We start from the raw sequence: 53,881 nt of genomic DNA, 5'->3' as shown, positions 1-53,881 counted from the left end.
TTATCCCGAAGATGGCCGGGGCTATCCGCCTGGTCCCCCTGACTGCCGCAATCTCAGCCCTTGAAACTGAGAATGATTCGCAATACCATGGCTAAATCCTCACCGATGGAAGGGATGAAGATCATGGCGGTGGCGACGGAGATGCCGGTGCGGGTGGTGGCGACGCGCGTGTCCTGCCGCGCCAAGGAAGCGGCCTGCCTGGCGGTGCTGGGGCTGGCGGAAGGGGCCGCGGAAGCGGTGTCGCCGGCCGAGATCGAGGCGGTGCTGGCCATGGTGGGGGCGGAGGAATGGCGCCCGCCGCAGGGTCTCGTCGCCCAGGCGGTGGGCGGCCTGCTGGCGGCCGACCTGGTGGTCTGCGACGGCCGCGGCGCCCTGCGCACCACCGAGGCAGGGCGCGATGCCCTCCACTGCCTGCTGATGGCGCCGGTGGCGGCGCCGATCGAGCCGGTGGAGCGGGTCATCCTGTCGCTGCGCCTGTGCCTGCTCGACCGCCTGCCGGAGCCGGAGCGGGCGGCCCAGGCCGATGCCCTGGTGGCGGCCTGGAACGCGGTGATCGAGGTGCGCCGGCGGGAGGAGGAACGGGTGGCCCACGGCCTGCCGCTGCTCGGCCTGTGGTCGCGCCAGCGCCGCCGCCGGCTGGAGGACGAGCGCGACCTCTGCGCCCGCATCCGCGACCGGCTGATTCTCGACGATGTGTGCCGTGTCGGCATCCCCGGCCGGGCGATGGCGTCCGCCTGATGCTGGCGGGAAATGGCCCTGGACCCAGGGCGTTGCGCACCCGACCTTCAGGGCCACACGCACCCTGATGCCGGGAGACCCGACATGATCGATCTGTACTACTGGCCGACCCCCAACGGCTGGAAAGTCTCCATCCTGCTGGAGGAACTGGGCCTGCCCTACACGGTCAAGCCCGTGGACATCACCAAGGGCGACCAGTTCCAGCCGGATTTCCTCCGCCTCAGCCCCAACAACCGCATGCCGGCCATTGTCGACACGGCGCCGAAGGATGGCGGGCCGGCCATCTCCATCTTCGAGTCCGGCGCCATCATGACCTATCTGGCCGAACGCGAGGGCCGCTTCCTGCCCACCGACCTGCGGGCGCGGGTGGAGGTGAACCAGTGGCTGTTCTGGCAGGTCGGCGGCCTTGGTCCCATGGCCGGGCAGGCGCATCACTTCCGCCAGTACGCGCCGGAAAAGGTCCAGTACGGCATCGACCGCTACACCAACGAGGTCAACCGCCTCTACGGCGTCATGGATCGCCGCCTGGCCGACCGCGAGTTCCTGGCCGGCGACTACTCCATCGCCGACATGGCCTGCTGGCCGTGGGTGGTGCCGCACGAGCGCCAGGGCCAGACCCTGGCCGACTTCCCCAACCTGAAGCGCTGGTTCGAGACCATCGGCGCGCGGGAGGCAGTGCAGAAGGGCAAGGCGGTCGGCACCGAATGGCGCTCGCCCAACATCGCCGAGAGCGAGGAGGCGAAGAAGGTGCTGTTCGGCCAGCGGGCGAAGTAGGGCCGGCCCGCTCCGCTCCACACGAAACGACGGCGCGAAGGGCAGGGGCCCCTCGCGCCGTCGCTCCGTTCAGCCGCTGGCGATGCAGGCTGCCGTGCCGGCCTCAGCCGAGCATGGCGCGCAGCATCCAGGCGGTCTTTTCGTGGATCTGCATGCGCTGGGTCAGCAGGTCGGCGGTGGGTTCGTCGGCGGCGGCATCGGCCAGCGGGAAGATCTCGCGGGCGGTGCGGACCACCGCTTCCTGGTCGCGCACCAGCGCCTTGATCATGTCGGTCGCCGACGGCACCGTGTCTTCTTCCTGGATGCGGGTCAGGCTGGCGAACTGCTTGTAGCTGCCCGGCGCCGGGAAGCCGAGGGCGCGGATGCGTTCCGCAATGGCGTCCACCGCCAGGGCCAGTTCGGTGTACTGCTGCTCGAACATGGTGTGCAGCGTGTTGAACTGCGGGCCGGTGACGTTCCAGTGGAAGTTATGGGTCTTGAGGTACAGGGTGTAGGTGTCGGCCAGCAGGCGCGACAGACCATCGGCAATGGCTTTGCGCTGGGCGTCGTCGATGCCGATGTTGATGTCCATGCTCATGTGCGATCTCCCTGATAATCCCCATTCAAAGAATGGAAGAAAGATAGACCCTGGCGGTCGCAACTTCCAATGGGTTATCCTGCCGGGAATGATCGTTTTTATCGGATAAATACCCCATGAAGCCGCTCCCGACGCTGCGTCAGCTCCGCTATCTGGTGACGGTGGCCGAAACGCTGCATTTCGGCCGGGCGGCGGAGCAGTGCCTGGTCACCCAGTCCACCCTGTCGGCCGGCATCCAGGAACTGGAGACCCTGCTGCGGGTCCGCGTGCTGGAACGCCGCACCAAGCGCCAGGTCGTGCTGACGCCGCTGGGGGAGGACATCGTCGCCCGCGCCCGCCGCATCCTGGCCGATGCCGAGGCGCTGGTGGATGTGGCCGCCGCCGCCGCCGAGCCGCTGAGCGGGCCACTGCGCCTGGGCGTCATCCCCACCATCGGCCCGTATGTGCTGCCGCGGGTGCTGCCGGCGGTGCGCGATGCCTACCCCGACCTCAAGCTGTTCCTGCGCGAGGACCAGACCGCCCGGCTGCTGGAACAGCTGGGCGACGGGCGGCTGGATGTGGCGCTGCTGGCGCTGCCCTATGACGTCGGCGACCTGGAGACGCTGCCGCTGTGGGACGAGGATGTGGTGGTGGCGGCCCCCGCCGATCACCCCTTCGCCGCCCTGGCGCGGGTGCCGGAGGAAGCTCTTGCCGGCGAGACGGTGCTGATGCTGGAGGACGGCCATTGCTTGCGCGAACACAGTCTGCAGGCCTGCAGCCTCATCCGCCGCCCCGGCGCCAATGAAAGCTTCCAGGCCACCAGCCTCAACACTCTGGTGCAGATGGTCGGCAACGGCCTCGGCATCACCCTGCTGCCGCGCTCGGCGGTGCCGGTGGAGGTGGGGCGGGGGGCGCCGGTGGTGGTGCGCGACCTGGAAATGGCCCGCGCCGCCCGCACCGTCGCCCTGTGCTGGCGCCCCGGCGCCGCCCGCCGCCGCGATTTCCGCCTGCTCGCCACGCTGCTGAAGGACCATGCGCCCGAAAAGGCGGTGGTCGCCCCCGACCGCTGAGGACGCCTCGACCCCTTACGCCGGAGTTTCCGCCATGAGCGACAGTTACCTTGAGAACGCCTCCGTCCGCCGGGTGCGCGAGGCCCTGGCCGACGTCGGTGCCCTGCACGAGGTGATGGCCCTGCCCACCAGCGCCCGCACGGCCCAGGAGGCGGCGGACAGCCTGGGGGTGCCGCTGGGGGCCATCGTCAAGTCGCTGGTGTTCACGGTGGCCGGGCAGCCGGTGCTGGCCCTGGTGGCCGGTGACCGCCAGTGCGTGCCGGAGGCGCTGCCGCCGGTGCTGGGGCTGGAGGGCGGCGTGCGGCGGGCCGATGCGGCGGTGGTGCGGGATGCCACCGGCTTCGCCATCGGCGGCGTGGCGCCGGTGGGGCATCCGGCGGTGCTGCCGACGGCCATCGACGCCAGCCTGGGGCGGTTCGACGCGGTGTGGGCGGCGGCCGGCCACCCCCATTGTGTGTTCCGCACGACGCTGGACGAACTGCGCCGCATCACCCCCGGCGTGGTGTCGGACGACATTTCGCGCTGAGCGGCGGCAGCCTCTTCATAGTCGGTTGACAACGTTGGGGGCTGGCCCGTATAAGGTCCGCCTCACCGCGCGGACAGGTGGGTGAGTGGCTTAAACCAGCGGTTTGCTAAACCGTCGTACGAGGAAACTCGTACCCCGGGTTCGAATCCCGGCCTGTCCGCCATCTCTACAAAGCCCCGGCAGTGCCGGGGCTTTGTCGTTTGCGGCTGACCCGCAACTCCGCCCGCCCATCCTGCGGTTGCGGAATCCCCCTCCGGTGGTCAAGTATGGAGCGGCACCGGCCCGTCAGAGGCCGTCGGCGCAACCAATCCAATCGGGAGGTAGCAGATGCTGGGACTCATGCAGGGCCGGCCGCTGATGATCGCGTCCATTCTCAGCCACGCGGCCCGGCATCATCGTGACGCCGGAGTGGTCACCAATACCGTCGAAGGCGGCATCCACCGCTACACCTATGCCGAGGCGGAACAGCGCGCCAAGCGGCTGGCGCGGGCGCTGCTGGCGCGCGGCGTGCAGCCGGGCGAGCGCATCGGCACGCTGGCGTGGAACACCTACCGCCACCTGGAACTGTACTACGGCGTCTCCGGCCAGGGGGCGATCTGCCACACCATCAACCCGCGCCTGTTTCCCGACCAGATCGCCTACATCATCGGCCATGCCGCCGACACCCACCTGTTCGTCGACCTGACCTTCGTGCCGCTGGTGGAGAAGCTGGGCGACCGCCTGCCCGAGTGCGTCCGCGCCGTCGTCGTCATGACCGACCGCGACCACATGCCGGCCACCGTCGCGGTGCGGCCGGGGGTGGAGGTGCTGTGCTACGAAGAGATGCTGGCCGCCGCCGATGCCGAGTACACCTGGCCGGAGTTCGACGAGAACACCGCCTCGTCGCTCTGCTACACCTCCGGCACCACCGGGCACCCGAAGGGCGTGCTCTACAGCCATCGCTCCACGGTGCTGCACGCGCTGGGCGTCAATGCGCCGGACGTGCTGGGCCTGCGGGCGGCGGACAAGGTGCTGCCGGTGGTGCCCATGTTCCACGTCAATGCCTGGGGCACGCCCTATGCGGCGCCGGCGGCGGGGGTGACGCTGGTGATGCCCGGCCCCCACATGGACGGCGCCAGCCTGCAGGCGCTGATGGAGGGCGAGGGGGTGACGGCGGCGCTCGGCGTGCCGACGGTGTGGCTCGGCCTGCTCGACCACCTGCGGCGCAGCGGCACCCGCATCAACAGCGTGCAGCGGCTGATCATCGGCGGCTCGGCCTGCCCCGAGATGCTGATGCAGAGCTTCGAGGCGGAATACGGCGTGCGCGTCGACCACGCCTGGGGCATGACCGAGATGAGCCCGCTCGGCACCTACAACAGCCTGAAGCCGGCGCAGCAGCAGCTGACCGGCGCTGCGCTGACCCAGGCCAAGCTCAGCCAGGGCCGCGCCATCTTCGGCGTCGACATGAAGATCGTCGACGGCGACGGCCGTGAACTGCCGTGGGATGGCAAGTCCTTCGGCAACCTGATGGTCCGGGGGCCGTGGGTGTGCCGTGCCTACTTCGGCCGCGAGGACGAGGTGGCGGAAACCCACGATGCCGACGGCTGGTTCCGCACCGGCGACGTCGCCACCATCGACCCCGACGGCTACATGCGCATCACCGACCGGACCAAGGACGTGGTGAAGTCGGGCGGCGAGTGGATCAGCTCCATCGAACTGGAGAACATCGCCGTCGGCCACCCCGATGTCGCCGAGGCCGCCGTCATCGCCGCCCGCCATCCCAAGTGGGACGAACGGCCGCTGCTCATCGTGGTGCCGCGCGACGGCCGCCAGATCGACCCCAAGGCGCTGCTGGCGTGGTTCGAGGGCAAGGTCGCCCGCTGGTGGATGCCCGACGACGTGGTGGTGGTGGACGAACTGCCCCACACCGCCACCGGCAAGCTGCAGAAGACCACCCTGCGCGACCGCTTCGCCGATTACCTCGTGGAGCGCGGGTCGGCCTGACGGCCGCGCCGGGCGTCCCCGCACACTCGCCCGTACCTATGCGAACCGCCGGCCGCCGCGCCGGCGGTTTTCGTTTTGCAGTAACCGGCCGGGTCGGGGGGACCGCAACCGGTACCATGGTATGAGCCGCCAGTTGCTGTCCAAACGTCATAAAGTGTGTCCTGTCTATTCGTGCAGCCGGCGAGGGCGGTCGATTGGCCGGCGGTATGTCGGACATATGTCTTCCGTCGCGCTTAACGGCCCGGCCATGGCCGCTCCATTCTGTCGCGATCAAAATTCGCAGCTGCGGCGTTCCCATTGCGCAAAACAGGCGCTAGGGTGAAAGCGGGGCCGCCGCCGGCGCGGTGCAGCACTGGGAGACACGGAAGGTGCAGCCTGGGGATCTGAAGGACTCCATCCTGGAGATGGCGCCGAACGGCATCTACGAGATCGCCGTCGACGGCACGATCCTCTACAGCAACCCCGCCCACCATCGCCTGCTCGGCTACGAGCCGGGGACGCTGGTCGGGCGCAGCATCCTCGACCTGGTGCCGGAGGCCGACGGCGAGCGCCTGCGCGCCGATCTGGCGCGGCTGGTGGAGACCCAACCGGAGCCGCAACCCTACCTCAACAGCAGCTTCACCCGCGACGGCCGCCAGATCGTGGTGGAGGTGCACTGGACCTACAAGCGCGACCGCGCCGACGGCCGGGTCATCGGCTTCATCGCCATCCTCAACGACGTCACCACCCGCATCGAGGCCGAGCGCCTGCGCGAGGAGGCCCGCCACGCGGCGGAACAGGCGGCGCTGTCGCGATCCCGCTTCCTCGCCTCCGCCAGCCATGACCTGCGCCAGCCGCTGCAGGCGCTGGCGCTGTTCGTCAGCCGGCTGGAACGGCGCGACCTGGACCCGACGGCGCGGGAGGTGGTGGGCAACATCCGCGAGAGCGTCGCCACCCTGTCGTCGCTGCTCAACGGCCTGCTGGACATGAGCAAGTTCGACGCCGGCATGACCCAGGTGCGGGTGACCGACGTGCCGCTGCGCGAGGTCTTCGTCCAGCTGCGCCGGGATTTCGGCGCGGTGGCGGAACGGGCCGGCCTGCGCCTGCGGCTGCGGGATACCGATTGCGTGGTGCGCAGCGACCCCATGCTGCTGCGCCGGGTGCTGGGCAATCTGGTGGTCAATGCCATCTCCTACACCCGCCGCGGCGGGCTGGTGGTCGGCGCCCGCCGGCGCGGCCAGTCGGTGCGGCTGGAGGTGTGGGACAGCGGCATCGGCATTCCGCCGGACCAGCTCGACCTGATCTTCCAGGAGTTCTACCAGGTCGGCAACCCGGCCCGCGAACGGCGCGAGGGCCTCGGCCTTGGCCTCGCCATCGTCGACCGCGCCTGCCGCGCCCTCGGGCATCCGGTGGAGGTGAAGTCGCGGGTGGGGCGCGGGTCGGTGTTTGCCGTCACCGTACCGGCGGCGCTGGAGCCGGCCGCTCCTGCCGCGGCGGACCTGGCAGCGGCGGTGGCGGCGGGTCAGCCGCCGGCGCCGGTCCTGGGCGGCACGGTGGCGGTGGTGGAGGATGATCCGGCGGTGCGGCGGGCGCTGGTGTCGCTGCTGCAAGACTGGCAGTGCACGGTCATCGCCGCCGCCAACGGGGCGGACCTGCTGGCCGCCCTGGCGGAGGCGCGGGCGCGGCCGGACGTGGTGATCGCCGACCTGCGGCTGCCCGGCGGCATGGACGGGCTGGCGGTGGCGGCCGCCGTCTCGGCCGAACTGGGCCATGCGGTGCCGGCCCTGGTGGTCACCGGCGATACCGACCCGGATCGCCTGCGCGCCACCCTGGCGGCGGGGTGCATGCTGCTGCACAAGCCCATCGACGTCGGCGACCTGCACGGCGCCCTGACCCGGCTGCTCGGCCGCACCGCCGCCGGCTGACCGGCGGCCGTCGCCAGTGGCCCTGGCGGCCGGGTGCGGCGGCGGCTAAGGTGGCGGATCCTCGCTTTCAGCCGCGCAAGAAGGACGATTCCCGCCATGACCCTCAAGCTCGTGATCGGCAACAAGACCTATTCGTCGTGGTCGCTGCGGCCGTGGCTGGCCCTGAAGGTGAAGGGCATCGCCTTCGACGAGCAGGTGGTCCCGCTCTATGAGGGCGACTGGAAGGCGGCGCTGCTGGAGGCCTCGCCGGCCGGCAAGGTGCCGGTGCTGCTGGACGCCGGCACGGTGGTGTGGGACAGCCTCGCCATCCTGGAATACCTCGCCGACCGCCACCCGACCCTGCGCCTTTGGCCGTCGGAGGCGGAGGCCCGCACCCGCGCCCGCTGCATCGCCGCCGAGATGCACAGCGGCTTCACCGCCCTGCGCTCCGCCATGCCCATGAACTGCCGCAAGGATCTGAGCGGCAAGGTGACGGTGGAGGGCGCCCTGGCCGCCGACGTCGCCCGCGTGCAGGCCATCTGGCGCGACACGCGGGCGGAGTTCGGGGCCGGCGGCCCGTTCCTGTTCGGCGGCTTCACGGCGGCCGATGCCATGTATGCGCCGGTGGTGACCCGCTTCCGCACCTATGGCGTGGCGGTGGACGAGCCGTGCGGCGACTACATGCAGGCGGTGCTCGACCTGCCGGCCATGCAGGAATGGTACGCCGACGCCGCCGCCGAACCGTGGACCATCCCGCACGCCGAGGTGTAAACGGCCCCGCGCCTCAGTCGGCCAGGCGGCGGACCAGGAAGTCGCGCGCCAGCGCAAGGCCGTCGTCGTCGATGCCGTGCGGCAGGCCCGGCCGGCCGTGGGCGGCCACCTCCACCCCCGCCGCCCGCAGGGCCGACTCGGTGAGGCCCATGGCTTCCGGCGGCACCACCTCGTCGGCGAGGCCGTGGACCAGCAGCACCGGCGGGCGCGACACGGTTGCCGCCGCCAGATCGCCGTCGCCCAGCAGCGCGCCGGAGAATCCGACCACCCCGGCGCAGGGGCGGGCGCGGCGCAGGGCGACGTGCAGCGCCATCATGGTGCCCTGGCTGAACCCAACCAGCGCCAGCCGGTCGTCCTCCAGCCCGTAGTGGTCGAGCAGGCCGTCGAGGTAGGCATCCAGCACCGGCGCGGCGGCGGCGGCGCCCTCCACCATGCGGGCATAGACCGGGCCGAGCGTCTCCGGCCGGCGGCGCAGCATGTCGGGGTCGTAGGCCGACAGCGAGAACCACTGGCGGCCGTAGGGCGCCATCTCGCACGGCAGCGGCGCGTGCGGGCTGTGGAAGGCGGTGCCCGGCAGCGACGGCGCCAGCGCCGGCGCGAGGCCGATCAGGTCGTTGCCGTCGGCGCCGTAGCCGTGCAGCAGCACCACCAGGCGGCGCACCGGCTCGCCTTCCGGCGGACGCAGGGAGGGACCGAAGAGACTCGCGTCGGGCATGGATCACTCTCTTTAGTCTGTTGTTACGGAAGCCGAACTCGGCCACGATGGAGACGGGCCGGCATCTCGCGCCGGCCGTGCGCCAGTATATGGGACCTTCATGTCCGACACGACATCCGCCCTGTTCACCGTCGAGGCCTTCTACAGCGCCTTCGCCACCCGCGACTTCGACACCCTGCGCGGTGCCTGGGCGGAGACGGCGCCGCTCAGCTGCATTCATCCGGGGGCGGAGCCGCTGGTCGGCCGCGACAGCGTGCTGGAAAGCTGGCGCGCCATCCTGGAAAATCCGCAGACGCCGGAAATCCGCTGCCTGGCGCCGCAGGTGCTGGTGCATGGCGACATGGCCATCGTCACCTGCCACGAAGACCTGGACGGCGACCTGCTGTGCGCCACCAACGTGCTGGTGCGCGAAGGCGCGGTGTGGAAGATTGTTCATCATCAGGCCGGGCCGCTGGCCTATGTGCCCGAGATCATGCCGGAACCCGACGACGGGGGCGGCTCCGGCGCCATCAACTGACCGGCCGCCGGTCATCGCCGTGGGGAGGCCGTCCGTCGGGGCGGCTGCGGCACATGTGGGGGAGACGTTGATGCACATTCGCCGTCCGCATCGCCGCGGCGCGGTGCTTGTGGCCTTGGTGGCCCTGCTGTGGGGCCAGCCTGCCGCCGTTGGGGCGAGCGAGGCGCCGCCGGCCCATGGCTTCGTCGGCGCCGAGGTGCAGCCGGTGAGCCTGGAACAGGGCCGCGCCCTCGGCCTTTCCGGCGGGGCCGGGGTGTTCGTCCGCGACCTGCTCGCCTGGGGGCCGGCCTATGGCGCCGGCATCCGCCGGGGCGACGTGCTCACCGCCTACGACGGCGTGGCGGTCAGCGGTCTGGCCCAGGTGGTGGCGCTGGTGCAGGCGCGCAAGCCGGGCGACCGGGTGAGCGCCACCGTCCATCGCCGTGGCGAGACGCTGCCGGTGGTGGTCACCCTGGATGCCTTTCCCGCCGGATGGGGCCTTGAAACCGAACGGATGGCGGTGGTGCCGCGCCTCGGCCTGCGGCTGCGCGCCCTGACGCCGAAGGCGCGGGAGGAGGCGGCCGTCCGCTGGGGCTCCACCGGCCTGCTGGAGGCGGCGGTGGCGGCCGGATCGCCGGCCGCCCGCGCCGGCCTGCAGGCGGGCGATCTGGTGGTGGCGGCCGATGGCGTGCCGCTGAGCGACCCGTCGGTGGCCGACACGGCGCTCACCGCTGCCTCGCTGCTGCTGGTGGAGGGGGTGCGCGGTTACCGCGCCGTCGCCCTCGACGGCCGGGCGTTGCCGCCACCGACGGCGGCCGCCGGGGCGTCCTGGCAGCCGCTGCCCGACGGCAGCCTGATGGTGCTCGACGTCACCCACGACAGCGCCGCCGCCGCTGCCGGGCTGCGTCCCGGCGAAGTGGCGCGGCGGCTGGGGGATGCCAAGGGCGAGGCCATTGCCGGCCGCCTGTCGGTGCGCGGCCTCGGCGGTGGCGAGCGCGAGATCATTCTGGCGGCCGAGGCGCCGACCCTGACCGAACCGCAGGCGCGGCCCATTCCGGCCCTGAAGGCGACGGTGGCGGCGCTGTCGCCGGCGGTGGTCAGCCGTTTCGCCCTGCGCCCCAGCGCCCGTGGCGTGGTGGTGACCGATACCGAGCCCGGCGGCGCGGCGGCGGTGGTCGGGCTGCGGCCGGGGCTGGTGGTGGTGGCGGTGGATCAGCAGCCGGTGACGACCCCGGCCGAGGCCGCCGCGGCCCTGGCGGCGGCGGAACGGCGCGGCACCGCCGAGGCGGTGCTGCTCATCGAAGGGGCGCAGGGCTTCCGGATCCTCAGCCTGCCGCTGCGCGGCGCGCTGGCCACCGGCGGCGTGCCGACTCCGCCGCCGGCTCCGGCGGTGGCGCCGTTGCTGGACTGGAAGCCGGCCGCGCCGGTGGAACAGTAGGCGAGGTCAGTCGAGCGGGTTTACGAGGCTGTGGTCGGGGCCGCCGGCGTCGCGCAGCAGCACCCGCTCGCCGTCCACCACCGCCTTGCCCTCGGCCACCAGCCGCAGCGCCAGCGGGTAGATGCGGTGCTCCGCCTCCAGCACGCGGGCGCCCAGGGCATCGGCATCGTCGTCGGCCAGCACCGGCACCGCCGCCTGCACGATGATCGGGCCGGCGTCCATGTCGGCGCGCACGTAGTGGACGGTGCAGCCGTGGAACCGCACGCCCGCCGCCAGCGCCCGCTCGTGCGTGTGCAGGCCCTTGAAGCTGGGCAGCAGGCTCGGGTGGATGTTGATCATGCGGTCGTGCCAGTGGGTCACGAACCCCGGCGTCAGCAGCCGCATGAAGCCGGCGAGGCAGACCAGCTGCACGCCCGCCGACTCGAGCGCCGCGGTCAGCGCCGCCTCGAAGGGCTCGCGCCCCGAGAAGCCCTTGTGGTCGATGGTCTGGGTCGGCACGCCGGCCTTCGCCGCCCGTTCCAGCGCATAGGCGCCGGGCACGTTGGAGATGACGGTGACGATCTCCGCCGGGTGCGACGGGTCGCCGCAGGCATCCAGCAGCGCCTGCAGGTTGCTGCCGCGGCCGGAAACCAGCACGCCGACCTTCAGGCGCGAGGTCATTCCGGCAGTGCCCAGGCGGCGGCCAGACCGGGGATGCGCACCGGCTCGCCGTCGCCGCGCTCGACCATGCGGCCGATGACGCGGGCGTCCTCGCCGTGCTCCTTGAACACCGCCAGGGCGGCGTCGGCGCGGTCGGCCGGCACCACCACCACCATGCCGACACCGCAGTTGAAGGTGCGGGCCATTTCGTGGGCGCCGACGTTGCCTTCCTGGGCCAGCCACTTGAACACCGGCGGCAGCGCCAGGGCGTCGGCGTCCAGCTCGGCCGCCACGGTGTCGGGCAGCACGCGCGGGATGTTCTCCCAGAAGCCGCCGCCGGTGATGTGGGCCAGCGCCTTGACGTGGCCGGCGCGCACCGCCGCGAGGCAGCTTTTCACATAGATGCGGGTCGGCGTCAGCAGGGCTTCGCCCAGGGTCTGGCCGGCGGCGAAGGGGGCCGGGGCGTCGTAGCCGAGGCCGGTGCGCTCGACGATGCGGCGCACCAGGCTGTAGCCGTTGGAGTGGATGCCCGAGGCGGCAAGGCCGATCACCACGTCGCCGGCTTGCACGCCCTGGCCGTCCAGCAACTGGCCGCGCTCGGCGGCGCCGACGGCGAACCCGGCGATGTCGTAGTCGCCATCCTCGTACATGCCGGGCATTTCGGCGGTCTCGCCGCCGATCAGCGCGCAGCCGGCCTGACGGCATCCCTCTGCGATTCCGGCGACCACGTCACGCGCCACATCAACCCGAAGCCGCCCCGTCGCGTAATAGTCGAGGAAGAACAGCGGCTCGGCACCCTGGACCACGAGGTCGTTGACGCTCATGGCCACCAGATCGATGCCGACGGTCTCATGGCGGCCGGCGGTGATCGCCACCCGCAGCTTGGTGCCGACGCCATCGGTGGCGGCAACCAGCACCGGGTCGGTGAAACCGGCGGCCTTCAGGTCGAACAGGGCACCGAAGCCGCCCAGCGCGGCATCTGCCCCGGCGCGGGTGGTCGACTTGGCGAGCGGCTTGATGGCTTGCACAAGCGCGTTTCCGGCGTCAATGTCAACGCCGGCGTCCTTGTACGACAACCCGGTCTTGTCAGAGGGAGTGGTAATGACGGCCTCGTCTGCGTGTGTGACTGAACGGCTCGGTTCGATGGGCTGCAAGATACTGCATCGGCGCTCCATTGCAATGGCCGTTGCGGCGGTTTTCGCCCTGGTCGGGCTGCTGCTGCCGGGTGACGGCCGGGCGCAGGATGGCGCCGCCCTGGCCGCGACGCAGGAGCTGTTCACGGCCCGCGACGTCACGGTCGACGTCACCGCCGACAACGCCCTGAAGGCGCGCGATCAGGCGCTGCTGGAAGCGCAGGCCAAGGGCCTTGCCCAGGTGCTGCGCGACCTGACGCCGCCCGGCGAGCAGGGGCGGGTGCCGCAGGTGTCGGCGCAGGATGCGCAGAACTACGTCCTGTCGCTGCAGGTGAAGGACGAGAAGCGATCCAGCGTGCGCTACATCGCCACCCTCGACATCCTCTACAATCCCAACGCCGTGCGCGCGCTGCTGCGCCAGAGCGGCATCAGCTTCACGGAAACCGCCCGCACGCCGGTGCTGGTGCTGCCCCTGTGGCAGTCCGCCGCCGACGCCCCGCCGACCCTGTGGGAAGACCCCAACCCCTGGCGCGAGGCGTGGCAGCGCCGTCCCTCCGGCGGGCTGGTGCCGGCGACCACGCCGCTCGGCGATCTCGGCGACCTGCAGGCCATTTCCGCCGACGAGGCGGCGGCCCGTCAGGCCGGGGCGGTGCGCCGCATCCTCCAGCGCTACGAGATGACCGAGGGCGTCATCGCCCATGCCATCCGCAGCGGCGAGTCGCGCCTGCAGATCGAGCTGACCCGCCTGCGGCTGGCCGGCGAGCCCACCCAGGCGAGCCTGTCCGTCGACCGCCAGCCGGGCGAGGACGAGGCCGCCTTCCTGACCCGCGCCACCAACGAGGTCGCCAACCGCCTGCGCGACGAATGGCGCGCCGCCACCGTCGCCGCCTCGGCCAGCGAGGCGCCGTCGCAGGTGACCGTGCTGGTGCCGACCGGCAGCCTGGACACCTGGCTGACGGTGCGCGAGCGGCTGTCGCAGGTGCCCATCGTGCGCGGCGTCGACATCCAGGCGCTCAGCCGCGAGCGGGCGCAGATCCTGCTCGGCTACGTCGGCAGCCAGGATCAGCTGGCGCTGACGCTGGCCCAGTACGGCCTCGACCTCAGCGACCTCGGCGGCGGCCTGTGGCAGATCGAGCTGCGGCGCGGGGCCGGCGGTGCGCCCGCGCCGCAGGCGCCGGCCGGGGCCGGCGGCGGTCTCGGTCAGCCGCAGCCGCTGGCGCAGCCGGGCATGATGCCGCAGGGGCAGGCCCCGGGGGCCGCGCCGGGGCAGCCTCAGCCTCCCCTCCAGCCCCAGCAGCCGCGTCCGGCGGGGCAGGGGCAGGTGATCGTGCCGCCGGCAGTGGCGCAGTAACGGCTCCGGCAGGCACGGGAAGGGGCGGACGGACGTGGTGCGCAACATCCCCAACATCCTGTCGGTGTTCCGGCTGCTGCTGGTGCCGCTGACCATCTGGCTGATCCTGGAGCACGAGCTGAAGCTCGCCTTCGCGGTCTTCGTCATCGCCGGCATCACCGATGCCGTCGACGGCGCCCTGGCGCGCTGGCTGGACGCCCGCACGCCGCTGGGCGCCTTCCTCGACCCACTGGCCGACAAGGCGCTGCTGGTCAGCGTCTACATCACCCTCGGCATGGCCGGCTACCTGCCCAGCTGGCTGGTGATCCTGGTGGTGTTCCGCGATGCCCTCATCGTCGGTGGCGCCATCCTCTACCACGTGGTGATCGGGCCACTGCACATGCAGCCGCTGTTCGTCTCCAAGGCCAACACGGTGACGCAGGTGGTGCTGGCCGCCTCGACGCTGGCGGTGGAGGGGCTGAATATGGACGTCGGCCCGGCGCTTGGTGTACTGACGTGGGTGACGGCCGCCACGACCGCAGCGTCGGGGGCGGCCTACCTGTGGGTCTGGGGGCGCAAGGTCGCCTCCGACGGACAGGAGGGCTGACAGCGGCACGGCGCCGCAGGGGGAGGGATCGGGTAGATCATGTCTCGCAGCCGGCAGATCCGTTTCTGGCTGATCGGCCTGGCGGTGTTCGTCGCGGCCCTGTGGGTGCTGCGCGAGGTGCTGCTGCCCTTCGTCGCCGGCATGGCCGTCGCCTACTTCCTCGACCCCGTCGCCGACCGGCTGGAGAAATGGGGCCTGTCGCGCCTGATGGCGGTGGTGGTCATCACCGCCGGCTTCGTGCTGTCGCTGGTGGCGGCGCTGCTGCTGCTGGTGCCGCTGCTGCAGGCGCAGGTGACGGCCTTCGTCATCCGCCTGCCGGGCTACATCGAGATGCTGCGCGAGGTGGCGGAGCCGCTGCTGGCCGAGATCAAGCAGCGCCTGCCGGCCGATCAGGTGGCCACCCTGCAGGAAAGCGCCGGCGGCTATGCCGGCAAGGCGCTGGAGTTCGTCGGGTCGGTGCTGAAGGGCCTGCTGACCGGCGGATTCGCCCTGCTCAACCTGCTGTCGCTGCTGTTCATCACGCCGGTGGTGGCGTTCTACCAGCTGCGCGACTGGGACCGCATGGTGGCCAAGGTGGACGGCTGGCTGCCGCGCGACCATGCCGACACCATCCGCGACCGCTTCCGCGAGATCGACGCCATCCTGGCCGGCTTCGTCCGCGGCCAGGCGAGCGTGTGTCTGGTGCTGGGCGCCTTCTACGCCATCGGGCTGACGCTGGTGGGGCTCGACCTCGGGCTGCTGGTGGGGCTGGCGGCGGGGGTGCTGAGCTTCATTCCCTACCTTGGCACCATCACCGGCTTCGTGGTCGGCATCGGCCTCGCCCTGGCGCAGTTCGACACCTACCTGCCGGTCGGGCTGGTGGTGGCGGTGTTCGTCGCCGGCCAGCTGCTGGAGGGCAACTACCTGACGCCCAAGCTGGTGGGCGACCGCATCGGCCTGCATCCGGTGTGGGTGATCTTCGCCCTGCTGGCGGGCGGTGCGCTGTTCGGCTTCGTCGGCCTGCTGCTGGCGGTGCCGGTGGCGGCGGTGATCGGGGTGCTGGTGCGGTTCTTCCTCGGCCAGTACCTGCGCAGCCCGCTCTACACCGGCCATGGGGCCGCCGGAGCGGCCGAAGGGCCGCCGGCGCCGCTGCCGCCGCCGGCGCCATGAGCGATCCCGGCAAGCAGCTTCCCCTCGCCCTGCCGCACCGTCCGGCGCTGTCGCGCGAGGATTTCCTCGTCACCCCCGCCAACGAGGAGGCGGTGGCGTGGCTGGACCGCTGGCCCGACTGGCCGGGCCATGCCCTCGCCCTGCACGGGCCGCGCGGCTGCGGCAAGACACATCTGGTCCACGTCTTCGCGGCCCAGAGCGGCGCCGCCATCCTGACCGCCGACGAACTGCCGGGCGAGGACGTGCCCTACCTGCTGGCCCATCACCGCGCCGTGGTGGTGGAGGAGGCCGACCGGCTGGTGCCCTCGGCGCGGCTGGAGGAGGCGCTGTTCCACCTGTGGAACCTGGTGAAGGAGCGCCACGGCCACCTGCTGCTGACCGGCGAGACGCCGCCGGCCCGCTGGCGGGTGCGGCTGCCCGACCTGCGCTCCCGCCTGTCGACGGCGCAGGCGGTGGCCATCGCCGCCCCCGACGACCTGCTGATGGAAGCGGTGCTGGTGAAGCTGTTCATCGACCGCCAGCTGCGAGTCGGGCCCGAGGTGGTGGCCTTTTTGCTGCGTCACATGGAACGTTCCTTCGCCGCCGCGCGTGAAATTGTGGCGGCTGCGGACACACTCAGTCTTGCGGAGCGTCGGGACATCACCGTTCCGTTGATTCGGCGTGTCATGGATGAGACAGACCGTGGCAAATCCGCAACACCGTGAGGCAGAATGGCTTTAAGGCCTTGCGGTTGGCGAACTTCTGACCAAACATGCGCGTTTGACGGGCGTAGCTCCGTCTCACGCGTGACATTGGGAGGTTTATTGATATGAAGACCACTCGTCTGCTGCTCGCCGTTCCGATGATTCTCGGTCTGGCGGCCTGCGCTCAGGGCATGAGCGAAGAAGACCGCACCACCATGAACTCGGCCGTGCAGGCCGGCCAGTCGGCTCAGGCCGCCGCTCAGCAGGCCCAGGCCGCTGCGCAGCGCGCCGAGGCCGCTGCCCAGCGTGCCGAAGCCGCCGCCAACAAGGCGGAGCGTATCTACCAGCAGATGATGCGCAAGTGATCATCTGACGGGTACGGCCGGGGGCGGAGAGCATTTTCTCGCCGCCCCCGGTCGGTTTTTCCGGGCCGTGGACGGCCCGCCGCTGCCACCGCCGCCCGTCGGGCCGGCGGTTTTTTCATGCCCGCCTGCGGGCGCAAGAACCAAGGGCGCCGCCGGTGGCCGGCAGCGCCCTGGTGTCGGGGTGGCGGAGCGCCCTCGGCGGTCAGCGCAGGGCGGTGGTCATGGTGCTGCCGTGGCCGATGGCGACGGGGTAGCCGCGCTGTTCGCGCACCACCCGTTCCGCCGCTTCCCAGTCCACCGTCACGTCTTCCGGCGCGGCGGCGACGATGGCGTTGATGATGTCCTGGCTGAGGATGGACGGCGGCAGTTCCTCGCGGTCTTCCAGCAGGTTCCAGCCGGTCAGGGTGGGGTGAACCTCCAGCCACAGGCGGCCGCTGTCGAAGGCGACGGAGTAGCGGTCGTCCACCGACATGACCCGGGTGCCGACATCGACCTTCTCGTAGATCGCCTCCACGTCCCACGGGTACATGCGGATGCAGCCCGACGAGGTGCGGCGGCCGATGCCGTCCGGCAGGTTGGTGCCGTGGATCAGGTAGGCGGGCCAGCCCAGGTACATGGCGCGGTTGCCGAGCGGGTTGTCCGGCCCCGGCCCGATGGAGGCCGGCAGGTAGGGCTTGCGCTTGCGGATGTTGGCCGTGGGCGTCCAGGTCGGGTCCTTGCGCTTGGAGACCACGGTGGTGGTGCCGAGCGGCGTCTCCAGCCCCTCGGCGCCGATGCCGACGGCGTAGCTGTCCACCTGGCCGTTGCCGCGGAAGTGGAACAGCCGCATGCCGCCCAGGCTGAGCAGGATGCCCTTGTCCATGGCGCGGGGGGCGATGTGGATGCTCGGGATGACGATTTCCGAGCCGGGCTCGGGCATCCACGGCTCCACGTCCGGGTTGGCGGCGCGCAGCTCAAGGAAGCCGAGTCCCTTGGCCTTGGCGATCTCGTGGAAGGTATCGCCCTTCTTGACCACGTAGGTGGTCACCAGCCGTTCTTCCGGCTGGCGGGCGGCGAAGGCGGGCAGAGCCGGCAGCCCGGCGCCGGTGGTAGCCGCGGCGGCCAGGCTGAGGGCGGTGAACGAGCGGCGGGAAATCATGGCGGTGCTGCATCCTCAAGGGCTCTGCGGCCGCGGGCGGCGGTCCGAAGCGTCGATCCCTGGTATAACGTGGGGGCCGGCGGGAATGGTTTCACGAGTCGGCGCGCAAGAATATCGCAACGCCCGGCAGAAGGCTATGCCTGCTGCCGCATCGCCGTTCAAGACTACCGGGCGGTGGTGGAGGATGCCGCCGTCACCGCCGGCAGTAGTACCACTGGTCCCAGCCTTCGGCGTTCTTCCAGCTGAACTCCAGGCTGCTGCCGTCATAGGCGGCGCGACCGCCGTCCCAGGCCTGCAGGGTGCCGTCGAAGGTCACCCTGCCGCCGCCCAGGCGATAGCGGCCGCCCGGCTGGGCATTGAACAGGTAGCCGCCGTCGGGCCGCAGCTCGATCTGTCCGGCCGACTGGACGGCGCCGTGGACCGCCGTCTGGCAGTAGTAGGTGCCGGGCGCGTCACCGGCGGCGGGCTGCGCCGCCGGCTGGGTGTCGCGCGGCGGCGGCGGCGGCGTCACCCCGGCCGCCTTGCGGGTGGCGAGGAACTCCTGCAGGTCCTGCCTGGCCTGCCGCTCCGCCGCCACCGCCCGGGGGTCGCGGTCCACCTGCCGCACCACCGTGCCGGACTGCTGCGGGATGCCGCCGCCGGCGAAGGGATTGGTGACGCCGTTGATGGTTTGCCCCGGCCCCACCGTCCGCCCGGGAACCTGATCGATGCCGCGCCCCGGCTGCTGGACGACGGTGCGTGCCGGGGCGTCCGGCATCACCACCATGGGCGGCGGGTCGGGCTCGACCACCGTGGGCGGCGGGTCCGGCATCACCATGGCCGGCGCCGGGGTCGGCTCGACGCTGCGGGCGGGGGCGTCGACGGCGATGCCGGTGCCGCTATGCTGGACCACCTCGGCCGCGCCGGCCACGCCGAGCGGCACGGCGACCAGGGACAGGGCGAGGGCGAGGGCGAGAGCAGGCGAGCGGTGCATCAGAACAGGGCCTCCCCATCCAGCGTCGAGTTCTGCAGCACCGCCATGAAGGTGGCGAAGTGGGCGGAGAAGGCTTCCCGCGATGGGCTGACCATGAACAGCAGCAGCTTCTTGCGGCCCGACTCGAGGCCAGCGTACATCAGGTAGAGCTTCCGCCCGTTGATGTCCGTGCCCGCCACCGATCGCAGCAGGATCGGCCGGCCGCACGGCCGGGTATGGACCTCGGTGCCGTCAGCTTCGAGAGACTCCATGGCCGACATGGCGGTGGTCACCGGGATGAACCAGTCGTCCAGGGCGAGGCGGGTGTAGTCGATGCCGGCGAAGAGCACGACCTCGTCGCCGATGGCGATGCCGAGGCTGTCGTCGGCGGAGTCGACCTGCGGCACCCAATGGCGGGCGGTGGCCAGGTCGAAGCCCGGATCGATCTGGCTGGCGCCGGCTGCGGCAGCCGCTCCGGCGCCGGTGCTCAGCACGAGAATGCCCCACAAGGCGGCCATGGCGATCTTGCGCATGCCGTCGCGTCCCCCCTGACGGTTCCCACAATTCCCCTAAGGAAATTATGCTGTGGGCGTAACCCTATCGTCAACGGAGGTTTCGCGGGGCAGGGCAGGGCCGCCGCGTCAGTTCTCCAGGTCTTTCGGCCGCACGAAGGCGCGCAGGCGGCACAGGCCGCTCGCCAGGTCGGCCCAGTCGTCGAGCGGCGCGGTCAGGGTGGCGAGGCTGCCGGTCGGGTACTTTTCGCGCAGGTCGGCGAGTCCCGGCACGCTGTCCGGCACTTCCTTCTCCGTCAGCGCCACGGCGAGGCGGTGGAGGCCCGGGTTGTGGCCGATCAGCAGCACCGACTCCACCTCCGGCGGCAGTTCGCGCAGGCGCTTGAGCAGCAGCTGCGGCGTCGCCTCGTACAGCCGGCGCTCGAAGCACACCGGCACGCCGTCCAGGGACTCGACCAGGTAGTCCATGGTCTGGCGGGTACGGCGGGCGGTGGAGCACAGCACCACGTCCGGCCGCACCGCGTGGGCGGCGATGTGCCGGGCCATGAACGGCCCGCAGCGCTCGCCCCGCTCGTTCAGGGGGCGGTCGTAATCGTCGAGTTCGGGGAAGTCCCAACTCGACTTCAGGTGCCGGAGGAGGAAGATCCGTTTCATGTTTATGACTTTTGTCCCAAGGCGTTGCCGATCCGCTCGGGGCATAGTGTATATAGGAGACCGCGCCGTCTGTCGAAGGCAGCGGCGTTACAGAGAAGGGACGCAGCCCCCATGGAAGACACCGTGCCGACCAGGACCCGCCCGCCGCAGCAGAAGACCGTGCCGACCATCGACATCGAGTCGAAGGATCGCTTCATCAACCGCGAACTGTCCTGGCTGGCGTTCAACTTCCGGGTGATGGAAGAAGCCTATAACGAGCGTCATCCGCTTCTTGAACGTCTTCGGTTCCTCTCCATCTCGGCCTCCAACCTGGACGAGTTCTACATGGTGCGCGTCGCCGGCCTGAAGGGGCAGGTGCATGCCGGCATCACCACCACGAGCCAGGATGGCCTGACCCCGCCGCAGCAGCTGGAGCAGATCAACGAGTCGGCGCGCCGGCTGATGACCAAGCACAGCGAATGCTGGCAGCACCTGCGGGAGCTTCTGCGCCACGAGGGCATCCACGTCATCGACAAGGAAGACCTGACGCCGGACGACATGAAGTGGCTGGAAACCCACTTCATGGACCGCATCTTCCCCATCCTGACGCCGCTGGCCATCGACCCGGCGCATCCCTTCCCCTTCCTGCCCAACCTGGCGCACGCCCTGGTGCTGCACCTGACGCGGCTGGACGACGGCGAGGCCCTGCGCGCCCTGGTGCCCATGCCGACCCAGGTTGACCGCTTCGTGCGGCTGGAGGGCAGCGCCATCCGCTATCTGGCGCTGGAGGAAGTGATCGGGCTGTTTCTCGATCGACTGTTCCCCGGCTTCAAGGTGGTGCAGGGCGGCCACTTCCGCGTCATCCGCGACAGCGAGATGGAAATCGACGAAGAGGCGCAGGACCTGGTGCAGTCCTTCGAGTCGGCGCTGAAGCGCCGCCGCCGCGGCCACTGCATCCGCCTGACCATGAACGCCGACATGCCGGAAGACCTGGTCAAGCTGGTCTGCACCGAGCTGGAGGTGGAGGACGCCGACGTCTTCAAGCTGAACGGCCTGATCGGCATGGCCGACACCCGCAAGCTGATCACCGACGAGCGCCCGGACCTGGTGTTCGTGCCCTACAACGCCCGCTTCCCGGAGCGCATCCGCGACTTCGGCGGCGACTGCTTCGCGGCCATCCGCAAGAAGGACATCGTCGTCCACCACCCGTTCGAGAGCTTCGACGTGGTGGTGCAGTTCCTGCGGCAGGCGGCGCGCGACCCCAACGTGCTGTCCATCAAGCAGACGCTCTACCGCACCTCCAAGGACAGCCCCATCGTCAAGGCGCTGATCGAGGCGGCCGAGCTGGGCAAGAGCGTCACCGCCATGGTGGAGCTGAAGGCGCGCTTCGACGAGGAAGCCAACATCCAGTGGGCGCGCGACCTGGAACGGGCCGGCGTGTCGGTGGTCTATGGCTTCATCGACCTCAAGACCCACGCCAAGATCAGTTTGGTGACCCGCAAGGAAGGGCAGGAACTGCGGTCCTACGTCCACTTCGGCACCGGCAACTACCACCCGATCACGGCCAAGGTCTATACCGACCTGTCCTACTTCACCTCCGACCCCGACCTGACCCGCGACGCCCAGAAGGCCTTCAACTTCATGACCGGCTACGCCAAGCCGGAGAAGATGGAAAAGCTGGCCATCGCGCCGCTGGGCCTGCGCGACAAGCTGCTCGACCTCATCAACGCCGAGGCGGAACACGCCCGCGCCGGCCGCCCCGGCACCATCTGGGCCAAGATGAACAGCCTGGTCGACGGCAAGGTCATCGACGCCCTCTACCGTGCCAGTCAGGCGGGGGTGAAGATCGAACTCATCATCCGCGGCATCTGCTGCCTGCGTCCGGGCGTTCCCGGTCTGTCGGAGAACATTCGCGTCAAGAGCATCGTCGGGCGGTTCCTGGAACACTCGCGCATCGTCTGCTTCGGCAACGGCCACCGCATGCCGTCGCGCCATGCCAAGGTGTTCATCTCTTCGGCCGACTGGATGCCGCGCAACCTGATCAACCGCGTCGAGGCCTTCGTGCCCATCGAGAACCCGACCGTGCACACCCAGATCCTGGAGCAGATCATGGTCGCCAACCTGAAGGACGAGGCCCAGACCTGGTTCCTGCAGCCCGACGGCACCTTCAAGCGGGTGCCGCAGCGCGACGAGGCCTTCTCCGCCCATGTCTACTTCATGACCAACCCCAGCCTGTCGGGCCGCGGCAGCGCCCTGCAGCATGCGCAGAAGCAGGTGCCGAAACTGGCCCTGCGGTCGCGCTGACCGAGCGGGGGCGGTGACGGTGGCGGCAAAGGCAGGGGCCAGGGACGGTCGGCCGCGGCGGCTGCAGCCGACCGGCCGGGCGGCGGACGGCGGCATGTTCGTGCGCCGGCGGCGGCCGGTGGGCATCGTCGACATCGGCTCCAACAGCGTGCGTCTGGTGGTCTACGACGGCCTGACGCGCACGCCGGTGCCGCTGTTCAACGAAAAGGCGGTGTGCGCCCTGGGGGCCGGGCTGGAACAGTCCGGCCGCCTCAACCCCGACGGCGTCGCCATGGCCCTCGGGTCGGTCGAACGCTTCATCCATCTGGCGCGGGCGATGGAGGTGCAGCAGCTGGACGTGCTGGCCACCGCCGCCGCCCGCGCCGCCGCCGACGGGCCGGAGTTCATCCGCGACCTGGAGGCCCGCTGCGGCATCCGCGTGCGCCTGCTGTCGGGGGAGGAGGAAGCGCGCAACGCCGCCCTCGGCGTGCTGTGTGCCGTGCCCGATGCCGACGGCATGGTGGCCGACCTGGGCGGCGGCTCGCTGGAACTGGTGGTGGTGGAAAGCCACCGCTGCGGCGACTTCGCCTCCATGCCGCTCGGCGTGCTGCGGCTGCAGGACCAGTCGGGCGGCGACCGGGCGCGGGCGGTGGAGATCATCGACCGCCATCTGGCGGCGCTGCCGTGGCTGGGGCAGGGGCGGGGACGCAGCCTCTATGCCGTCGGCGGGGCGTGGCGCACCATCGCCCGTATCCTCATCGAGCAGATGAACTACCCGCTGCATGTGCTCGACAACTTCACCCTGGGGGCCGATCACGCCCTGGCGCTGCTGGACCTGATGTCGCGGCAGTCGCGCAAGTCGCTGGAGAAGATCCCCGGCGTCTCCAAGCGCCGGCTGCAGACCCTGCCGGTGGCGGCGGTGATCCTGGAACGGCTGGTGCAGACGGTGCAGCCGTCGCAGCTGGTGTTCTCGGTCTACGGCATGCGCGAAGGCCAGTTCTTCCAGAGCCTGCCGGAAGCGGTGCGGGAGGAAGACCCGCTGATTTCCGCCTGCGCCGATCTCGCCCTGGCCGCCGGCCGCTTCACCGAACACGCCCGCGAGCTGATGGACTGGATGAGCCCGCTGTTCCCGCAGGAGCCGGCGGCGCTGCAGCGGCTGCGCCTGGCGGCCTGTCTTCTGGGTGACATCTTCTGGTCCGAACACCCCGATTACCGCGCCGAGCAGGGGCTGCTGAAGGTGCTGCGGCTGCCGTTCATGGGCCTGTCGCACACCGACCGCGCCGGCCTCGCCCTGGCGGTGTTCTACCGCTATACCTCGGCGGAGGAACACCCCATGGCGGTGCAGGCCCGCCAGCTGCTGGACGAGGACCGGGTGAAGCGGGTGCGGGTGATCGGCAATGCCCTGCGCCTTGGCCACACCCTGTCGGGCGGCGCCCCCGGCCTGCTCGCCCGTACCCGGCTGAAGCTGATGCCCGGCCGTCTGGTGCTGGAGGTGCCGGCGGGAGATCCGCTGTATTCCGGCGATGCCTCCGCCCGCCGGTTCGAGAAACTGGCGGCCGTGCTCGGCCTGACGGAGGCGGCCATCGTGCCGGTGCAATAGAAGCTGCCGCCGGCTGCAGCTTCACCTTCTTTATGCAGCCTTGATACTTGCTTTATACTCGGCAGCAGGGGCAACCGCCGCTGCAGCGTGGCGTTTACGTGTCAAATGTCACAGGCACGTCGGCGCGCAATACAGCCGCGGTCGGACAGGGGATCACGGAGCACCGGCCGCCGCGCCGGCACCGTCGCCTCTCGCCCCCGGCCCGCTTCGCCACCCCGCGGGGTGTCCGCGCCGCCTCACAGGAGGACGGCATCATGGCCGGTTTCGACTTGCAGGCGCTGGTGAAGAACATCGACCCACGGTTCCGCCAGCAGGAAACCATGGAATACAACCGCCTGGTCCAGCAGGCCGAGGTGTTCCGCGAAGCCGGCATCGTCGGCAATGCGGCGCAGGAGGAGCGCTTCGATCAGGCCGCCCGCATGATCGCCGCCTCCATCTACGTCATCGCCCGCGACCTCAAGCTGGCACCGGGCGACGTAGGGGTGGTGGCCGGCCACGCCGTCGGCTTCTTCGTCGGCGCCTCCAGCCCCGCCGATGCGCGGGCGCGCGACCAGTTCAAGGCCGTCTTCGCCAAGGCGCTCGACCAGGCCAACGGCGACAAGCCGCGCAGTATGGTGATGATGGCCGACATGGTGGAAACCGGCATGCAGATCATGAAGCGGTATCGCAACGGCGCCTGAGCCGCCGGGTCGAGGGAACCGCCCCGGCACGGCCGCCAAGGCCGGTCGCAGGGCGACGACGGACGCGAACGGGCCTCCCGCCACCGGCGGGAGGCCCTGTCGTTTGGGCGGTGCGCGGGGCGGGGACATAGGCTGCATGGCATCTTCGCCCAATTCCTCAGCCGTGATAGAAGTTCAGGGTTGGTTATTTGCGGGAGCCGATCGTGCTCGACACGGCGGAGGTCATTACGGCAGCCATTTCTCAACAGGCCCTCGACGCCCATCCGCAGCCCTGCGCCGTGGTTGATGCCGGCGGCCGGGTGCTGGCCCACGGCCGCGCCTTCGCCGCCCTGCCGGGGCTGGTGGCCGCCGACGGCAGCGTGGCGGCGGCCGTGGTGGCGGCGGTGGCCGAGGCCCTGGCGGCGGAGACGGCGGCGACCCGCGTGATCCTCGACCCGCCGGAAGGCCGCCGGGTGTATGACCTGCTGGCCCTGCCGCCGCTGACCGACGGGCAGCGGCTGCTGCTGGTCTCCGACCGCACCCTCGACTCCGGCCTGCGCAACGCCCTGACCGAAAGCCGCGCCCGCTACAAGGATCTGGTGGAGATTTCCAGCGAACACGCCTGGGAAGTGGATGACGCCGGCGCCTTCAGCTTCGTCGCGCCGCAGGGGCTGCTGGGCTATCCGCCGCACCTGCTGATCGGCATGCCGTCGACCGAGCTGCTGGACGGCGAGCGCCACCTCGACCCCATCAACCCCTTCGCCACGCCGGTGCCGCTGGAGGGGCGCGACGTCTGGGTCCGCACCGCCGGCGGCGAGCCGCTGTGCCTGGAGGTGACGGCGGTGCCGCTGTTCGACACCGACAGCCGCTGGGCTGGCGCCCGCGGCGTCTGCCGCGACGTCACCGACCAGCGACGGCGCGAGCAGGACATGGCCGAGGCCCGCGCCCGCGAACGGGTGTTCGGCCGCATCGTGCGGCTGTTCCAGCGCGAGGTGAAGCCGGAGAACATGATCCGTGCCGCCGCCAGCGCCATCACCCACGGGCTGGCCGCCACCGGCTGTCAGGTCTACGGCATTGCCGCGCCGCTGGCCAAGGTGGTGCAGCACCCGAGCTTCCTGCAGGAGGCCGCCTTCGGCCGCGTCGGCTCCGACCGCGAGGCCGACCGCCTGCTGGCGGCGCTGGAGCAGGCGGAGCGCGAGGCGGTGCTGGGCGACCTGGCCGGCGAGCGCCACCTGATCGGCACCCTCTGCCGCCACGGCGACCGCATCAACGGCGCCATCGTGGTGTGGCGGGAACCGGAACGGCCCGATTTCGGCCAGGCGGAACGCCGCCTGCTGGGCAGCATCGCCGGAACTGTCGGGGTAGCGCTGGAACAATTGTACTACCACCGTGTTCTTGTGGAGGTTTCGCGCACCGACGGGCTCACCGGCCTGTTGAACCGCCGTGCCTTCTACGAGGACATGCAGCGGCGGGTGCGACGGCTGGCGCGCGGCGATCGCAAGGGTGCCCTGATGTATGTGGACCTGGACAACTTCAAGGCGGTGAACGATACCCGCGGCCATGAAACCGGGGACAAGGTGCTGCGTGACGTGGCCGACCTGCTGCGCGTCAACACCCGCTCCACCGACATGGTGGCGCGGCTGGGCGGCGACGAGTTCGCCGTATGGCTCGACGACGCCGACGAGGCGGTGGCGGTGAAGCGGGCGGAGGTGTTCCTGGCCGCGGCCGCCATCCTGCGCCAGCATTCGGCGCGGCCGGACCTGCCGCTGATGCTGTCCATCGGCATCGCCGTCTACGACCCGCTGGGGCGCGAGGACATGAACGAGTTCGTCAGCCGCGCCGACAGCGCCATGTATGCCATCAAGCGCCGCGGCAAGGGCTCCTACGCCGTTGCCCGGCCGCCGTCGCGACGGGCCGGCGGCGGCGGGGGAGGCACGCGGTGACCGTCATGACGCCGTCCTCCGCCCTCGACTTCACCCTGTCGCCCGAGACGCCGCTGTCCTACGAGGAGGCGCGGGCGCTGGCCGGCGACCCGCGTCTGCCGGTGCGCGAGGCGGTGGCAGCGCTGACCACGGTGGCGCCGGAAATCCTCTACTTCCTCAGCCAGGATGAAGCGCCGACGGTGCGGCTGGCGGTTGCCCGCAACCCGCAGGCGCCGGCCAAGGCCAACCTGCGTCTGGCCGAAGATGGCGACGAGGCGGTGCGCACGGCCCTGGCGGCCAAGGTGACCGAGCTGCAGCGCCATGGCATGACGGCGCCCGGCGCTCGCGCCCACAGCATCGCGCTGGAGGTGCTCGACCGCCTGTCGCGCGACCGCCTTACCCTGGTGCGGGCGGCGGTGGCCGACGGCCTGAAGGACGTCAGCCAGGTCGACCCCGGCCTGGTGCGGCGGCTGGCGCGCGACGTGGACATCCTGGTGGCGGCGCCGATCCTGGAATTCTCGCCGCTGCTGGACGACCAGGACCTGCTGGAGATCATCCGCCAGAGCCCCATGGCCGGGGTGCTGGCGGCCATCGCCCGGCGCGCCTATGTCGGCCCGGCGGTGACCGAGGCCATCGTCGCCAGCGGCGATTCCCGCGCCATCACCCATCTGCTCTACAACGCCGGCTCGCAGCTGCAGGAACACACCCTCGACAGCCTGATCGCCGCCGTCGACCGCGAGCCCGACTGGCAGCTGCCGCTCGCCCGCCGCGCCGATCTGCCGGAGCCGTCGGTGCGCCGGTTGGCCGAAATGGTGGCCGACCACGTGCTGAGCAGCCTCATGCAGCGCGGCGACCTGTCGACAGAGGCAGCGGCCCGCCTGCGCGAAGTGGTGGGCGCGCGGGTGCAGGAGGGGCTGCCGGAAGGCCCGGCGGCGCTGCCGTCGCCCTACGCCGCCGAGGCGGAGGATCGGTTCGCGCCCTTCCTCGACCATGCCCGCACCGTGCAGGCCGACGGCGAGCTGACCGAGGCGCACCTGATGGTGCTGCTGCTGACCGACCATGTGGACGACCTGGTGGCCGGCCTGGCGGTGCTGTCCGACCTGCCGGTGGCGGTGGTGCTGGAAATGCTGGGGTCGCAGTCGCCGCGGGCCATCGCCGCGCTCGCCCGCACCGCCGGGCTGTCGGCGCGGTTCGGCCTGGAACTGCAGGTGAAGCTCGGCCGCATCAGCCTGGATGCCGCCCTGCGCCCGCTGTCCGACGGCTCCCACCCCCTCAGCGAAACGGAAACCCGCTGGCAGGTGGAGATGTACGCCGAACGCTGAGGGGCGCGCGGTGGCTGCGGGCGTGGCGGGCTCAGGCGGGCAGGGCGGCGGCCGGCAGGTCGGTGCGGCTGAAGTCGTCGCCCTTGTAGAGCAGCGGCGCCTGCCAGCGCTTGGCGACGGCGTAGGAAAACAAATCCCCCAGATTGAGCCGCGCCCCGCTGCCGCTGCCCTTGCCATAGGCGAGGAAGGCGGTCCAGGCGATGTCGACGTCGGCGGCGGAATGGAGCGCGATGGTGAAGGGCTCTGTGGTCAGCAGCTTATCCAGGCGGAGCAACATTTCAAAGCCGCCGACACGGTGGACGGCAATGCGCGCCTCCAGCAGGGACACCGGGCTGACGTAGATTTCGCTGGCCCCGGACAGGACCTGAAGGAACATATCGCGTTCCGGTTCGTGCAGCACGATGGCGACCAGCGCCGAGGCGTCGATCGCCAGCCTCATCGCGGCAGCCCGTCCTCGTCCCACTCCAGGTCGGGCGGCTGCTGGTCGGGCGGAATGCGCGGCAGCGCATCGGCCTCGGCCAGGATCTCGCGCCAGCGAGCCAGCCGGCGGGCGCGGGTCGCCTCGTCAACCGGAGCGGGCGGCCGTGCCGCCAGGGCTGCAATGTAGGTGTCCAGTGCCGACTCGATCACAGCCTCCGGCGACCGGCCGCTCTGGCGGGCGGCGCGTTCGATCTTGGCCAGCAGGTCGGCGTTGTCGGTGTGAAAGCCCATGGGTGCAGCCTCCGTCGCTGTGCTCAGTATAGGCGCCGGCGGTCTTTCGTCAAACCATGCAGGGGTAACGCATCAGCCGGCCTGTAAGCCGGGTTCTGTCCTCGCCGCGGACGGCGATGGATGGCCATTCATCTGGGACGCCCGTTACCGGACGCCTCAAGCAACCGACCCGGACGGCAGCGCGGAATGCGCCTTGCGCCACCTGACCACCCGCGGGCGGGCGGTTTGGCGCGTGCCGTCCCTATTTGGTTTTGCTCCCGGTGGGGTTTACCGTGCCGGTTCCGTTGCCGGTCCCGCGGTGCGCTCTTACCGCACCCTTTCACCCTTGCCGGCGGCGGACGGACCGTATCGCCGGCGGTTTGCTTTCTGTGGCACTTTCCCTGGGGTCGCCCCCGCCGGACGTTATCCGGCACCGTCATTCCGTGGAGCCCGGACTTTCCTCCCCGGACCGAAATCCGGAGCGGCCATCCAGCCGGCTGATGCGACCCCGGATGTAGACCAGCCGGCGGCGACGGTCAAGGTCAACCGCGGTCGGCGGGTCCGCCGGCCCGGTCGGCCGTCACCAGATCGCGCAGGGCCTGCATCAGCGCCCAGGTCTCGGCGTCGGGCATGCCCGACAGGTCGGCGGGGCGGTAATGGCGCTGGAAGGCAATGATGGCCTTGGCGGTGGCCTCGTCCAGCTGACCGCTGCGCGGGGCGGCGTAGCCGATTTCTGCCAGCACGTCCTGCACCGCCTGGATGGAGCCGGGCTGAGCGGTCGGCACCGCCTCCGCCGGCTGCGGCCACAGGCCGATGCCGGCCGCCGCCAGCCGCTTCCAGTCGAACAGCTCGCCGGGGTCTTCCTTGCGCAGCGGGGCGACATCGGAATGGCCGACCACGTTGCGGGCCGGAATGCCGGGATGGCGCGCCAGGATGGCCTGGCACAGCTCGATCACCGCGTCCATCTGGGCGTCGGGGAAGGGGCGGTAGCCGAACTCGTGGCCGGGGTTGACGATCTCGATGCCGATGGAGCGGCTGTTGACGTCGGTGCGGCCCCGCCAGCTCGACACCCCGGCGTGCCAGGCGCGGCGGTCTTCGGGCACCAGGGCGTGCAGGGTGCCGTCTTCCTCCACCAGCCAGTGGGCGGAGACGTCGCTGCTCTTGTCGCACAGGCGCTGCAGGGCGTCCTGGGCGGAGCGCATGCCGGTGTAGTGCAGCACCAGCATGTCGATGCCGCCGCCGGTGCGCGGACCGTGGTTGGGCGAACGGGCGTAGCGCAACGGCTTGACCATGTCAGGTAGGGCTCCCGGCTTCCTCCGGCTCGGCGTCGGGCGGGGGTGTGGGCCTGCGCCGGGCCGTCCGCATCTGGACGATGGCGACGCCGATCAGGGTGAGGGTGCCGCCGACAGCCTTCTGCCACGTCAGCGGCTCGCCTAGCAAGAGGATCGCGGTGGCGATGCCGATAACCGGCGCCAGCAGGCCGAAGGGCGCCACCTGCGCCATCTCGTGCCGGCGCACCAGTCCGTACCACAGGGAATGGGCGACGATGGAGGCGGCGACGGCGGTATAGATCACGGCGCCCCAGCCCATCCAGCCGGCATCGGCCAGCCGGGGCATCTGGTCGCCCTCCAGCAGCCACGACAGCAGGCCGAGCTGCGGCACCGCGAACAGGCTGAGGTAGCCGGTCATGGCCACCGGGTTGACCTCCGGCAGCCGCTTCACCACCACGTTGGAAACCGCCCAGCCGAAGGCGCCCGCGGTGACCAGCAGCAGCGGCGTCAGGCCGGGCAGGGTGGGCTCGCCGGCCAGCAGCACGACGCCAGAGAACGCCAGCACTGTGCCGCCCAGGCGCTTCCAGCCCAGCCGTTCCTTGAACACCAGCACGCCGAGCAGCAGGGTGAAGGGCGTGCCCAGCTGGATGACGATGCCCGCCGCCGCCGCGTCCATGTCCGCCAGGCCGGTGAACATCAGCCCGAAGTGGACGGTGCCGAAGGTGAAGGACAGCAGCACGAGGCCCGGCACCGCCCGCAGCGGCACCCGCATGAACGGCACCACCAGCAGCGCCACCAGGGCGAAGCGGATGGCGGTGAAGGCGAGCGGCGGGATCTCGCTCACCCCCACCTTGGCGACCACCAGATTGAGGCCCCAGAGAAGCTGTACCGTCAGGGCGAGCAGAACGTCGCGGGCGCCCATGGCCTCAGGCCGCCCGCGCCGGCTCGGCGGCGGTCTGCGGTGCCTTCTTCGCCTGACGGAGCTGGATGATGGCGACGCCGGTGAGGGTGATGCCGCCGCCGACGATCTTCAGCAGGGTCAGCGGCTCGCCGAGGAACAGGATGGCGCAGATGACGCTGGTGACCGGCGCCAGCAGCGAGAACGGCACGATGCGCGACAGCTCGTGCCGGCGCACCAGCCCGGCCCACAGGGAATGGGCGATGATGGAGGCGGCGAGCACCGTATAGGCCAGCGACCACCAGGTCCGCTCGCCGGCGGCCAGCACCGCCTCCACCTGATTGGTCTCCAGCAGCAGCGACAGCACCAGCAGCTGCGGCGTCGCCAGCAGCGACATCCACCCCACCACGCCGAGCGGCGGCAGCTGCGTCAGCCGCTTCAGGAACAGGTTGCCGAGCGCCGAACAGGCCGCCGAACCCGCCATGAGGATGATGCCGAGCGGCGGCGTCGCCTGCGGCTCGCCGGCCACCACCACCACCCCGGCCAGCGCCAGCACGATGCCGAAGATGCGCCGCGGCCCCGGCCGTTCGCCCAGCACGAAGATGCCCAGCAGCACCGCGAAGGGCACCACCAGCTGGCTGACGATGGCGGCGGTGGAGCCTTCGGCGATGGCGAAGCTCATGAACATCAGCCCGAAGCCGCCGGTGCCGAAGGTGAGCGACAGCAGCAGGATGTCGCGCAGGGCGGCGCGCGGCAGGCGCACGAAGGGCACCACCAGCAGGCCGACGGCGGCGAAGCGCAGGGCGGTGAACAGCAGCGGCGGAATCTCCGCCACGCCCCACTTGGCCGTCACGATGTTGAAGCCCCACAGCAGAACCACCGTGAGGCCGAGAAGCAGGTCACGCAAGGACACGAAAAACGTCCGCCCGGACAGGATCAAGCAGCGTTACAGGTCGGCCATCGGCCCGGCCTTGTCCAGTGACATTCAGCGGCGGGAGATGGCGCCACCGGAGGGTTATAGCCACCAAGACACCAAGTACACCAAGAGGCCGTGCAAGCCGGGGCGTCCGCCTCCGGCAGGGCGATGGCGGAGCGGCGCCTCCTTGAAGAAGTCATTCATGGGAGCGGGCTGCGCCGCCGGGCCAGGAAACAGGCGCCGCGGCGAACCCCGGCGCCCTTGGTGTACTTGGTGTCTTGGTGGCTACTCAACACCTCCACCGCCCGGAGCCTTGACCTGCCTCCGCCCCGCCGCCACCATGCCGGCACCCAGCCGGAGGAGCGCATGCAGCCGTTCGACAGCCCCGTCATCGTCGGTGACTACGAGATCCACGTGGTGGTCTCCGATCCGCCCTATTTCGAGAACTGCTACGTCGTGAAGCACGTCCCCTCCGGCGCTCAGGCGGTGGTTGATCCCGGGGATGCGGCGGGGCGGATCGCGGCGCGGCTGGCGGAGAACGGCGGTGCCGATACGGTCGATGCCATCCTGCTCACCCATGGCCACCCGGACCATGTGGCCGGCCTTGCCGCCACGGCGGAGCTGACCGGCGCGGCCGTCCTGGCGCACGAGAACGAGCGGCCGGTGCTGGAGGCGGCGGCGGAGTGGGGCAGGGCGCTGCTCGGCCGGCCGGTGGAGGTGCCGCCGGTGGCCTATCTCACCGAAACGGCTCCGCTGCGGGCGGCGGCGAGCGCCGTGACCACCATCGCCACGCCCGGCCATACGCCGGGCGGAGTGTGCTTCGTCTTCCCGGGCTTTGCCTTCACCGGCGACACGCTGTTCAAGGGCGGCGTCGGCCGCACCGACTTCCCCGGAGGCGATCAGGCGACGCTGGTCGCCTCCATCGGTCGCTTCCTGGCCGAGGTGCCGCCGGAAACCCTGCTGTTCTCCGGCCACGGCCCCTATTGGAGTGCGCGGGAGGCCCGCCGGTGGTGGACAGTCATGGCGGGGATGATGTGAGCGCCGGCCCCGATCCTCGCCGCGTGATGCTGCGGGCGGCGGCGCCGGAGGACGTGGATGCGGTGCGGGCGCTGGTGGCGCGCACCGTGCTGCACACCTACGGCCCCTTCAGCCCGTCGGTGCGGGCGGCGGCGGCGGAGCAGGGGACGGCGGCGCTGGTCGGCGCCGGGCTCGACTTCGCCGGCGCTTGGCTGGCGGTGCCGCCGGGCAACGGCCCGCCGCTCGGCGTGGTGTGGACCGGCGGCGACCTGCTGCGCGAACTGTTCATCGACCCGCCCGCCCAGGGCCGCGGCCTCGGCCGCCTGCTGCTGCATGTGGCGGAACGGGAGATCGCAGCGCGCGGCCACGCTCTGGCGCGGCTGGACGTGGCGGAGCCTAATGCAGCGGCGCGACGCTTCTACGCCGCCCGGGGCTGGCGCGAAAACGGACGGACGCTCCACGGCCGCTGGGATTTTGCCCTGATCGCGATGGTGAAAGCGCTACCCCCGGCGGGCAGGCCCGATCCAGCATGAGGGCGTAGCGGCATTCCTCGCCGTCGCCGGCCGGCCGGGTGCCGGGCAGGCGGACGAAGCCGTGCCGCTCCCAGAACCGTTGGCCCGCCAGGAAGCGGGTATCGGCCCACAACTCGATGCGGCGAGCGCCGTGGCGGCGGGCGTGCAGCACCGCCAGCGCCAGCAGGCGCATGGCCAGGCCGCTGCCGCGCAGACGCGGCAGGACGTAGAGGTGATGCAGCTCGAACGTCTCGGCGGAGTCGGTGGCCGCGATGGCGATGCAGCCGGCCAGGCCGCCCTCGTCGCCCTCCGCCACCCAGAAGCCGCCGTTGAGGGCGGCAAAGGTGCTGCCCGGCGCCCGCAACTCCTGCCGCCGGGCGCGATCCAGCGCGGCGCAGCCGGAGTATTCACCCAGCATGTGTTCGACGATCGCGGCGACCTGCCGGCCATCCGCGTCGGTGCCGTCGCGAACCTTCATGAGCCCCCTCACTCGCTTCCGCTACACCCGGCGCGCAGGGTACGGAAGAAAGACCCGCCCCACAATCCGGCTAAAAGCGATAGGAGAAGTCCAGCATCACCCCATGCTCGCCGGCATCGGGGGCGGTACCGTAGGTGAGGCCCATGCGCAGGTCGGAGGGCGGCATCAGGCCGCCGTCGCTCAACGATCCGATGGACAGGCCGATGCCGTAGGCCTCGCCGTCCAGCCCCTGCTCGATGGAGGCGGTGGCGCGCCAGTCCAGGCTGCCGCCCAGCAGGTCGAGGCCGAGCGGCTGGCCCAGCGACAGCCGGGTGCCGAGGGTGCGGCCGTGGTCGTCGGCGCTGCCGGGCAGGGTGGGGAAGGCGGTGGTCGGGCCGGAAACCGGCAGGCGGCCGTCCTGCGGCGCCTCCAGCGAGAAGATCACCGGCGGCGGCGACACGGCCGACAGCGGCAGGGCACCGGGCGGCGCCGCATCCAGCGGCAGGCCGCCGAGCAGGCGGCTGGAGTCGATCGCCGGCGAGCCGTCGTCGGCCATCGCCGGACGCGGCATCAGCAGGACCATCGCCGCCAGGGCACAGGCGGCCACCACCGCTTGCCGGACCATCGGATACCTCCACCGCTGCGCGGCTTGCTCCACTGCCGATATGGGGCGACGCAGGCGCGATTGCACGTGCGGAAATACAACGCCTGTTATGCGCGATTCGCCGCATCGCACCGGGCCGGCGCGGCATCCTCCGCCGGCGGACCCGGCCCCTGCCTCCCACCCGACGCCAGCCGGCGGGCAGCCGCTACGCCTTGCGATGCCTGCGGTTGCGCCCGCACCCCCTGCGGACGGAGGGGGCGGCGTCAAAAAAGAGTCGTAGGAGCCGTGCGGATATGGTCTCTATGCGGCGTGAATGCAGCGCAGCATGAGGACGAAAAGGCGCCAGCCGATGAGCTACACCTTTCCGTACGATCGCCTGAAACTGTCGGTGTTCGCCCTGTGCAGCGTGGTGGCCATGGCTGCCGCCGCCGGCCTGTTCCTGCTGGTGTTCATCGGCGAGGGCGAGGCGGCGCAGGTGGTGAAGGACACCACCACCGCCGACGTCGGCACCGCCTCGGCGGCGCTGTTCGGCATTCTTCTGTTCGGCGGGCTGGCCATCACGGCGGCCCGTTTTCTTTTGCGCGAAGGCCCGGTGCTGACCATCGATGAGCACGGCATTCGCGACCGCCGCTATGGCCGCCGCATCCCGTGGACGGCGGTGCGGGCGGTGCAGGCGCGCGGGCGCGGGCTGACCGCCGCCTTCGCCCTGGCGGTGGAAACGCCGCAGCAGTTCGACACCCGCCCGGCCTGGATGCGCCTGTTCGCGCGGCCGGTGGGGGCGTGGTCGCGGGGGGTGATCCTGCTCAACGTCGGCGCGCTCGCCTGCCGCAGCGAGGATGTGGCGCTCGCCATCGAGGCCTGCGGCGGCGTGCCGGTGCAGCGCAGCCTGCCGCGCGGCGGCCGCACCCTCGGCGCCCTGCGCTGACCTCTGCCGATCCCGACCCGACCCGACCCGATCCTGCCCCTGTCCTGACGGCGCCCCGGCCGTCGGCGCCATCCGCGAAAGCGAACGGCGCCGCTGGGCACAGGCTGTCCCGACCGGAGAGGGCGGGCGATCAGGCAGCCCAGGCCTGCTTGCCGCGGGCGATACGCTCCCGCGCCATGGTGTCGGCGGCGTCCTCGGGCCGCAGGCCGCGCTTTTCGGCCAGCGAGAACAGCTCCGCCGTGCGGTCCTCGATGCGGGTGACGCGGTGTTCCACCGCCTCGCGGTCCAGGCAGCGGCCGTGGCGCAGGGCCATGACGTCCAGGCTCACCTTGATCAGGCCGCCGGCATTGATGACGTAATCCGGCGCGTAGAGGATGCCGCGCTCGACCATCAGGCGGCCGGCGTCGTCGTCGCCCAGCTGGTTGTTGGCGCTGCCGGCCACCACCTTGGCCTTCAGGCGCGGCACCGTGCCGGCGTTGAGCGTGCCGCCGATGGCGCAGGGGGCGAAGATGTCGGCGGCGACGTCATAGATGGCGTCGGGCTCCACCACGGCGGCGCCGTGGGCCTGCTGCATCCTTTCCACCAGGGCGCGGTCCATGTCGGCGACGGTGATGCGGGCGCCGTCGCGCACCAGGCGCTCGATCAGCGGGCCGCCGACGTGGCCGGCACCCTGCACCGCCACATGCACGTCGGCGAGGCTGTTCTTGCCCAGGCGGTGACGGGCGGCGGCGCGCAGGCCGTGGTAGACGCCAAGGGCGGTCAGCGGCCCCGGGCTGACGCCCAGGCCGTCTTCCGGCAGGCCGGTGACATGGGGGGTGGCGCGGCGCATGGCGCGCAGGTCGTCCTCGTCCATGCCCATGTCCTCGGCGGTGGTGTAGAGGCCGCCCAGCTGGTTGATGGCCCGGCCCATGGCCAGCAGCATCTCGCGCGTCTTCTTCTTCGGGTCGCACAGGATGACCGACTTGGCACCGCCGAACGGCAGGTCGGCCATGGCCGCCTTGTAGGTCATGCCGCGCGACAGCTTCAGCACGTCGGTCAGCGCCTCGTCGTCGCTGCCGTAGGCGCGCACGCGGCAGCCGCCGATGGTGGGGCCGAGGACGGTATTGTGCACGGCGATGATGGCCTTCAGGCCACTGTCGGCGTCGCGCACGAAGACCACCCGTTCGTGATCATCGAAATGGAGGTGCTGGAATACCATGACGTTGTTCCTCCGGTCTGTTCTGAGCGCGGGGCCGCGGCGGGCCGCGCGGATCGTGCCTGTTGTTCATTTTTGTTTCCTTACAGTATATGGCAACCGCGATGCCTTGTCCTTGCGTATGGCGGGCGCCAGGGGCAAGGTGAAGGCGGTTTCATGCACGCCGGGGCGCCATCATGAAGAAATCGAGCATCGAAACGCTTGACGGGTATGACATCAAGATCCTTGCGGCCTTGCAGGAGGATGCCCGCATCTCCCACGTCGCCCTGTCGGAGCGGGTGAACCTGTCGCCGTCGCAGTGCGCCCGCCGCATCGCCCGGCTGGAGCAGGAAGGCTTCCTGCACGGCTACCACGCCCGCCTCGACCCGGCGGCGCTCGGCCTTGATGTCATCGCCCTGGTGACGGTGTCGCTGAAGGAGCACGGCGAGGCGGCGGTGCAGGCCTTCCAGACGGCGGTGCTCGACCTGCCGGAGGTGCTGGAATGCGCGCTGACCACCGGCGATGCGGATTACCTCCTGCGGGTGGCGGCGCCGGACCTGCGCAGCTTCAGCCAGATCGTCATGCACCGGCTGATGGCCCTGCCCAACGTGGGAAACCTGCGGTCCGCCATCATCCTGGACCAGATCAAGCCCCTGGCGACCCTGCCGCTGCCCCATCCCGGAGGACAGTCGGGGGCGTAATTCGCAGGATCAATGGACTGGTCTAATCCGGCTGGTATCGTGGCTCGGCAGGGCCACCCTCGCGGTTCGGCAGTGGCGTTGGCCTGCGAATGGCCTCATCATCGGTTCATGAATGGACCTTAGGGTGAACCATTTGGCACCCGTAAGCTGAGGCCAATTCCGAGCCAATTCGTCGAGTACGAGGAGTCCAGTCATGGGCAAGGCGCCTTCGGGGGCGGTCATCGGGCCCGTCAATCTCCAGGACGGGCCGGAGGCTCCGCCGCTGTACCGTCAGGTTTACCTGCACATCCGCCGCGCCATCCTGGGCGGCCAGCTGCCGGCCGGCTCGCGCCTGCCGTCGACCCGCGTGCTGGCGCAGGAACTGGGCGTGTCGCGCAACACCGTGGCGGCGGCCTTCGACCAACTCTATGCCGAAGGCTTCATCGAAGGCCGCGTCGGCTCCGGCTCCTACGTCACCGACTGCATCTGCGAGACCCTGGTCGAGGCCTGCGCCGACAACCCCAAGGCGGCGGCGCCGGTGGTGCCCGACGTCGGCGGCCCCGGCCTGTCGCGGCGCGGCGCGGTGATGGCCAATGCCCGCATCGTCGAGCAGCATGCCCGCCATGTCGGCTATTTCCGTCCCGGCTCGCCGGCGCTGGATGCCTTCCCCCATGCCCTGTGGCAGCGGCTGGTGGCCAAGCGGCTGCGGCTGCGCGAGACCGCCATCGGCAACTACGGCCCGCCGGCGGGGTATGAACCGCTGCGCCGGGCGGTGGCCGGCTACCTCGCCACCGCCCGCGGCGTCGTGTGCTCGCCCGATCAGGTGATCATCACCGCCGGCGCCCAGGCGGCGCTCGACCTCTGCGCCCGCATCCTGGCCGATCCCGGCGACAAGGCGTGGATCGAGGACCCCGGCTACCTCGGCGCCCGCGGTGCGTTCCGGGCCGCCGGCCTCGACATCGTGCCGGTGCCGGTGGACGAGGAGGGGCTCGACGTCGCCGCCGGCGAGGCGCAGGCGCCCCATGCGCGGCTGGCCTACATCACGCCGTCGCGCCAGTACCCGACCGGCCCGGTGATGAGCGTCGCCCGCCGCCTCGCCCTGCTGGACTGGGCGCGGCGCAACGATGCCTGGATCATCGAGGACGACTACGACAGCGAATACCGCTACTGCGGCCGCCCCCTGACGGCGCTGCAGGGGCTGGATGGCGGCCGCCGGGTGTTCTACATCGGCACCTTCTCCAAGGTGCTGTTCCCCGACCTGCGGCTCGGCTATCTGGTGGTGCCGGAACAGCTGGTGGGCGAGGTGGTGCGGGCCCGTGCCGTCGCCTCGGGGCCGCTGCCGGTGTTCAACCAGGCGGTGGTGGCCGACTTCATGGAGGAAGGCCACTTCACCGCCCACATCCGCCGCATGCGCTCGCTCTATGCCGAGCGGCAGGAGGCGATGGTGGAGGCCGGGCGCACCCACATGGGCGGCATGCTCGACATGCAGCCGGCCGCCGGCGGACTGCAACTGATCGGCCGGGTGCAGGGCGGGGTGTCCGACCTCGATCTGGTGGAGCGGGCCGGTGCCGCCGGCATGGCGGTGACGCCGCTGTCGCAGATGTATCTGGGTGGCACCGTCGAAAATGGCCTCATCCTCGGCTTCGCGGCGGTCGATGCGCGGGCCATGAACCTGCGCATCCGCCAGCTTGCCCAGGCCATAGAGCCGGCCTTCCGGAGCACCGTGCAGCCCATGACGCGGCGGGCAAGTGGCTCCCTTGAGAGGGTTCCTTTGGCCCTGTAGACGGGCCGTTTCCTGAGGCACGATTCCTCCCGTAACCGTGGCGATGCCGGCCTGAGCCAGTGGTGGCACAGGCCGGCAAGCCGCTGATTTACGGGAGTTTCCTTATGCCCAGACGTCTTCGCGGCGGCGCATCGGCGCCGCCGGCCGGGTCCGCGCGCCTGCGGACCGCCGGTCCTCTCTCCATTCCCATAGGCCGGGCCGGTTGGCTCCGCCGCTATGTCGCCGCCGTGGTCCGGGCCTGGTCGGTGGAGCGCACCCAGGTGCAGCTCTCCCGCCTGGATGACCGTCTGCTGGCCGACATCGGTCTCACCCGCGCCGATCTCGACGCCGGGCAGGACGGTGCCATCCGGCCGACGCAACTCCACGACGGCGGCCCGTTCGGCCGCTGAGGCGGCCATCACGGCCGCGCGCCTGACATGACGTGAGGGGGAAAGACGATCATGACCACCAGCGACACCATCACCGAGGCCGACGGCACCGTCGGCGCCTATGCCAAGACCACCCGCACCACCGGCCGGCGGCGCGACCGCATGTCCTACGACCGCGCCGCCGTCCATGCCGTGCTCGACGAGGCGCTGCTGTGCCACGTCGGCTTCGTCGACGACGAGGGCCAGCCGCACGTCATCCCCATGTCCCATTGGCGGGTGGGGGAGGCGCTCTATCTGCACGGCGGCAAGGCCAGCCGGATCATGAAGCTGCTCGCCGCCGGGGCGCCGGTGTGCGTCACTGTGACGCTGCTCGACGGGCTGGTGCTGGCGCGCTCGGCCTTCAGCCACTCGATGAACTACCGCTCGGTGGTGATCTACGGTCGCTGCACGGCGGTGGAGGACGCGGCGGAGAAGGACCGCGTGCTGGCGCCGCTGACCGACAAGATGGTGCCCGGCCGCGCCGCCGTGGCGCGGGCGCCCAATGCCAAGGAACTGGCGGCCACCACCGTGCTGGCGCTGCCGCTGGAGGAGGTTTCGCTCAAGGCCCGCACCGGCGGCGTGGCCGACGATGCCGAGGACTTGGCCTGGCCGGTGTGGGCTGGGGTGCTGCCGCTGCGCCTGACGCCGGCGGCGCCGCAGCCCGACGCCGCACTGGCGCCGGGCGTGACGGCCGGAATGCCGGCAGCGGCCGGCTGATCAGCCGGCCGGCGGAGTGGGGGCGCCTTGCTCCTGCTCCGGTGCTTCCGCCTGCGCGGCGGCTTCGGGTGCGGCGCGCGGCGTGCCGGCGCCGGTGCCGACGTTCAGCCGCTGGCCGAGGATCTCGCGCAGCAGCGCCGTCACCGGCAGGGCGCCGGGTAGCCAGCGGTTGAGGTGGTGTCCGGCCAGCGGCACCACCCGTCGCCCCTGTTCCGAGCAGGCATTGAGCCAGCCGACGGCGTCCAGGTCGCCGATCAGCTGATAGGCCTCCACTTCTTCCGGCAGCGGCGCCTGGGCGCCCAGGCTGACCACGGTGAGGCGGCGGCGGCGGCCGTTCATGTGGCGCAGGGCCTCGGCGATGACGAAGGCACCGCGGCCATGGCCCACCAGCAGGCGGATGCCGGTAGGGTCGGCCTGCAGCAGGTCGGCCAGGGTTTCCGACGGCAGCGGCTCGTCCTCGGCGCCCAGCAGCGGCGCGGCGGCGCCGAGCATGGCGCGGGTGAGGCGCAGCATCTCGTCGGCAAAGCCGAAGGCGACGCTGCCGCCCATCTCGGCGGTGGCCAGTTCCGCCATGCCGAGGCCGCGCACCAGCGCCGCCACCGGCTTTTCCACCGCATCAGCCACCGCCCGGCCGAGGGCGGCAGCGGCCAGGGCGGAGGGTCCGTCGGCCACCACCACCGTGTCGATGGCGCCGCCGCCGAAGGCTTCGGTGAAGGCGGCCGGTTCGCGCACCACCCGCAGGCCGCGGTCGGACCCGGTGGGGCCGACCACCAGCAGCACGCCGCCGGCGGTGTCGACCAGGGCCAGCGCCGCCTGTTCGTCGGGGGTCAGGCAGGTGCTGTCGCACCGCACCGCATCCAGGGCGCAGGCGCCCATGTGGACGGGGCCAAGGGCCATGCGGGCCGTGAGGCGGGCGTAGTCCTCCAGCAGGCTGCGATCCATGCGTGTCCTCCTCCGTATTGATGTGATTTTTCGATGCGGGGGAGGTAACAGCCGGCGCGGCGTTTTGTTCACCCGCCGGTGCCGATCATCACCGGCGCCGTCATGGTGAACACCACGCTGCCGCTGGCGGCATCGGCAAGCTCGCAGCGGAAGGTGACGAAGCCGCGGTCGGGGCGGCTGCGGGAGGGCTTCACCGCCTCCACCACCACCCGCGCCGCTAGCTCCTGATCCGGCCGCACCGGCGCCAGCCAGCGCAGCGAGTCGACGCCCGGCGAGCCCATGCTGGCGGTGCGGTGCAGCAGGCCGTCGACGAACAGCCGCATGAACAGCCCCGCCGTCTGCCAGCCGCTGGCGCACAGGCCCTGGAAGGCGGAGGCTGCGGCCGCCTCGTCGTCCAGGTGGAAGGGCTGCGGGTCCCACTCGGCGGCGAAGGCCTTGATGGCGGCGGCGGAAAGGGCGGCGCGGCCGAGGTCGTACTGCTGGCCGGGCTGGAAGTCGGCGAAGGTGAGCATGCGGCGGCATCCTGCTGCGGTCGGTGACGGCGTTCAGCTTAGGGCGGTGCGCGCCGCCATGGACAGGGCCACTGCAACGGGCATAGTCTGCGGGCATCATGCTGGTGGTCACGCCCAACCTGGTCCTGCCCGAGGACGAGCTGACGGAAACCTTCGTCCGCGCCTCCGGCCCCGGCGGCCAGAACGTCAACAAGGTGTCGACAGCGGTGCAGCTGCGCTTCGACGCCGCGCAGTCGCGCGTGCTGCCGCCGGCGGTGATCGACCGGCTGCTGGCGCTGGCCGGCAGCCGTGCCACCGGCGACGGCGTCATCGTCATCGACGCCCGCAGCCACCGCAGTCAGGAGCGCAATCGCGCCGATGCCCGCGAGCGGCTGGCGGAACTGATCCGCCAGGCCCTGCATGTGCCGCGCAAGCGCCGCCCGACCAAACCCACCTTGGGCTCCAAGCAGCGGCGGGTGACGGCCAAGAAGCACCGCGGCACCATCAAGGAAGGCCGCGGCCGTCCCACCCTCGACTAACGTCCAGTCACGGCGCCCTGGCGGGCAGCCATATTGTTCGCGGCTGCCTTTCGGCGGAGACTGATGCGGTCGCCAGCCGGCGGCCCGTTGTGGGGACGGTGCGGCAGGGGCGGGCGACGGGTGCGCGAGGGGGAGTCGTGTACGCTCATCGCCTGATGTCGCCGTTCCAGCTTGCCGTTGCGGTGCTGGGGCTGGGGGCTCTTTACGCGCTGGCTGCGCTGGCGGCCCTGGCCACTGCGGGAACGCCGGGCCAGGCGGTGCCCATGTGGCCGGCCGCCGGGGTGGCGCTGGGGGCGACGCTGGTTTACGGGCCGCGGCTGCTGGCGGTGCCGGTGGTCGGGCAGGGGCTGTTGGCGGTGGCCGGCGCTCCGGTATGGCTGCCGTGGGGCTTGCTGGCGACCACCGCCGGCGCCGCCGCGGCCTGGTTTGTCATGCGGCGCCTGAGCCGCAGCGCGCCGCCCTATTTCTCCATGCGTCTGGTGCTGGCCCTGCTGCTCGGCAGCCTCGCCGGCGGGGTGACGGCGGCCGGCTGCGGCGTCGGCCTGCACCTGCTGACCGGCAGCCTTGATCCCGCCGCCGCCACCGCCGCCGCCGCCAGTTGGGCGGTGGGCGATGCGGTGGGCATGATCGCCACCACGCCGCTGGTGCTGGCGGTCGCCGATCGCCGCCTGCGCCCGCGCCTGCGGCAGCGGGGGCCGGAGGCGGCGGCGCTGGCGCTGGTGACGGTGGCGGGCATCGGTGCCGTCTTCGGCGGCCTGTCGCCGGTGCCGCTGGATGCCCTGGCCTCGGCCTGGACCATCATGCCGCTGGTGATGTGGGCGGCGCTGAGGTTCGGCGTCGGCGGAGCGGCCTGCGCCGGGCTGGTGATCGGCATGGCCGCCTCCGCCCTGGCCGCCGCCGGCTTCGGCCCCATGGCGTCGGAGGCGGCCGGCGGGCTGGTGTCGCTGCAGGTGTTCGTCGGCATGGTGACGCTGACCGGCATGCTGCTGGCCGCCGGCGATGCCGCCCGCGCCGCCGCCACCGACGAGGTGCGGCGGCTGTCGAGCGCGGTGGAGCAGTCGGCCGCCAGCGTCGTCATTACCGACACCAAGGGCCGCCTCATCTACGTCAACCCGCGCTTCACGGAAACCTCCGGCTGGACCTCCGGCGAGGTGTTGGGCCGCACGCTGGAATTCCTGCGCACCGGCCGCACCTCCGACGCCGAATACGGCGACATGTGGCGAACGCTGGCGGCGGGGCAGGTGTGGCACGGCGAGTTCCTCAACCGCCGCAAGGACGGCTCGCTGTGGTGGGAGCAGGCCTCCATCGCCCCGGTGCGCGACGGCGGCGGCGAGGTCACCCATTACGTGGCGGTGAAGGAAGACATCACCGAACGCAAGGAAAGCGAGCGCCGACTGGCGGTGATGGTGGAGGAACTGACCCGCTCCAACCGCGAGCTGCAGCATTTCGCCTCGCTGGCCGCCCACGACCTGCAGGAGCCGCTGCGCGCCATCAGCGGCTTCGCCCAGCTGCTGCGCAAGCGCTACGGCGACCGGCTGGATGCGGAGGCCGACAGCTACATCGGCTTCATGGTCGACGGCACCGAGCACATGAAGGCCATGTTCCGCGACCTCATGGACTACAGCCAGGTCGACGCGGCGCCGGCGCGGCCGGTGGCGGTGGACCTCGCCGAGCTGGTGGCGCGGGTGCGGGAGGCGCTGGAGGCCGACATCGCCGCCGCCGGGGCGGAGGTGATCCTGGGGCCGCTGCCGGTGGTGATGGGCCACCGCCGGCAGCTGGAAATGGTGTTCGGGCACCTCATCAGCAACGCCCTGAAGTTCCGCCACCCGGAACGCCGGCCGCGGGTCATCATTGGCGCCGCCCGCCGCGGCGCCATGTGGGAGGTGCACGTGCTCGACAACGGCATCGGCATCGCTCCCGACCTGCTGAAAAGCCTGTTCGTGCTGTTCCGCCGCCTGCACACGCGGGAACATTACGGCGGCACCGGCATCGGCCTCGCCATCAGCCGCCGTATCGTGGAGCGCCACGGCGGCCGCATCTGGGCGGAAAGCGACGGCGAGACGGGAACCGCCATCCGCTTCACGCTGCCGCTTGTGGAGACGGCGCGCCCGGCGCACCATGGGGGCCGTGAGTCGCGCGTCGCCCTGGAGGATCAATCCGTATGACCATGACGCTGCCCATCTCCCGCGCTGTCGTCCTGCTGGTGGAGGACAACGAGGCGGACGCGCGCCTGACCCGGGAGGCCTTCACCGAGATCGGGCGGCCGCTGACCATGGAATGGGTCCGCGACGGCGACGAGGCGCTGGCCTACCTGCGGCGGCATCCGCCCTACCAGGCGGCGCCGCGGCCGCATCTGGTGCTGCTCGACCTCAACATGCCGCGCCGCGACGGCCGCGCCACCCTGGCGGCGATCAAGTCCGACCCGGTGCTGCGGGAAATTCCGGTGGTGGTGCTGACCACGTCGGAGAACGAACGCGACGTGCGCGAGAGCTATCAGTCCTACGCCAACGCCTATGTCACCAAGCCGGTGGACATGGACGACCTGACCAAGAAGATGGCCGCCCTGCTGGATTTCTGGCTGTCGGATGTCGCCCACGTTCCGCCGGTGGCGGAAGACTAGGCCCACGTTCCGCCTGTGGTGGAAGGCTGAAGCATGCAAAAAGGGGAGGCTGCGCCTGGCTGCCTCCCCCTGCATCGGTCCGTCCTGCGGGCGCTGCTGCGCCCGGGCAGATTATTCCTCGTCCGGCACCTGGTCGCCGTGCTGGGCCGGGCGGCCGAACACGGTTTCGATGGTCGGTTCGTCCATGGGCACGGGACGCGCCACCGGGTCTTCGGCGCCGTACTCGTGGGTTTCGCCGTAGGACGGTTCCGGCGTGTCCTGCACCGGCATGGCGCGGCGGCGCGGGGCGGCCAGGATCAGCGCCTTTTCCAGGTCAGCTTCGGTGCACAGGCCGAGGGTCACCGGGTTGCGCGGCTTGATGGCGGCGGAATTCCAGTGGGAGCGGTCGCGCACCGAGTTGATGGTCGGCTTGGTGGTGCCGATCAGCTTGCACAGCTGGGCGTCCGACAGTTCCGGGTGGTGCTTCAGCAGCCAGGCGATGGCGTCCGGCCGGTCGTGGCGCTTCGACACCGGGGTGTAGCGGGCGCCCTTGGACCGCTGCTGCGGCGTCGGGATATCGGAAACCTTGAGGCGGAGCTTGTAGTTCTGGTTGCTTTCGCCGCGCGCGATCTCGTCGCGGGTCAGCTGGCCATTGTCCACCGGATCGGCGCCGACGATGCCGGTCGCGACCTCGCCGTCGGCGATCGCCTGAACCTCCAGCTCGTGCATGCCGCAGAATTCGGCGATCTGCTCGAACGTGAGGGCCGTGTTTTCCACCAGCCAGACGGCCGTTGCCTTCGGCATGAGAGGCAGCGCCATGTATCTTCCTTCCGAATCGTTCCGAGTCACTGAAAACGGACTGTTCCTTTACGGTATTCCGCAGCGAGAATCAAACGCCATACACGGCCTTCGGGTCGGCCGGATGGACGTCGAGCACAAGCTTCCCGATATGCGCGGAGCTTTCCATCAGGTGGTGCGCCGCCGCCGCTTCGGCAAGGGGAAATACCTTGTGGATCACCGGCTTGATCACGCCCTGATCGAGCAGCGGCCACACCTTGTCGCGCAGCTCGGCGGCGATGGCGGCCTTGTCGTCGTTGGCGCGCGAGCGCAGGACGGAGCCGGTGAAGGTCAGGCGCTTCAGCATCATCGGCATCAGGTCCACCTGCACCTTCGATCCCTGCAGGAAGGCGATGGACACATGCCGCCCGCCAGGGGCCATGGCCTTCATGTCGCGCTGGATGTAGTCGCCGCCCACCATGTCGAGGATGACGTCGACGCCCTTGCCGGTCTTCGCCCGCACCACCTCGACATAATCCTCGCTGCGGTAGTCGATGGCGACGTCGGCGCCGAGGTCGCGGCAGGCCTGGCACTTGTCCGGCGATCCGGCGGTGGCGAAGACGGTGGCGCCGAAGGCCTTGGCCAGCTGGATGGCGGTGGTGCCGATGCCGCTGGTGCCGCCGTGGACCAGGAAGGTCTCGCCGGCCTGCAGGCCGCCGCGCTGGAACACGTTGTGCCAGACGGTGAAGAAGGTCTCCGGCAGGGCGGCCGCCTGGATGACGTCGAACCCCTGCGGGATGGGCAGGCACAGGCGGGCATCGGTGACGGCGTAGTCGGCATAGCCGCCGCCCGACAGCAGGGCGCAGACCATGTCGCCGGGGGCGACGGCGGTCACCCCTTCGGCCACCGCCTCCACCACGCCGGCCACTTCCAGCCCCGGAATGTCCGACGCCCCCGGCGGCGGCGGATAGACCCCCTGGCGCTGCAGCACGTCCGGCCGGTTGACGCCGGCGGCGGCGACGCGGATCAGCACCTCGCCGGCGCGCGGGCCGGGCAGCGGCCGGGTGGCCGGCACCAGCACATCGGGGCCGCCGGCTTCGCGGATTTCCACGCAGCTCATGGTCGGGGCCATGGTGTCTCCTTTCGCGGTGGCGTCGTTTGTTCCCTGTCGGGGCTTCTTGTCTGGTAGTGTTTCGGACCCCAGGTGTGCAAGCGCCAATCGCATGACGGAGGCACCATGGCACTGAATGACGACGAGCTGGAACCGCGCCGGCCCATCCTTGCCCCGCGCGACCTGGAGATCATGTCGATCGAAAGCCTGCAGGAGTACATCGGCGACCTGGAGGCGGAAATCGCCCGCGTGCACGAGGTGATCGCCCGCAAGCAGATCGCCCGCCAGGGCGCCGAAAGCTTCTTCCGCAAGAAATGATCCGCCATCAGAGAGGGAGGTTCTGACGTGTTGAACGGAAAGACGGCCGTCGTCACCGGCTCCACCAGCGGCATCGGCCTCGCCATCGCCCGCGTGCTGGCCCGCCAGGGGGCCAACGTGGTGCTGAACGGCTTCGGCGACCCGGCGGAGATCGAGGCCACCCGCGGCGCCCTGGAGCAGGAATGCGGCGTGCGCGTCGGCTTCCAGGCGGCCGACCTGTCGCGCGCCGACGAAGCGGCGGCGCTGGTGCAGCGGTCGGTGGAAGAATTCGGCGCGGTCGACATCCTGGTCAACAACGCTGGCATCCAGTTCACCGCTCCCACCCAGGACTTCCCGGTGGAGAAGTGGGACGCCATCATCGCGGTCAACCTGAGCGCCGCCTTTCACACCATCCGCGCCGCCCTGCCGGGCATGCAGGCCCGCAACTGGGGCCGCATCATCAACGTCGCCTCCGCCCACGGGCTGGTGGCGAGCATCGACAAGTCGGCCTACGTGGCCGCCAAGCACGGCATCGTCGGCCTGACCAAGGTGGTGGCGCTGGAAAACGCCCAGCGCCGCATCACCTGCAACGCCATCTGCCCCGGCTGGGTGCGCACGCCGCTGGTGCAGGCGCAGATCGAAAAGCGCGCCGCCGCCATCGGCGGCAGCGAGGAGGAAGGCGCCCGCGCCCTGCTGAGCGAGAAGCAGCCGTCGCAGCGCTTCGTCATGCCGGAAAACCTGGGAGCGCTGGCCGCCTTCCTGTGTTCGGAAGCGGCGGACGGCATCACCGGCACCGCCCTGCCCATGGACGGCGGCTGGACGGCGCAGTAAGGCCGCCGCACCGTCGCCCGTAAACGCGACCGGCGCAGGAGGGGAGCCTCCTGCGCCGGTTTTGTGTTGCTACGGCGGGGTTCAGGCAGCCTGCGACGACCCGCCGGGCGCCGGCTGATGCTCGATGGCGCGCGGCTCCGACCGCTGGATGGCGATGCGGCGGGGCTTCTTCTCCTCCGGCACCTCGCGCTGCAGGTCCACGTGCAGCAGGCCGTTCACCAGCCGGGCGCCGCGCACCTTGATGTGATCGGCCAGTTCGAAGCGGCGCTCGAAGGCGCGGGTGGCGATGCCACGGTGGAGGAACCGGCGCTGCGGCGCCTCGCCGCCGGCCTGTGCGGCGGCGGCGGTGGCGGACGTGGCGGCGCCGTCCTCCGCCGGGCGGTCGATGCGGCCGGCGATCAGCAGGGTGTTGTCGTGGACGGAGACGTCAAGATCGGTCTCGGCGAAGCCGGCCACCGCCATGGTGACGCGGTAGTCGTCGTCGGACAGCTTCTCGATGTTGTAGGGCGGATAGGACAGCGCCGCGTCGTCCAGGCGGGCGGCGGCATCCAGCAGCCGGCTGACGTTGTCAAAGCCGACGGTGAACCGGTGCAGGGGCGAAAGATCGTGGGTACGCATGGCCATATCCTCCAGAAGAGCGACATGCGGCGGCGCGTCCGAAGCCCGCGCCGCGACACTGCGATGCAGACACGCCGACCGGTCCCGACATCCGGCGACCGGCGGCAAGGCAGGATCTGGGGAAGGCCCGCGCACCCGTCAAGAGGGTGGGGGAGGCGGCGCCCTCAGCCGGCGGAGGAAGGCTGGGCGCAGGCGGCCGCCGGCGCCGGCACCGGCCGCAGCACCGGCTCCGGCGTGGCCGGGGCAGCGGGGGCGGCCGGGGTGGGAGCGGCAGCGGCGGCATCCGGCTCGCCCGGTTCGGCGGCCTGCGGCTCGCTCCACGCCACTTCCCAGCCGTCGACGGCATCGCGCACGCCCTTCAGCTGCAGCGCGCCGAGCGGGCGGAAGACGAAGGGCTTGCCGGCGCACAGGTCGCGCACGATGCCGGAACAGACGATCTGCTCCTCGCCCGCCTGGGCGCACAGGCGCGAGGCCAGCTGCACCGTGGCGCCGAAGTAGTCGTTTTCCTCGGCGATGGGCTCGCCCGAGTTGAGGCCGACCCGCAGCTTGATGGGCAGGTCGGGGCGGCTGGCGTTGTGCAGGGCGATGCCGCGCTGGATTTCCACCGCCGCCGACACCGCATTGGCGGTGACCGGGAAGGTGGCCATGATGCCGTCGCCGGTATGCTTCACTTCCCGCCCGTCGAAGCGGGCGAGGGCGGAGCGGACGATGGCGTTGTGGGCCCGCACCGCCTCCTGCGCGCCTTCGTCGCCGAGCGTGTGGGTGAGATCGGTGGAGCCCACCATGTCGGTGAACACGATGGTGATCATGGTCGGCGCCGCCGCCTTGGTGGCGGGGCTGTTCCAGTCGTGCATCACGCTGCCGAGGTCGGCGAAGGCATCGTTGGCCTTGCCCAGCCACTGCTCCATCGCCCGCTGGCCGGCATGGGCCATGGCGACATAGCGCGGCTCCAGCAGGTATTCCTCCAGCTTGTCGACGAAGGAGCGGGCGAGTGCCGGTTTGGTGCCGATCACCTCGATGGTTTCGCGCAGCAGTTCCAGGCGGCGGTCCTGGCGGCTGCGGTCGCACAGCACGCGGGCGGCGCCGGCCAGATAGAGGTTGACGCCGAACTTGTTGAAGGCATCCAGCTGCGGGTGGGTGCTGCGCAGCACGCGCACCGCCGCGCCCAGGAACTTCATCATGCGGGCGCGATCCTGCTCGTACTTCAGGGTTTCGGCGTCCGGTTCCGGCTCGTCGCGTTCCTGCGCCTGGGCTTCGGCGGCGGCGGCCTTCTTCTTTTCCTCGGCGTCCTTGCGGGCCTTTTCCTCGGCCTGGGCGGCCTTGGTCTCTTCCGTCAGCTTCTTCAGCGCCTCGCGCGTTTCGGCGGCGGCGCGGGCAGCGGCTTCCGCCTGTTCCTTCTGGCGGGCCTCCAGCTCCGGGTCCTGGTGGCCGGGGGCGTCGGCGGCCTGCTGCTGGCGCTTGTCGGCTTCCGCCTTTGCGGCGGCGGCCTCCTGGTCGGCCTTGGACTTGCGCTTGGCGTCGCGCTCCTTGTCGGCGGCGGCGGCGGCGCGGGCGGCTTCCTCGGGGTCGTCGTCGGACTCCGGTTTGTCGCTGAAGCCGTCGAGCGGCACATAGGCCATCACCAGCGGAATGGCCGACAGCAGGAACAGCGCCACGAACACCAGGAACAGCAAGCTCGACAGGCTGGTGCCGATGCTGATGCCCATGCCGGCCAGCTGGCCGACGAACAGCGAGGCGAGCCCGGTGCCGAGCACGGCGATGATGAGCGAACTGACCATCACCATGGACAGGCGCAGCACGAAGCCGCGGGCGGACGGCTTGGGCGGCGTCACCGGTCCGGCGGGCCATATGCCGGCCCCGCCTCCGCCGCCCACCAGGGCGCCGGGCGCCGACGACCGCGCGGCGGCGGCGCGGGCCTCCGCCTGCGCCTTGCGGGCGCGCGGGCTGATGAAGGCGACCGCTTCCTCGCTGGTGTTGCTTTCGGGGTACCAGGTTTCGCGGGTGACCTTGGTCGGCTTGCCGGTCTGGCTTTCGACGTTGACCGCCTCGTCGATGGCCTTGTTGCGCTCGTCACCGGGGAAGCGCGCATAGAGCGACCACTCCCGGCCTTCGAGAACATAGACCTCGTAGTTGACGATCGCCGGCATGCTGCCTGATCCATCTCGATGCGCCGGGGCGAGTTCTACCCAGGCGTGGGTTCGGTATCCGAGTTCGTGGCGTATTTATGGGGTGCCGTGACCAAATGTACAATGATCGTGATCACACGGCTATCGGTACTCCCGCCGATGCAAAAAGCCCGTTCTCCGTGCGGGAGAACGGGCTTTTTGCAACAGGCCACGGCGGCGCCCGGCGGGACGCCGCGAAGACTGGCGAGTCTTCAGACCTTGAGGCCGAAGCTGGCGAAGCGCTTGTTGAACTTCGCAAGCTGACCGCCGCTGTCGACCAGACGGTGCACGCCGGTCCAGGCCGGGTGGGACTTCGGGTCGATGTCCAGGCGCAGGGTCTCGCCCTTCATGGTCGAGCGAGTCTTGAACTCGGTACCATCGGTCATGATGACCGTGATCTCGTGGTAGTCGGGGTGGATGTCGTTCTTCATGTCCGCCTCGTCCGGAAAAGAGCGCGTTGTATAGCTCACCGCGTCCCCCCGTTCAAGGGCGACGGCGACAAAAACCGCGCGGCGTGCTGGTTGGCCCCTGTTTACCGCTGATCGAGCTTCAGTTCAATGCGGCGATTGCGGGCGAAGGCCTCTTCCGTCGTCCCGTTCACCAGCGGCTGATGCTCGCCGAAACCGGCGGCGGCCAGCCGGTGCGGCGGCACCCCCTGGGAAACCAGGAACTGCACCACCGTGATGGCGCGCGCCGCCGACAGCGCCCAGTTGTTCTGGAACTCGGCGGTGCGGATGGGACGCAGGTCGGTGTGGCCGTCGACGCGGAGAATCCAGTCGATGTCGTCGGGGATCTCGTCGCTCAGTTCCTTGATCGCCGCCGCCAGCTTGCCCAACTCGTCCTCGCCCGCCAGCCCGAGGGTGGCGGAGGCGGAGCCGAACAGGATTTCCGACTGGAACACGAAGCGGTCGCCCTCGATGCGGATGCCGGCCCGGTCGCCCAGGATTTCCCGCAGGCGGCCGAAGAACTCCGACCGGTAGCGCTGCAGTTCCTGCACCTTGCTCGCCAGCGCCTGGTTGAGCCGGCGGCCGAGGTCGGCGATCTGCACTTCCTGCTCGCGGCTGAGGGTTTCCGAGGCTTCCAGGGCGGCGTTCAGGCGCGCCAGTTCCTGCCGCAGGGCATCCAGCTGCTGCTCCAGCAGGGCGGCGTGGGCGCGCGCCTCCATGGACATCTGCTGTTCGCCGGCCAGCTGCTGGTCGCGTTCCTCCAGCCGCCCGGCCAGTTCCTGCACCTGGCGGTCGAGATCGGCCTTGAGCGCCTCCAGCGCCTTGATGTCCTGCTGCAGGGTGGCGATGATGTCCAGCTGTTCCCGCACCTTGTCGCGGTCGGCCTCGCCGGCCCGCTGGGCCTCGGTCAGCTGCTGGTCGAGGCGGGCGGTTTCCTGCGCCGTCTGCCGCAGGGTCGCCTCCAGGTTCTCCACCTGGGCGTTGGCGGCGGTCAGCTGGGCAGTCAGCTGGGCGACGCTGAGGCGCATCTCGTCGTTGGCGTCGCGCTCGATGGCCAGCAGGTCGGTCAGTTCCGCCACCTGCCGGCTGAGGCGTTCCAGCGCCGCTTCGCGCCCGGACAGCATCTGGCCGAGGAAGAACTGCGCCAGCACGAACACCATCAGCACGAAGATGATGATGATCAGCAGCTGCGCCAGGGCGTCGACGAAGCCCGGCCAGTGATCCTGGCTGCGGCGATTGCGGCGACGGGAGGAAAGGGCCATGCGGCGGCGTCCTCAGCAGGCTGGAACAGGGCAGGGGGCGGCGGCGGCCGGGATCACGACGACCGCTGATCCGGCTCCTCCGCCAGGGCGGCGATGGTGCGGGCCAGCAGCTTGATCTCGCTGCGCACTTCCTTGACGGTGTATTCGCGGCCGCGGGCCAGTTCGTCCACCACCCGCTGCAGCGCCACGTCGACGTTGCGCAGGTGGCTGCGGCTGGCGTCGTCCATGCCGAAGCCGCCGGTGGCCGCGGCCTCCGCCAGACGCTGCAGCAGCGGCCGCAGGTCCTGCTGGCTTTCGGCCATGCGCAGCAGCAGGGTCTGTTCCGTGCGCATCTGGTCGGTCAGGGTGGTCAGCCGGTCGGTCAGGTCGCGCAGGTGGGCGTTGGCGCCGACGCGGGCTTCTTCCGTGCGGGCGACGATGTGCTGCAGTTCCTGCAGCGACTCGGCGGTCTGCTCCAGCAGGGCCTGGATGTAGACCGGCACCGAGGTGTCCGAGCCCTCGATGGCGCCGCCGCCGCCGCCGACCTTGGTGACGCCCGACAGCCAGTCCTCCAGGTCGTTGAAGAAGGCGTTCTGCGCCTGCCCGGCCTGCAGGTCCAGGAACCCCAGGATCAGCGAGCCGCCCAGACCGAACAGCGACGAGCTGAACGAGGTACCCATGCCCTGCAGCGGCTGTTCCAGCCCCTGCTTCAGGTTGTCGAACACCGACTGCATGTCGGCGCCGCCGCCGATGGACAGGCCGCGGATGACATCGCCGACCGAGCCGATGGTCTGCATCAGCCCCCAGAAGGTGCCGAGCAGGCCGAGGAAGATGGACAGGCCGATGAAGTAGCGGCTGATCTCGCGGCTTTCGTCCAGGCGCGAGGCGATGCCGTCCAGCAGCGACCGCATGGCCGGCGCCGACAGCGAGAACCGCCCCTGGCGATCCCGCGAGCCCTGGCCGAGCATGGTCGCCATGGGGGCCAGCAGGCGCGGCGCATCGCCCGAGGCGACGACCGTGCGGTTCTGGCGGAAGTCGTCGATCCAGGCGGCTTCCGGTCCCAGCATCACCACCTGGCGGATGTTGAGGCCGATGCCCACCAGCAGCACGCCGAGGATCAGGCCGTTCAGGGCCGGATTGGCCATGAAGGCATCGAACAGCGGTGCCGCCATCAGCGCCGCCACGGCAAGCACGACGGCGAGGAAGATGGCGATGCGGACCAGATAGCGTCTGGGTCGAACCATGGATGCTCTGACCTTCCTTCGACGGGCGGCGCCGGTGCGGCCGGCGGCCCCGCGGGGGGAGTGGTGGGCCGAAGCGCCCTTCAGCGCTCCAGCACGATCACGTCGACGCGGTCTGCCGACCCGTCGGGAACCTTGTTGCCCAGGGCCCGCACCTCGATGCGGGTGGGGGTGAGGCCGGCCTCCACCAGCCGCGCCCGGATGGCGAGCGCACGGGCCAGGGACAGGCGGCGGCTCTGGCTTTCTTCCTCCGGCGCGCCGGGGGCGTAGGCGTTGAGGCGCACCCTGGCGGCGGGAGTGGCCCCCAGCTGCGCCGTCAGCCCGGCCACCAGGCTGCCGATATCCTGCGCCGGCTCCGGCTGCCCCGGGGTGAAGGCGATGGTGGAGATCGCCTCCGCCGTGGTCGGCAGGGCGGCCTGCTGCGGCGCGGCCGCCGGCGCCACAGTCGGCGGGGATTGTGGCGGCGGCGCGGCGATCAACGCCACCGGGGCCGCTTCGGCTGCGGCCGGCGGCGGGGAGGGTGGATCCGCGGCGGCGGCCGGCGGCTCGACCGTCGTCACCGGGCGGGTGATGAGGATGGCCTCCGTCGGCTCCGGCGCGGCGGGCACCAGCGGAGTCGGCGCCGCCGTCGGCTGCGGCTCGACCGGGGCCGGGG

The 53,881-nt window shown here is 71.0% G+C and carries 56 protein-coding genes, 1 tRNA gene, 1 other RNA gene and 1 pseudogene; 32 read left to right on the top strand and 27 right to left on the bottom strand.

All coding sequences use genetic code 11. The features are described 5' to 3' along the window. Positions 1-87: 87 nt before the first annotated feature. Together ABD056_RS09745 and ABD056_RS09740 are read left to right on the top strand one after the other, a co-directional pair. Positions 88-738 carry a hypothetical protein gene (locus ABD056_RS09745; RefSeq protein ID WP_343866366.1) on the top strand — a complete coding sequence of 217 codons (651 nt, stop codon included), beginning with the start codon at positions 88-90 and terminating at the stop codon, positions 736-738. A gap of 84 nt (positions 739-822) precedes the next feature. After that, complete coding sequence (locus ABD056_RS09740; RefSeq protein WP_343866365.1) at positions 823-1,512, top strand: glutathione S-transferase N-terminal domain-containing protein; 690 nt, start codon at positions 823-825, stop codon at positions 1,510-1,512. Positions 1,513-1,615: 103 nt separating this feature from the next. On the opposite strand, the gene ABD056_RS09735 is transcribed toward ABD056_RS09740, so the two are convergent. Continuing rightward, a complete protein-coding gene (locus ABD056_RS09735) occupies positions 1,616-2,089 on the bottom strand; it encodes a Dps family protein (protein WP_343866364.1) in 474 nt (157 codons plus the stop codon). Positions 2,090-2,205: 116 nt separating this feature from the next. Between ABD056_RS09735 and ABD056_RS09730 the strand changes: the two genes are divergently transcribed. From ABD056_RS09730 to ABD056_RS09705, 6 genes are all read left to right on the top strand, one after another. After that, a complete protein-coding gene (locus ABD056_RS09730; protein WP_343866363.1) occupies positions 2,206-3,138 on the top strand; it encodes a hydrogen peroxide-inducible genes activator in 933 nt (310 codons plus the stop codon). A 34-nt stretch (positions 3,139-3,172) separates the two neighbouring features. Further along, on the top strand, positions 3,173-3,664 hold the full coding sequence (locus ABD056_RS09725) for a YbaK/EbsC family protein (RefSeq protein WP_343866362.1): 492 nt from the start codon (positions 3,173-3,175) through the stop codon (positions 3,662-3,664). Between the two features lie 71 nt (positions 3,665-3,735). Next, positions 3,736-3,827, top strand: a tRNA-Ser gene (locus tag ABD056_RS09720). Positions 3,828-3,991: 164 nt separating this feature from the next. After that, positions 3,992-5,647, top strand: coding sequence for a 3-(methylthio)propionyl-CoA ligase (locus tag ABD056_RS09715; RefSeq protein ID WP_343866361.1), 1,656 nt, complete (start codon positions 3,992-3,994; stop codon positions 5,645-5,647). 368 nt (positions 5,648-6,015) lie between these two features. After that, on the top strand, positions 6,016-7,551 hold the full coding sequence (locus tag ABD056_RS09710) for an ATP-binding response regulator (protein ID WP_343866360.1): 1,536 nt from the start codon (positions 6,016-6,018) through the stop codon (positions 7,549-7,551). A gap of 96 nt (positions 7,552-7,647) precedes the next feature. Further along, entirely contained in the window at positions 7,648-8,301 is a 654-nt protein-coding gene (locus ABD056_RS09705; protein ID WP_343866359.1) for a glutathione S-transferase family protein, read from the top strand. Between the two features lie 13 nt (positions 8,302-8,314). On the opposite strand, the gene ABD056_RS09700 is transcribed toward ABD056_RS09705, so the two are convergent. After that, entirely contained in the window at positions 8,315-9,016 is a 702-nt protein-coding gene (locus ABD056_RS09700; protein ID WP_343866358.1) for an alpha/beta hydrolase, read from the bottom strand. A 100-nt stretch (positions 9,017-9,116) separates the two neighbouring features. Between ABD056_RS09700 and ABD056_RS09695 the strand changes: the two genes are divergently transcribed. Both ABD056_RS09695 and ABD056_RS09690 read left to right on the top strand, forming a co-directional pair. Then, entirely contained in the window at positions 9,117-9,533 is a 417-nt protein-coding gene (locus ABD056_RS09695; protein WP_343866357.1) for a nuclear transport factor 2 family protein, read from the top strand. 70 nt (positions 9,534-9,603) lie between these two features. Beyond that, positions 9,604-10,950: a PDZ domain-containing protein gene (locus ABD056_RS09690; RefSeq protein ID WP_343866356.1), complete on the top strand. Its 1,347-nt coding sequence runs from the start codon at positions 9,604-9,606 to the stop codon at positions 10,948-10,950. 6 nt (positions 10,951-10,956) lie between these two features. On the opposite strand, the gene purN is transcribed toward ABD056_RS09690, so the two are convergent. Further along, the gene (gene purN / locus ABD056_RS09685) at positions 10,957-11,610 is read right to left on the bottom strand and encodes a phosphoribosylglycinamide formyltransferase (RefSeq protein ID WP_343866355.1); all 654 of its coding nucleotides are present in this window, start codon (positions 11,608-11,610) and stop codon (positions 10,957-10,959) included. Continuing rightward, positions 11,607-12,665, bottom strand: a complete 1,059-nt coding sequence (gene purM, locus ABD056_RS09680) for a phosphoribosylformylglycinamidine cyclo-ligase (RefSeq protein ID WP_343866354.1) — start codon at positions 12,663-12,665, stop codon at positions 11,607-11,609. Before purM ends, purN begins: the two co-directional genes overlap by 4 nt. 103 nt (positions 12,666-12,768) lie before the next feature. Here purM and ABD056_RS09675 point away from each other — a divergent pair, with 103 nt between their 5' ends. The 5 genes from ABD056_RS09675 to ABD056_RS09655 all read left to right on the top strand — a co-directional run bounded on the left by ABD056_RS09675 (position 12,769) and on the right by ABD056_RS09655 (position 16,856). Then, a complete protein-coding gene (locus ABD056_RS09675) occupies positions 12,769-14,073 on the top strand; it encodes a DUF2066 domain-containing protein (protein WP_343866353.1) in 1,305 nt (434 codons plus the stop codon). Positions 14,074-14,107: 34 nt separating this feature from the next. Further along, positions 14,108-14,659, top strand: coding sequence for a CDP-alcohol phosphatidyltransferase family protein (locus ABD056_RS09670; RefSeq protein ID WP_343866352.1), 552 nt, complete (start codon positions 14,108-14,110; stop codon positions 14,657-14,659). 39 nt (positions 14,660-14,698) lie between these two features. Beyond that, positions 14,699-15,808, top strand: a complete 1,110-nt coding sequence (locus tag ABD056_RS09665; RefSeq protein ID WP_343866351.1) for an AI-2E family transporter — start codon at positions 14,699-14,701, stop codon at positions 15,806-15,808. Further along, entirely contained in the window at positions 15,805-16,512 is a 708-nt protein-coding gene (locus tag ABD056_RS09660; protein WP_343866350.1) for an HdaA/DnaA family protein, read from the top strand. The genes ABD056_RS09665 and ABD056_RS09660 overlap by 4 nt, the downstream gene beginning before the upstream one ends. Positions 16,513-16,616: 104 nt before the next feature. Then, positions 16,617-16,856: an alanine-zipper protein gene (locus ABD056_RS09655; protein WP_343866349.1), complete on the top strand. Its 240-nt coding sequence runs from the start codon at positions 16,617-16,619 to the stop codon at positions 16,854-16,856. A gap of 202 nt (positions 16,857-17,058) precedes the next feature. Here ABD056_RS09655 and ABD056_RS09650 read toward each other — a convergent pair whose 3' ends face one another. From ABD056_RS09650 to ABD056_RS09635, 4 genes are all read right to left on the bottom strand, one after another. Beyond that, positions 17,059-17,994, bottom strand: coding sequence for a L,D-transpeptidase family protein (locus tag ABD056_RS09650; RefSeq protein WP_343866348.1), 936 nt, complete (start codon positions 17,992-17,994; stop codon positions 17,059-17,061). Positions 17,995-18,187: 193 nt separating this feature from the next. Further along, positions 18,188-18,967: a hypothetical protein gene (locus tag ABD056_RS09645; protein WP_343866347.1), complete on the bottom strand. Its 780-nt coding sequence runs from the start codon at positions 18,965-18,967 to the stop codon at positions 18,188-18,190. Further along, positions 18,967-19,479, bottom strand: coding sequence for a hypothetical protein (locus ABD056_RS09640; protein ID WP_343866346.1), 513 nt, complete (start codon positions 19,477-19,479; stop codon positions 18,967-18,969). Before ABD056_RS09640 ends, ABD056_RS09645 begins: the two co-directional genes overlap by 1 nt. Positions 19,480-19,587: 108 nt before the next feature. Further along, positions 19,588-20,112, bottom strand: a complete 525-nt coding sequence (locus tag ABD056_RS09635; RefSeq protein WP_343866345.1) for a SixA phosphatase family protein — start codon at positions 20,110-20,112, stop codon at positions 19,588-19,590. Positions 20,113-20,223: 111 nt separating this feature from the next. On the opposite strand from ABD056_RS09635, the gene ABD056_RS09630 reads away from it, so the two are divergent. The 5 genes from ABD056_RS09630 (at position 20,224) to ABD056_RS09610 (ending at position 27,877) form a co-directional block, all read left to right on the top strand. Next, on the top strand, positions 20,224-22,395 hold the full coding sequence (locus tag ABD056_RS09630) for an RNA degradosome polyphosphate kinase (RefSeq protein ID WP_343866344.1): 2,172 nt from the start codon (positions 20,224-20,226) through the stop codon (positions 22,393-22,395). A 94-nt stretch (positions 22,396-22,489) separates the two neighbouring features. Next, complete coding sequence (locus tag ABD056_RS09625) at positions 22,490-23,974, top strand: Ppx/GppA phosphatase family protein (protein ID WP_343866343.1); 1,485 nt, start codon at positions 22,490-22,492, stop codon at positions 23,972-23,974. A gap of 254 nt (positions 23,975-24,228) precedes the next feature. Then, on the top strand, positions 24,229-24,654 hold the full coding sequence (locus ABD056_RS09620) for a hypothetical protein (RefSeq protein WP_343866342.1): 426 nt from the start codon (positions 24,229-24,231) through the stop codon (positions 24,652-24,654). Positions 24,655-24,857: 203 nt separating this feature from the next. Next, positions 24,858-26,576, top strand: coding sequence for a diguanylate cyclase domain-containing protein (locus tag ABD056_RS09615; protein ID WP_343866341.1), 1,719 nt, complete (start codon positions 24,858-24,860; stop codon positions 26,574-26,576). A 5-nt stretch (positions 26,577-26,581) separates the two neighbouring features. Next, positions 26,582-27,877, top strand: a complete 1,296-nt coding sequence (locus ABD056_RS09610) for a DUF2336 domain-containing protein (RefSeq protein ID WP_343866396.1) — start codon at positions 26,582-26,584, stop codon at positions 27,875-27,877. A gap of 31 nt (positions 27,878-27,908) precedes the next feature. Here the strand turns inward: ABD056_RS09610 and ABD056_RS09605 are convergent, their stop codons facing one another. The 6 genes from ABD056_RS09605 to ABD056_RS09580 all read right to left on the bottom strand — a co-directional run bounded on the left by ABD056_RS09605 (position 27,909) and on the right by ABD056_RS09580 (position 31,649). Then, a complete protein-coding gene (locus ABD056_RS09605) occupies positions 27,909-28,316 on the bottom strand; it encodes a type II toxin-antitoxin system VapC family toxin (protein WP_343866340.1) in 408 nt (135 codons plus the stop codon). Further along, complete coding sequence (locus ABD056_RS09600; protein WP_343866339.1) at positions 28,313-28,588, bottom strand: hypothetical protein; 276 nt, start codon at positions 28,586-28,588, stop codon at positions 28,313-28,315. The genes ABD056_RS09605 and ABD056_RS09600 overlap by 4 nt, the downstream gene beginning before the upstream one ends. A 68-nt stretch (positions 28,589-28,656) precedes the next feature. Next, an RNA gene (rnpB, locus tag ABD056_RS09595) (RNase P RNA component class A) lies at positions 28,657-29,068 on the bottom strand. Between the two features lie 41 nt (positions 29,069-29,109). Next, a complete protein-coding gene (locus ABD056_RS09590; protein ID WP_343866338.1) occupies positions 29,110-29,859 on the bottom strand; it encodes an N-acetylmuramoyl-L-alanine amidase in 750 nt (249 codons plus the stop codon). 1 nt (position 29,860) lies between these two features. Continuing rightward, on the bottom strand, positions 29,861-30,760 hold the full coding sequence (locus tag ABD056_RS09585) for a DMT family transporter (protein ID WP_343866337.1): 900 nt from the start codon (positions 30,758-30,760) through the stop codon (positions 29,861-29,863). A 4-nt stretch (positions 30,761-30,764) separates the two neighbouring features. Then, positions 30,765-31,649: a DMT family transporter gene (locus ABD056_RS09580; protein ID WP_343866336.1), complete on the bottom strand. Its 885-nt coding sequence runs from the start codon at positions 31,647-31,649 to the stop codon at positions 30,765-30,767. A gap of 369 nt (positions 31,650-32,018) precedes the next feature. On the opposite strand from ABD056_RS09580, the gene ABD056_RS09575 reads away from it, so the two are divergent. Both ABD056_RS09575 and ABD056_RS09570 read left to right on the top strand, forming a co-directional pair. Then, on the top strand, positions 32,019-32,690 hold the full coding sequence (locus ABD056_RS09575; RefSeq protein WP_343866335.1) for an MBL fold metallo-hydrolase: 672 nt from the start codon (positions 32,019-32,021) through the stop codon (positions 32,688-32,690). Next, positions 32,687-33,202 carry a GNAT family N-acetyltransferase gene (locus ABD056_RS09570; RefSeq protein ID WP_486303414.1) on the top strand — a complete coding sequence of 172 codons (516 nt, stop codon included), beginning with the start codon at positions 32,687-32,689 and terminating at the stop codon, positions 33,200-33,202. Before ABD056_RS09575 ends, ABD056_RS09570 begins: the two co-directional genes overlap by 4 nt. A gap of 58 nt (positions 33,203-33,260) precedes the next feature. Here the strand turns inward: ABD056_RS09570 and ABD056_RS22965 are convergent. Together ABD056_RS22965 and ABD056_RS09560 are read right to left on the bottom strand one after the other, a co-directional pair. Then, a pseudogene (locus ABD056_RS22965) lies at positions 33,261-33,599 on the bottom strand (GNAT family N-acetyltransferase); the annotation flags it as partial. A 130-nt stretch (positions 33,600-33,729) separates the two neighbouring features. Then, a complete protein-coding gene (locus ABD056_RS09560; protein ID WP_343866333.1) occupies positions 33,730-34,263 on the bottom strand; it encodes a hypothetical protein in 534 nt (177 codons plus the stop codon). A 328-nt stretch (positions 34,264-34,591) separates the two neighbouring features. Here ABD056_RS09560 and ABD056_RS09555 point away from each other — a divergent pair, with 328 nt between their 5' ends. Further along, complete coding sequence (locus tag ABD056_RS09555) at positions 34,592-35,167, top strand: hypothetical protein (RefSeq protein WP_343866332.1); 576 nt, start codon at positions 34,592-34,594, stop codon at positions 35,165-35,167. Positions 35,168-35,297: 130 nt separating this feature from the next. Here the strand turns inward: ABD056_RS09555 and ABD056_RS09550 are convergent, their stop codons facing one another. Next, positions 35,298-36,365 (bottom strand): Glu/Leu/Phe/Val family dehydrogenase, encoded by a 1,068-nt coding sequence (locus ABD056_RS09550; RefSeq protein ID WP_343866331.1) that lies wholly within the window; start codon positions 36,363-36,365, stop codon positions 35,298-35,300. A 173-nt stretch (positions 36,366-36,538) separates the two neighbouring features. Between ABD056_RS09550 and ABD056_RS09545 the strand changes: the two genes are divergently transcribed. From ABD056_RS09545 to ABD056_RS09530, 4 genes are all read left to right on the top strand, one after another. Then, positions 36,539-37,042, top strand: a complete 504-nt coding sequence (locus ABD056_RS09545; RefSeq protein WP_343866330.1) for an Lrp/AsnC family transcriptional regulator — start codon at positions 36,539-36,541, stop codon at positions 37,040-37,042. Between the two features lie 193 nt (positions 37,043-37,235). Then, positions 37,236-38,804 carry a MocR-like pyridoxine biosynthesis transcription factor PdxR gene (gene pdxR / locus ABD056_RS09540; protein WP_343866329.1) on the top strand — a complete coding sequence of 523 codons (1,569 nt, stop codon included), beginning with the start codon at positions 37,236-37,238 and terminating at the stop codon, positions 38,802-38,804. A gap of 227 nt (positions 38,805-39,031) precedes the next feature. Beyond that, positions 39,032-39,193, top strand: coding sequence for a DUF1127 domain-containing protein (locus ABD056_RS09535; protein ID WP_343866328.1), 162 nt, complete (start codon positions 39,032-39,034; stop codon positions 39,191-39,193). Between the two features lie 51 nt (positions 39,194-39,244). Beyond that, the gene (locus ABD056_RS09530) at positions 39,245-39,928 is read left to right on the top strand and encodes a pyridoxamine 5'-phosphate oxidase family protein (RefSeq protein WP_343866327.1); all 684 of its coding nucleotides are present in this window, start codon (positions 39,245-39,247) and stop codon (positions 39,926-39,928) included. Here the strand turns inward: ABD056_RS09530 and ABD056_RS09525 are convergent, their stop codons facing one another. Next, positions 39,929-40,870 carry a hypothetical protein gene (locus ABD056_RS09525; RefSeq protein ID WP_343866326.1) on the bottom strand — a complete coding sequence of 314 codons (942 nt, stop codon included), beginning with the start codon at positions 40,868-40,870 and terminating at the stop codon, positions 39,929-39,931. A gap of 68 nt (positions 40,871-40,938) precedes the next feature. Further along, positions 40,939-41,382, bottom strand: coding sequence for a MaoC family dehydratase (locus ABD056_RS09520; protein WP_343866325.1), 444 nt, complete (start codon positions 41,380-41,382; stop codon positions 40,939-40,941). A 98-nt stretch (positions 41,383-41,480) separates the two neighbouring features. Between ABD056_RS09520 and arfB the strand changes: the two genes are divergently transcribed. The 3 genes from arfB to ABD056_RS09505 all read left to right on the top strand — a co-directional run bounded on the left by arfB (position 41,481) and on the right by ABD056_RS09505 (position 44,520). Next, positions 41,481-41,900, top strand: coding sequence for an alternative ribosome rescue aminoacyl-tRNA hydrolase ArfB (arfB, locus tag ABD056_RS09515; RefSeq protein ID WP_343866324.1), 420 nt, complete (start codon positions 41,481-41,483; stop codon positions 41,898-41,900). Positions 41,901-42,037: 137 nt separating this feature from the next. Then, a complete protein-coding gene (locus tag ABD056_RS09510) occupies positions 42,038-44,065 on the top strand; it encodes a PAS domain S-box protein (protein WP_343866323.1) in 2,028 nt (675 codons plus the stop codon). Then, positions 44,062-44,520: a response regulator gene (locus ABD056_RS09505; RefSeq protein WP_343866322.1), complete on the top strand. Its 459-nt coding sequence runs from the start codon at positions 44,062-44,064 to the stop codon at positions 44,518-44,520. The genes ABD056_RS09510 and ABD056_RS09505 overlap by 4 nt, the downstream gene beginning before the upstream one ends. 111 nt (positions 44,521-44,631) lie before the next feature. Here ABD056_RS09505 and ABD056_RS09500 read toward each other — a convergent pair whose 3' ends face one another. Both ABD056_RS09500 and ABD056_RS09495 read right to left on the bottom strand, forming a co-directional pair. Further along, positions 44,632-45,318 carry a DUF1013 domain-containing protein gene (locus ABD056_RS09500; protein WP_343866321.1) on the bottom strand — a complete coding sequence of 229 codons (687 nt, stop codon included), beginning with the start codon at positions 45,316-45,318 and terminating at the stop codon, positions 44,632-44,634. Between the two features lie 70 nt (positions 45,319-45,388). After that, a complete protein-coding gene (locus ABD056_RS09495) occupies positions 45,389-46,408 on the bottom strand; it encodes an NAD(P)H-quinone oxidoreductase (protein ID WP_343866320.1) in 1,020 nt (339 codons plus the stop codon). Between the two features lie 105 nt (positions 46,409-46,513). Here ABD056_RS09495 and ABD056_RS09490 point away from each other — a divergent pair, with 105 nt between their 5' ends. Next, complete coding sequence (locus tag ABD056_RS09490) at positions 46,514-46,705, top strand: DUF1192 domain-containing protein (protein ID WP_343866319.1); 192 nt, start codon at positions 46,514-46,516, stop codon at positions 46,703-46,705. Positions 46,706-46,732: 27 nt separating this feature from the next. Beyond that, complete coding sequence (locus ABD056_RS09485; RefSeq protein WP_343866318.1) at positions 46,733-47,515, top strand: 3-hydroxybutyrate dehydrogenase; 783 nt, start codon at positions 46,733-46,735, stop codon at positions 47,513-47,515. 81 nt (positions 47,516-47,596) lie between these two features. Here ABD056_RS09485 and ABD056_RS09480 read toward each other — a convergent pair whose 3' ends face one another. From ABD056_RS09480 to ABD056_RS09455, 6 genes are all read right to left on the bottom strand, one after another. Further along, complete coding sequence (locus tag ABD056_RS09480; RefSeq protein WP_343866317.1) at positions 47,597-48,133, bottom strand: Hsp20 family protein; 537 nt, start codon at positions 48,131-48,133, stop codon at positions 47,597-47,599. A 164-nt stretch (positions 48,134-48,297) separates the two neighbouring features. Further along, positions 48,298-50,280: an adenylate/guanylate cyclase domain-containing protein gene (locus ABD056_RS09475; RefSeq protein ID WP_343866316.1), complete on the bottom strand. Its 1,983-nt coding sequence runs from the start codon at positions 50,278-50,280 to the stop codon at positions 48,298-48,300. A gap of 230 nt (positions 50,281-50,510) precedes the next feature. Continuing rightward, on the bottom strand, positions 50,511-50,729 hold the full coding sequence (rpmE, locus tag ABD056_RS09470) for a 50S ribosomal protein L31 (protein ID WP_343866315.1): 219 nt from the start codon (positions 50,727-50,729) through the stop codon (positions 50,511-50,513). Positions 50,730-50,830: 101 nt separating this feature from the next. Further along, on the bottom strand, positions 50,831-52,006 hold the full coding sequence (locus tag ABD056_RS09465; RefSeq protein ID WP_343866314.1) for a peptidoglycan -binding protein: 1,176 nt from the start codon (positions 52,004-52,006) through the stop codon (positions 50,831-50,833). Between the two features lie 53 nt (positions 52,007-52,059). Beyond that, positions 52,060-53,229, bottom strand: a complete 1,170-nt coding sequence (locus tag ABD056_RS09460) for a flagellar motor protein MotA (RefSeq protein ID WP_343866313.1) — start codon at positions 53,227-53,229, stop codon at positions 52,060-52,062. Between the two features lie 80 nt (positions 53,230-53,309). Next, positions 53,310-53,881, bottom strand: a 572-nt coding sequence (locus tag ABD056_RS09455) for an OmpA family protein (RefSeq protein ID WP_343866312.1), incomplete at its 5' end; no start/stop codon positions are given.

Origin of the sequence: Caenispirillum bisanense (assembly GCF_039523075.1) — a bacterium.
Classification (GTDB): Bacteria; Pseudomonadota; Alphaproteobacteria; order Rhodospirillales; family Rhodospirillaceae; genus Caenispirillum; species Caenispirillum bisanense.
This window is presented reverse-complemented; position numbering and strand designations above follow the sequence as displayed.

What these genes read in the sequence shown, in the direction of transcription:
- ABD056_RS09460 (WP_343866313.1), bottom strand. Translation starts at nt 53,229, where the DNA reads ATGGTTCGACCCAGACGCTATCTGGTCCGCATCGCCATCTTCCTCGCC.
- ABD056_RS09740 (WP_343866365.1), top strand. Translation starts at nt 823, where the DNA reads ATGATCGATCTGTACTACTGGCCGACCCCCAACGGCTGGAAAGTCTCC.
- ABD056_RS09465 (WP_343866314.1), bottom strand. Translation starts at nt 52,006, where the DNA reads ATGGCCCTTTCCTCCCGTCGCCGCAATCGCCGCAGCCAGGATCACTGG.
- ABD056_RS09495 (WP_343866320.1), bottom strand. Translation starts at nt 46,408, where the DNA reads ATGGCCCCGACCATGAGCTGCGTGGAAATCCGCGAAGCCGGCGGCCCC.
- ABD056_RS09560 (WP_343866333.1), bottom strand. Translation starts at nt 34,263, where the DNA reads ATGGTCCGGCAAGCGGTGGTGGCCGCCTGTGCCCTGGCGGCGATGGTC.
- ABD056_RS09520 (WP_343866325.1), bottom strand. Translation starts at nt 41,382, where the DNA reads ATGCTCACCTTCGCCGACTTCCAGCCCGGCCAGCAGTACGACCTCGGC.
- ABD056_RS09620 (WP_343866342.1), top strand. Translation starts at nt 24,229, where the DNA reads ATGGCCGGTTTCGACTTGCAGGCGCTGGTGAAGAACATCGACCCACGG.
- purN (WP_343866355.1), bottom strand. Translation starts at nt 11,610, where the DNA reads ATGACCTCGCGCCTGAAGGTCGGCGTGCTGGTTTCCGGCCGCGGCAGC.
- ABD056_RS09745 (WP_343866366.1), top strand. Translation starts at nt 88, where the DNA reads ATGGCTAAATCCTCACCGATGGAAGGGATGAAGATCATGGCGGTGGCG.
- ABD056_RS09525 (WP_343866326.1), bottom strand. Translation starts at nt 40,870, where the DNA reads ATGGATCGCAGCCTGCTGGAGGACTACGCCCGCCTCACGGCCCGCATG.
- ABD056_RS09505 (WP_343866322.1), top strand. Translation starts at nt 44,062, where the DNA reads ATGACCATGACGCTGCCCATCTCCCGCGCTGTCGTCCTGCTGGTGGAG.
- ABD056_RS09475 (WP_343866316.1), bottom strand. Translation starts at nt 50,280, where the DNA reads ATGCCGGCGATCGTCAACTACGAGGTCTATGTTCTCGAAGGCCGGGAG.
- ABD056_RS09610 (WP_343866396.1), top strand. Translation starts at nt 26,582, where the DNA reads ATGACGCCGTCCTCCGCCCTCGACTTCACCCTGTCGCCCGAGACGCCG.
- ABD056_RS09545 (WP_343866330.1), top strand. Translation starts at nt 36,539, where the DNA reads ATGAAGAAATCGAGCATCGAAACGCTTGACGGGTATGACATCAAGATC.
- ABD056_RS09715 (WP_343866361.1), top strand. Translation starts at nt 3,992, where the DNA reads ATGCTGGGACTCATGCAGGGCCGGCCGCTGATGATCGCGTCCATTCTC.
- ABD056_RS09550 (WP_343866331.1), bottom strand. Translation starts at nt 36,365, where the DNA reads ATGGTATTCCAGCACCTCCATTTCGATGATCACGAACGGGTGGTCTTC.
- ABD056_RS09635 (WP_343866345.1), bottom strand. Translation starts at nt 20,112, where the DNA reads ATGAAACGGATCTTCCTCCTCCGGCACCTGAAGTCGAGTTGGGACTTC.
- ABD056_RS09645 (WP_343866347.1), bottom strand. Translation starts at nt 18,967, where the DNA reads ATGCACCGCTCGCCTGCTCTCGCCCTCGCCCTCGCCCTGTCCCTGGTC.
- ABD056_RS09725 (WP_343866362.1), top strand. Translation starts at nt 3,173, where the DNA reads ATGAGCGACAGTTACCTTGAGAACGCCTCCGTCCGCCGGGTGCGCGAG.
- pdxR (WP_343866329.1), top strand. Translation starts at nt 37,236, where the DNA reads ATGGGCAAGGCGCCTTCGGGGGCGGTCATCGGGCCCGTCAATCTCCAG.
- rpmE (WP_343866315.1), bottom strand. Translation starts at nt 50,729, where the DNA reads ATGAAGAACGACATCCACCCCGACTACCACGAGATCACGGTCATCATG.
- ABD056_RS09630 (WP_343866344.1), top strand. Translation starts at nt 20,224, where the DNA reads ATGGAAGACACCGTGCCGACCAGGACCCGCCCGCCGCAGCAGAAGACC.
- ABD056_RS09605 (WP_343866340.1), bottom strand. Translation starts at nt 28,316, where the DNA reads ATGAGGCTGGCGATCGACGCCTCGGCGCTGGTCGCCATCGTGCTGCAC.
- ABD056_RS09575 (WP_343866335.1), top strand. Translation starts at nt 32,019, where the DNA reads ATGCAGCCGTTCGACAGCCCCGTCATCGTCGGTGACTACGAGATCCAC.
- ABD056_RS09730 (WP_343866363.1), top strand. Translation starts at nt 2,206, where the DNA reads ATGAAGCCGCTCCCGACGCTGCGTCAGCTCCGCTATCTGGTGACGGTG.
- ABD056_RS09675 (WP_343866353.1), top strand. Translation starts at nt 12,769, where the DNA reads ATGGCCGTTGCGGCGGTTTTCGCCCTGGTCGGGCTGCTGCTGCCGGGT.
- ABD056_RS09600 (WP_343866339.1), bottom strand. Translation starts at nt 28,588, where the DNA reads ATGGGCTTTCACACCGACAACGCCGACCTGCTGGCCAAGATCGAACGC.
- ABD056_RS09660 (WP_343866350.1), top strand. Translation starts at nt 15,805, where the DNA reads ATGAGCGATCCCGGCAAGCAGCTTCCCCTCGCCCTGCCGCACCGTCCG.
- ABD056_RS09585 (WP_343866337.1), bottom strand. Translation starts at nt 30,760, where the DNA reads ATGGGCGCCCGCGACGTTCTGCTCGCCCTGACGGTACAGCTTCTCTGG.
- ABD056_RS09735 (WP_343866364.1), bottom strand. Translation starts at nt 2,089, where the DNA reads ATGAGCATGGACATCAACATCGGCATCGACGACGCCCAGCGCAAAGCC.
- arfB (WP_343866324.1), top strand. Translation starts at nt 41,481, where the DNA reads ATGCTGGTGGTCACGCCCAACCTGGTCCTGCCCGAGGACGAGCTGACG.
- ABD056_RS09650 (WP_343866348.1), bottom strand. Translation starts at nt 17,994, where the DNA reads ATGATTTCCCGCCGCTCGTTCACCGCCCTCAGCCTGGCCGCCGCGGCT.
- ABD056_RS09555 (WP_343866332.1), top strand. Translation starts at nt 34,592, where the DNA reads ATGAGCTACACCTTTCCGTACGATCGCCTGAAACTGTCGGTGTTCGCC.
- ABD056_RS09625 (WP_343866343.1), top strand. Translation starts at nt 22,490, where the DNA reads ATGTTCGTGCGCCGGCGGCGGCCGGTGGGCATCGTCGACATCGGCTCC.
- ABD056_RS09655 (WP_343866349.1), top strand. Translation starts at nt 16,617, where the DNA reads ATGAAGACCACTCGTCTGCTGCTCGCCGTTCCGATGATTCTCGGTCTG.
- ABD056_RS09695 (WP_343866357.1), top strand. Translation starts at nt 9,117, where the DNA reads ATGTCCGACACGACATCCGCCCTGTTCACCGTCGAGGCCTTCTACAGC.
- ABD056_RS09705 (WP_343866359.1), top strand. Translation starts at nt 7,648, where the DNA reads ATGACCCTCAAGCTCGTGATCGGCAACAAGACCTATTCGTCGTGGTCG.
- ABD056_RS09665 (WP_343866351.1), top strand. Translation starts at nt 14,699, where the DNA reads ATGTCTCGCAGCCGGCAGATCCGTTTCTGGCTGATCGGCCTGGCGGTG.
- ABD056_RS09480 (WP_343866317.1), bottom strand. Translation starts at nt 48,133, where the DNA reads ATGCGTACCCACGATCTTTCGCCCCTGCACCGGTTCACCGTCGGCTTT.
- ABD056_RS09530 (WP_343866327.1), top strand. Translation starts at nt 39,245, where the DNA reads ATGACCACCAGCGACACCATCACCGAGGCCGACGGCACCGTCGGCGCC.
- ABD056_RS09690 (WP_343866356.1), top strand. Translation starts at nt 9,604, where the DNA reads ATGCACATTCGCCGTCCGCATCGCCGCGGCGCGGTGCTTGTGGCCTTG.
- ABD056_RS09590 (WP_343866338.1), bottom strand. Translation starts at nt 29,859, where the DNA reads ATGGTCAAGCCGTTGCGCTACGCCCGTTCGCCCAACCACGGTCCGCGC.
- ABD056_RS09500 (WP_343866321.1), bottom strand. Translation starts at nt 45,318, where the DNA reads ATGGCGCTGCCTCTCATGCCGAAGGCAACGGCCGTCTGGCTGGTGGAA.
- ABD056_RS09700 (WP_343866358.1), bottom strand. Translation starts at nt 9,016, where the DNA reads ATGCCCGACGCGAGTCTCTTCGGTCCCTCCCTGCGTCCGCCGGAAGGC.
- ABD056_RS09490 (WP_343866319.1), top strand. Translation starts at nt 46,514, where the DNA reads ATGGCACTGAATGACGACGAGCTGGAACCGCGCCGGCCCATCCTTGCC.
- ABD056_RS09640 (WP_343866346.1), bottom strand. Translation starts at nt 19,479, where the DNA reads ATGCGCAAGATCGCCATGGCCGCCTTGTGGGGCATTCTCGTGCTGAGC.